The sequence below is a fragment of the Klebsiella sp. BIGb0138 genome (assembly GCF_004342285.1).
Taxonomy (GTDB): Bacteria; Pseudomonadota; Gammaproteobacteria; order Enterobacterales; family Enterobacteriaceae; genus Klebsiella.
This window is the reverse complement of sequence record NZ_SMCV01000004.1, coordinates 288358-346028: the sequence shown is the minus strand read 5'-3', so window position 1 is coordinate 346028 and position 57671 is coordinate 288358. Positions and strand designations below refer to the sequence as shown.

At 58.4% G+C, this 57671-nt stretch carries 47 protein-coding genes (2 of these 47 only partly in view); 24 read left to right on the top strand and 23 right to left on the bottom strand.

From position 1 onward, the window contains the following. The 4 genes from arnA to EDF73_RS12325 all read right to left on the bottom strand — a co-directional run. Window positions 1–79: the start of a bifunctional UDP-4-amino-4-deoxy-L-arabinose formyltransferase/UDP-glucuronic acid oxidase ArnA gene (gene arnA, locus EDF73_RS12340; protein ID WP_132729415.1), read on the bottom strand. 1907 nt of this gene lie to the left of the window's left edge; the window shows 79 of its 1986 coding nt (coding positions 1–79); its start codon is at window positions 77–79; its stop codon lies off the left edge, out of view. Then, window positions 76–1059, bottom strand: a complete 984-nt coding sequence (arnC, locus tag EDF73_RS12335) for an undecaprenyl-phosphate 4-deoxy-4-formamido-L-arabinose transferase (protein WP_132729414.1) — start codon at window positions 1057–1059, stop codon at window positions 76–78. Before arnC ends, arnA begins: the two co-directional genes overlap by 4 nt. Window position 1060: 1 nt before the next feature. After that, window positions 1061–2200: a UDP-4-amino-4-deoxy-L-arabinose aminotransferase gene (gene arnB, locus EDF73_RS12330; protein WP_132729487.1), complete on the bottom strand. Its 1140-nt coding sequence runs from the start codon at window positions 2198–2200 to the stop codon at window positions 1061–1063. Between the two features lie 389 nt (window positions 2201–2589). Next, window positions 2590–3096, bottom strand: coding sequence for a phenolic acid decarboxylase (locus tag EDF73_RS12325; RefSeq protein ID WP_165905713.1), 507 nt, complete (start codon window positions 3094–3096; stop codon window positions 2590–2592). Between the two features lie 96 nt (window positions 3097–3192). Here EDF73_RS12325 and EDF73_RS12320 point away from each other — a divergent pair, with 96 nt between their 5' ends. The 8 genes from EDF73_RS12320 to EDF73_RS12285 all read left to right on the top strand — a co-directional run bounded on the left by EDF73_RS12320 (window position 3193) and on the right by EDF73_RS12285 (window position 11052). Continuing rightward, window positions 3193–4053 (top strand): LysR family transcriptional regulator, encoded by an 861-nt coding sequence (locus EDF73_RS12320; RefSeq protein ID WP_132729412.1) that lies wholly within the window; start codon window positions 3193–3195, stop codon window positions 4051–4053. A 113-nt stretch (window positions 4054–4166) separates the two neighbouring features. Next, complete coding sequence (gene nikA / locus EDF73_RS12315; protein WP_132729411.1) at window positions 4167–5744, top strand: nickel ABC transporter substrate-binding protein; 1578 nt, start codon at window positions 4167–4169, stop codon at window positions 5742–5744. Next, on the top strand, window positions 5744–6688 hold the full coding sequence (gene nikB / locus EDF73_RS12310) for a nickel ABC transporter permease subunit NikB (RefSeq protein ID WP_132729410.1): 945 nt from the start codon (window positions 5744–5746) through the stop codon (window positions 6686–6688). The genes nikA and nikB overlap by 1 nt, the downstream gene beginning before the upstream one ends. Next, window positions 6685–7518 (top strand): nickel ABC transporter permease subunit NikC, encoded by an 834-nt coding sequence (gene nikC, locus EDF73_RS12305; RefSeq protein ID WP_132729409.1) that lies wholly within the window; start codon window positions 6685–6687, stop codon window positions 7516–7518. The genes nikB and nikC overlap by 4 nt, the downstream gene beginning before the upstream one ends. Beyond that, on the top strand, window positions 7518–8282 hold the full coding sequence (locus EDF73_RS12300) for a nickel import ATP-binding protein NikD (RefSeq protein ID WP_132729408.1): 765 nt from the start codon (window positions 7518–7520) through the stop codon (window positions 8280–8282). Before nikC ends, EDF73_RS12300 begins: the two co-directional genes overlap by 1 nt. After that, window positions 8279–9070, top strand: coding sequence for a nickel import ATP-binding protein NikE (gene nikE / locus EDF73_RS12295; RefSeq protein WP_132729407.1), 792 nt, complete (start codon window positions 8279–8281; stop codon window positions 9068–9070). Before EDF73_RS12300 ends, nikE begins: the two co-directional genes overlap by 4 nt. After that, complete coding sequence (nikR, locus tag EDF73_RS12290) at window positions 9058–9474, top strand: nickel-responsive transcriptional regulator NikR (RefSeq protein ID WP_132729406.1); 417 nt, start codon at window positions 9058–9060, stop codon at window positions 9472–9474. The genes nikE and nikR overlap by 13 nt, the downstream gene beginning before the upstream one ends. Before the next feature lie 564 nt (window positions 9475–10038). Next, on the top strand, window positions 10039–11052 hold the full coding sequence (locus EDF73_RS12285) for a magnesium transporter (RefSeq protein WP_132729405.1): 1014 nt from the start codon (window positions 10039–10041) through the stop codon (window positions 11050–11052). 43 nt (window positions 11053–11095) lie between these two features. Here the strand turns inward: EDF73_RS12285 and EDF73_RS12280 are convergent, their stop codons facing one another. After that, the gene (locus EDF73_RS12280) at window positions 11096–12289 is read right to left on the bottom strand and encodes an NAD(P)/FAD-dependent oxidoreductase (protein WP_132729404.1); all 1194 of its coding nucleotides are present in this window, start codon (window positions 12287–12289) and stop codon (window positions 11096–11098) included. A 230-nt stretch (window positions 12290–12519) separates the two neighbouring features. Between EDF73_RS12280 and pitA the strand changes: the two genes are divergently transcribed. Beyond that, complete coding sequence (gene pitA, locus EDF73_RS12275) at window positions 12520–14019, top strand: inorganic phosphate transporter PitA (RefSeq protein ID WP_132729403.1); 1500 nt, start codon at window positions 12520–12522, stop codon at window positions 14017–14019. 75 nt (window positions 14020–14094) lie between these two features. Here the strand turns inward: pitA and uspB are convergent, their stop codons facing one another. Beyond that, the gene (gene uspB, locus EDF73_RS12270; RefSeq protein WP_132729402.1) at window positions 14095–14430 is read right to left on the bottom strand and encodes a universal stress protein UspB; all 336 of its coding nucleotides are present in this window, start codon (window positions 14428–14430) and stop codon (window positions 14095–14097) included. Between the two features lie 379 nt (window positions 14431–14809). Between uspB and uspA the strand changes: the two genes are divergently transcribed. Both uspA and dtpB read left to right on the top strand, forming a co-directional pair. Beyond that, window positions 14810–15247 (top strand): universal stress protein UspA, encoded by a 438-nt coding sequence (gene uspA, locus EDF73_RS12265; RefSeq protein ID WP_004126268.1) that lies wholly within the window; start codon window positions 14810–14812, stop codon window positions 15245–15247. A gap of 305 nt (window positions 15248–15552) precedes the next feature. Further along, the gene (gene dtpB, locus EDF73_RS12260) at window positions 15553–17025 is read left to right on the top strand and encodes a dipeptide/tripeptide permease DtpB (RefSeq protein ID WP_132729401.1); all 1473 of its coding nucleotides are present in this window, start codon (window positions 15553–15555) and stop codon (window positions 17023–17025) included. Between the two features lie 36 nt (window positions 17026–17061). Here the strand turns inward: dtpB and EDF73_RS12255 are convergent, their stop codons facing one another. Beyond that, window positions 17062–17565 carry an Rrf2 family transcriptional regulator gene (locus EDF73_RS12255; protein WP_132729400.1) on the bottom strand — a complete coding sequence of 168 codons (504 nt, stop codon included), beginning with the start codon at window positions 17563–17565 and terminating at the stop codon, window positions 17062–17064. A gap of 232 nt (window positions 17566–17797) precedes the next feature. Here EDF73_RS12255 and EDF73_RS12250 point away from each other — a divergent pair, with 232 nt between their 5' ends. Then, a complete protein-coding gene (locus EDF73_RS12250; protein WP_132729399.1) occupies window positions 17798–19000 on the top strand; it encodes an NAD(P)/FAD-dependent oxidoreductase in 1203 nt (400 codons plus the stop codon). Between the two features lie 65 nt (window positions 19001–19065). Here the strand turns inward: EDF73_RS12250 and rsmJ are convergent, their stop codons facing one another. From rsmJ to EDF73_RS12235, 3 genes are all read right to left on the bottom strand, one after another. Continuing rightward, on the bottom strand, window positions 19066–19818 hold the full coding sequence (rsmJ, locus tag EDF73_RS12245) for a 16S rRNA (guanine(1516)-N(2))-methyltransferase RsmJ (RefSeq protein WP_132729398.1): 753 nt from the start codon (window positions 19816–19818) through the stop codon (window positions 19066–19068). 133 nt (window positions 19819–19951) lie between these two features. Further along, on the bottom strand, window positions 19952–21994 hold the full coding sequence (gene prlC, locus EDF73_RS12240) for an oligopeptidase A (RefSeq protein ID WP_132729397.1): 2043 nt from the start codon (window positions 21992–21994) through the stop codon (window positions 19952–19954). A gap of 268 nt (window positions 21995–22262) precedes the next feature. Further along, a complete protein-coding gene (locus EDF73_RS12235; RefSeq protein ID WP_132729396.1) occupies window positions 22263–23534 on the bottom strand; it encodes a phosphatase PAP2 family protein in 1272 nt (423 codons plus the stop codon). Between the two features lie 193 nt (window positions 23535–23727). Between EDF73_RS12235 and EDF73_RS12230 the strand changes: the two genes are divergently transcribed. Beyond that, complete coding sequence (locus EDF73_RS12230) at window positions 23728–24570, top strand: 23S rRNA (adenine(2030)-N(6))-methyltransferase RlmJ (RefSeq protein WP_132729395.1); 843 nt, start codon at window positions 23728–23730, stop codon at window positions 24568–24570. A gap of 94 nt (window positions 24571–24664) precedes the next feature. Continuing rightward, entirely contained in the window at window positions 24665–26017 is a 1353-nt protein-coding gene (gene gorA / locus EDF73_RS12225; RefSeq protein ID WP_132729394.1) for a glutathione-disulfide reductase, read from the top strand. 120 nt (window positions 26018–26137) lie between these two features. Here the strand turns inward: gorA and EDF73_RS12220 are convergent, their stop codons facing one another. Next, window positions 26138–27079 carry an AEC family transporter gene (locus tag EDF73_RS12220; RefSeq protein WP_132729393.1) on the bottom strand — a complete coding sequence of 314 codons (942 nt, stop codon included), beginning with the start codon at window positions 27077–27079 and terminating at the stop codon, window positions 26138–26140. Window positions 27080–27180: 101 nt separating this feature from the next. On the opposite strand from EDF73_RS12220, the gene EDF73_RS12215 reads away from it, so the two are divergent. Together EDF73_RS12215 and EDF73_RS12210 are read left to right on the top strand one after the other, a co-directional pair. Continuing rightward, the gene (locus EDF73_RS12215; RefSeq protein WP_132729392.1) at window positions 27181–28101 is read left to right on the top strand and encodes a LysR substrate-binding domain-containing protein; all 921 of its coding nucleotides are present in this window, start codon (window positions 27181–27183) and stop codon (window positions 28099–28101) included. Window positions 28102–28190: 89 nt separating this feature from the next. Beyond that, window positions 28191–28529, top strand: coding sequence for a hypothetical protein (locus tag EDF73_RS12210; protein WP_207896646.1), 339 nt, complete (start codon window positions 28191–28193; stop codon window positions 28527–28529). Window positions 28530–28580: 51 nt separating this feature from the next. On the opposite strand, the gene EDF73_RS27985 is transcribed toward EDF73_RS12210, so the two are convergent. Further along, window positions 28581–29972 (bottom strand): GntP family permease, encoded by a 1392-nt coding sequence (locus EDF73_RS27985; protein ID WP_165905704.1) that lies wholly within the window; start codon window positions 29970–29972, stop codon window positions 28581–28583. Window positions 29973–30072: 100 nt separating this feature from the next. Beyond that, the gene (hisD, locus tag EDF73_RS12200; RefSeq protein ID WP_132729390.1) at window positions 30073–31380 is read right to left on the bottom strand and encodes a histidinol dehydrogenase; all 1308 of its coding nucleotides are present in this window, start codon (window positions 31378–31380) and stop codon (window positions 30073–30075) included. Window positions 31381–31560: 180 nt separating this feature from the next. On the opposite strand from hisD, the gene EDF73_RS12195 reads away from it, so the two are divergent. Next, a complete protein-coding gene (locus tag EDF73_RS12195; RefSeq protein WP_132729389.1) occupies window positions 31561–32577 on the top strand; it encodes a LacI family DNA-binding transcriptional regulator in 1017 nt (338 codons plus the stop codon). Between the two features lie 16 nt (window positions 32578–32593). Here EDF73_RS12195 and EDF73_RS12190 read toward each other — a convergent pair whose 3' ends face one another. Then, window positions 32594–33217 (bottom strand): glutathione S-transferase, encoded by a 624-nt coding sequence (locus EDF73_RS12190; protein WP_132729388.1) that lies wholly within the window; start codon window positions 33215–33217, stop codon window positions 32594–32596. A gap of 121 nt (window positions 33218–33338) precedes the next feature. Here EDF73_RS12190 and EDF73_RS12185 point away from each other — a divergent pair, with 121 nt between their 5' ends. The 3 genes from EDF73_RS12185 (at window position 33339) to EDF73_RS12175 (ending at window position 37012) form a co-directional block, all read left to right on the top strand. Beyond that, window positions 33339–34487, top strand: coding sequence for an iron-containing alcohol dehydrogenase (locus tag EDF73_RS12185; protein ID WP_132729387.1), 1149 nt, complete (start codon window positions 33339–33341; stop codon window positions 34485–34487). A 260-nt stretch (window positions 34488–34747) separates the two neighbouring features. Beyond that, window positions 34748–36400 carry an alpha,alpha-trehalase gene (locus EDF73_RS12180; RefSeq protein ID WP_132729386.1) on the top strand — a complete coding sequence of 551 codons (1653 nt, stop codon included), beginning with the start codon at window positions 34748–34750 and terminating at the stop codon, window positions 36398–36400. A gap of 72 nt (window positions 36401–36472) precedes the next feature. Beyond that, window positions 36473–37012, top strand: a complete 540-nt coding sequence (locus EDF73_RS12175; protein ID WP_132729385.1) for a GNAT family protein — start codon at window positions 36473–36475, stop codon at window positions 37010–37012. 90 nt (window positions 37013–37102) lie between these two features. On the opposite strand, the gene EDF73_RS12170 is transcribed toward EDF73_RS12175, so the two are convergent. Then, the gene (locus EDF73_RS12170) at window positions 37103–37861 is read right to left on the bottom strand and encodes an SDR family oxidoreductase (protein ID WP_132729384.1); all 759 of its coding nucleotides are present in this window, start codon (window positions 37859–37861) and stop codon (window positions 37103–37105) included. A gap of 119 nt (window positions 37862–37980) precedes the next feature. On the opposite strand from EDF73_RS12170, the gene EDF73_RS12165 reads away from it, so the two are divergent. The 3 genes from EDF73_RS12165 to EDF73_RS12155 all read left to right on the top strand — a co-directional run bounded on the left by EDF73_RS12165 (window position 37981) and on the right by EDF73_RS12155 (window position 41622). Continuing rightward, the gene (locus EDF73_RS12165; RefSeq protein WP_132729383.1) at window positions 37981–38880 is read left to right on the top strand and encodes a LysR family transcriptional regulator; all 900 of its coding nucleotides are present in this window, start codon (window positions 37981–37983) and stop codon (window positions 38878–38880) included. 121 nt (window positions 38881–39001) lie between these two features. Further along, window positions 39002–40033, top strand: a complete 1032-nt coding sequence (yhjD, locus tag EDF73_RS12160; protein WP_132729382.1) for an inner membrane protein YhjD — start codon at window positions 39002–39004, stop codon at window positions 40031–40033. Between the two features lie 269 nt (window positions 40034–40302). Next, window positions 40303–41622 (top strand): MFS transporter, encoded by a 1320-nt coding sequence (locus tag EDF73_RS12155; protein WP_132729381.1) that lies wholly within the window; start codon window positions 40303–40305, stop codon window positions 41620–41622. Between the two features lie 50 nt (window positions 41623–41672). Here the strand turns inward: EDF73_RS12155 and EDF73_RS12150 are convergent, their stop codons facing one another. After that, on the bottom strand, window positions 41673–43724 hold the full coding sequence (locus EDF73_RS12150; protein ID WP_132729380.1) for an AsmA family protein: 2052 nt from the start codon (window positions 43722–43724) through the stop codon (window positions 41673–41675). 194 nt (window positions 43725–43918) lie between these two features. On the opposite strand from EDF73_RS12150, the gene EDF73_RS12140 reads away from it, so the two are divergent. Beyond that, window positions 43919–44848: a sugar kinase gene (locus tag EDF73_RS12140; protein WP_132729379.1), complete on the top strand. Its 930-nt coding sequence runs from the start codon at window positions 43919–43921 to the stop codon at window positions 44846–44848. 162 nt (window positions 44849–45010) lie between these two features. Here the strand turns inward: EDF73_RS12140 and EDF73_RS12135 are convergent, their stop codons facing one another. From EDF73_RS12135 to bcsA, 7 genes are all read right to left on the bottom strand, one after another. Further along, window positions 45011–46507, bottom strand: a complete 1497-nt coding sequence (locus EDF73_RS12135; RefSeq protein WP_132729378.1) for a pitrilysin family protein — start codon at window positions 46505–46507, stop codon at window positions 45011–45013. Window positions 46508–46726: 219 nt separating this feature from the next. After that, window positions 46727–48013 carry a dicarboxylate/amino acid:cation symporter gene (locus EDF73_RS12130; RefSeq protein WP_132729377.1) on the bottom strand — a complete coding sequence of 429 codons (1287 nt, stop codon included), beginning with the start codon at window positions 48011–48013 and terminating at the stop codon, window positions 46727–46729. A gap of 155 nt (window positions 48014–48168) precedes the next feature. After that, window positions 48169–50175, bottom strand: coding sequence for a biofilm formation regulator HmsP (gene hmsP, locus EDF73_RS12125; protein WP_207896644.1), 2007 nt, complete (start codon window positions 50173–50175; stop codon window positions 48169–48171). Between the two features lie 292 nt (window positions 50176–50467). Next, window positions 50468–53947, bottom strand: coding sequence for a cellulose synthase complex outer membrane protein BcsC (gene bcsC / locus EDF73_RS12120; protein WP_132729376.1), 3480 nt, complete (start codon window positions 53945–53947; stop codon window positions 50468–50470). After that, on the bottom strand, window positions 53929–55038 hold the full coding sequence (bcsZ, locus tag EDF73_RS12115; protein WP_165905703.1) for a cellulose synthase complex periplasmic endoglucanase BcsZ: 1110 nt from the start codon (window positions 55036–55038) through the stop codon (window positions 53929–53931). The genes bcsC and bcsZ overlap by 19 nt, the downstream gene beginning before the upstream one ends. Window positions 55039–55041: 3 nt before the next feature. After that, a complete protein-coding gene (bcsB, locus tag EDF73_RS12110; protein ID WP_132729375.1) occupies window positions 55042–57399 on the bottom strand; it encodes a cellulose biosynthesis cyclic di-GMP-binding regulatory protein BcsB in 2358 nt (785 codons plus the stop codon). A gap of 10 nt (window positions 57400–57409) precedes the next feature. Further along, window positions 57410–57671, bottom strand: partial view of a UDP-forming cellulose synthase catalytic subunit gene (gene bcsA / locus EDF73_RS12105; protein WP_132729374.1) — the end only. The gene runs 2357 nt beyond the window's last position; 262 of the gene's 2619 nt are visible here — the last part of the coding sequence; the start codon falls outside the window, past its right edge; the stop codon is at window positions 57410–57412.

The window sequence follows — 57671 nt, the reverse complement described above, 5'->3', positions numbered from 1 at the left end:
CGATTTCATATCCGCACTGCAGCAGGGACTGGATACCTGCGCAACCCATATCGTGATAAGCGAAGACTACAGCTTTCATGAACGATCTTCCTCTTGAGATGCCGTTTCCGGCTGACGAACAACACGTTGAATAAAGTAGCGAGGACGGGCGCGCACATCGTTATAGATACGGCCGATATACTCCCCGAGCAGCCCCATGCCGACAAACTGGGCGCCAATAAACATGAACAGCACGGCGAACAGCATAAACACCCCTTCCGCCGCCCACTGCGGGCCAAATACCAGCCGCAGAATCACCAGCAAGAAGGCGAAGGCGAAGCCCAGCAGGGCAATAATGCTGCCGAAGACGCTAAGCAGACGCAGCGGCGTGGTGGTCAGACAGGTCACCAGGTCGTACATCAGGTTAATCAGGCGCATAAAGCTGTATTTCGAATCACCGAACTCCCGTTCGGCGTGCATCACCGGGATTTCGACCGCCCGGCGGGCGAAGGTATTCGCGAGGATCGGGATAAACGTACTGCGCTCATGGCAGTTCAGCATCGCGTCGATGATATGCCGGCGATAGGCCCGCAGCATGCAGCCGTAATCGCCCATGGCTTTACCGGTGGTGCGTTGAATCAGGCGGTTGATCATCTTCGAGGCGCTTTTACGGAAGAAGGTGTCCTGGCGGTTCTGCCGGACGGTCCCCACCACGTCGTAGCCCTCATCGGCCTTCACCACCAGCCGCGGGATCTCTTCCGGCGGGTTTTGCAGGTCGGCATCGAGGGTGATAATCAGGTCGCCGGTAACATGGCTAAAGCCGGCCATAATCGCCGAATGCTGACCGTAGTTGCGGTTTAGCAGCACCGCCACCACGTGGCTGCCTTCGGCTTCAGCCGCCTCCGTCAGCATCCGCGCGGAATCATCGCTGCTGCCGTCGTCGACCAGCAGAATTTCATACTGGCGTCCCAGCGTCGCACAGGCGCTATCCGTACGGCGGATAAGCTCGGGCAGGCTCTCCTGCTCGTTATAAACCGGGATAACAACCGAAATCTTTTTCACGGGAGGGTAACTCAACATATCAACATCCTGACAGCTGGTGCAGCGCGGAAATGACGCGGGTGACGTCGTCATCGGTCATATCCGGGAACAGAGGGAGTGAACAAATGCGCGCGCTGTTCCATTCCGTATTCGGCAATGAAAGCGTCGGGAAACGTTCGCGGTAGTACTTTTGCGTGTGCGCCGCGCGGAAATGCAGGCCGGTACCGATGCCCATGGCCTTCAGCTTTTCCATTAAGGTATCGCGGCTGAGGCCGCAGGAGGCTTCATCCACGCGAATAATAAACAGATGCCAGGCGTGCTGATGTTCCCACTCCGGTACCGTCAGCGGTTTGAATGGCGTATCCGCCAGCTCGCGCAGATAACGCTGCGCAATCTCGCCCCGGCGCTGGTTGGCATGCGCCAGTTTATCCAGCTGCACCAGCGCCAGCGCGGCGTTGATATCGGCCAGATTGTATTTAAAGCCCGGAGAAATTACCTCCGCCTGCGGGGCGCGCCCGTGGGTCTGGCGGTCATACGCGTCGACGCCAAGGCCGTGGAACTTCAGGCTGCGGATCCGCGAGGCCAGCCGTTCGTCATCGGTGACAATCAGGCCGCCTTCGGCGCAGGTCATATTTTTAATCGCGTGGAACGAGAAGATGGCGGTACCCCGATAGCCCACGTGGCGGCCTTTGTAGTACGTCCCCGCCGCGTGCGCAGCATCTTCGATAATCGGGATGCCGTGGCGTTCGCCGACGGCGCGCAGCGCGTCGATATCCGCCGGCGCGCCGGCGTAATGCACCGGAACAATCGCTTTCGTGCGCGGGGTGATCGCCGCTGCCACCGCCTGCGCGGTAATCATCAGATTATCGCCGTCGACATCGATCATCACCGGTGTCGCCCCCAGCAGGCAGATCATGTTCAGAGTGGAGACCCAGGTCTGCGACGGAGTAATGACCTCATCGCCGGGACCGATGCCCAACGCCATTAAAGTGACGTGCATACCGCCGGTGGCGGAACTGACCGCCACGGCGTGAAGATTACCGGTCAGCGTACAAAAAGCCGCCTCCAGCGCCTGATTTTTCGGCCCGGTGGTGATCCAGCCCGATTGCAACACTTCACGCAGCGCAGCCAGCTCTGCGTCACCCATTGACGGGCGCGAAAACGGCAAAAATTCGCTCATCATGTTCCTGCTCTGTATATGACCCAAACCTAAAACCCGGTGCGATAAAAAAATATCCTGCGCCAGTGCACTTAAACAAAATGAAAATGGAATTCTTTCAATGCCACATTTCATGGCATAGTGACGGTATATCATTAAATTTAGTCAGGTTTGCTTAGGATAATATTAAGAAATTAATATTATTTGAGAAGGAATCAAAATATGAATGCAATTCATTGATATATATTGATATTCAATATGAATATTCTCCGAAGGATGCGTTCCTGCAATGAGAAAAACGGGAACGCAATATCGAAAAATTAAACGAAGAGTAAACCAATTCGCAATAATGATTACGGGTGTCAAGATTATGAAACCCTGGATGGGATCACAGATTGTTTTCGAAAATATTACAAATTTTCAGGAAAGTTTTCCGCTAATTCATTAGCCGGGCAATTAATCACATTATCATTGTTAGCGCCACAATCACGAACAAAGGTGATGGTCGCAAACTCATCAATCACTTCAGTGGGGTAGGCAGGACCAGCCTCGCGGTAAGAAATCATCAACGGGATATGCTCATTCTGGAAGCAAACGGTTTTTTCCGGGTTGTTGATAACCCAACGCGGGAAGAAGATCGTACCGTGGAAGAGTTTATCGCCGAGGTTCACGATCAGGCTAACGTCAGTACCGGTCGGCTCGGTCCATGAGATTTTATAAATGCTCTCCCCCACCCGGACGATCCACGCCTGCTGATCTTTCACCCAGCGGTTAGCCACGATCCCGCTGTGAATTCGGTAATCCAGCGTGGTGCCGTTTTTCACATATATCTCGTAGTTCCAGCCATTATCGTAGGTATAAACCAGATGTTTACCGATAAAGCCGCTCAGGTCATGTTTGTCAAAAGTGCTCATTATTTTTGCTCCTCTGTTGTGGAGAAGCAGCTTACTGCTTTAAAAAATGAATGAATAACGCTATGTTTTGATTAAATACATCCACTTTTTAGATGAATTATGCACAAGACAACCCTGGAGCAGTGGGCGCTGCTGGAGAAGGTTATTGAGCTGGGTAGCTTCGCCAAAGCGGCGGAAGAGACCCACCGCAGCCAGTCGTCGGTCAGCTATAACCTCGCGCTGCTCCAGGAGCGTCTGGGAGTCACGCTTCTGACGCCATCAGGGCGCCGCGCCGTACTGACGCCAGCAGGCGAGCTACTGCTCAGCCAGGTCAAACCGCTGCTGCAGGCCTTTGCCTATGTGGAAACTCATGCCGCGACCCTGCGTGACGGCGCGCGAACCCGGTTGAATCTGGTCGTTGACAGCATTTTCCCCCGCGAGCGGCTGTTTGCCATTCTGCGGCAGTTCCAGCAGCGCTATCCGCAAACGCAGGTCAGGATGACCGAGGTACTGGAGACGTTCGATGAAGAAGATCCGACGCGTAGCGAAGCCGATGTGATGGTGCTGACCCGTCGTCAGGATATTACCGGGCGCGGGGAGTGGCTGATGAATATCGATTTTGTCGCCGTCGCCCACCGGGATCACCCGCTTGCCGCCTTTGACGGACCGCTGGATGATCACGCGCTGGCCCCCTGGCCGCTGGTGCGTATCGCCGATCGCAGCCACGATCCACACTCCGCCCGCGAGGCGTGGACCTTTTCGACCATTGATGCCGCCATCGACGCGGTACAGTATCAGGTTGGCTTCGGCTGGCTCCCGGAAGAACGCATCCGTCGGCAGTTGGACCAGGGCATCTTGCAAGCGCTGCCGCTCGGCCACGGCGCACGGCGGGCAACGCCGCTGCATCTGATCGTCAAGCGCGATCTGCCCCCTGTTGATGAACAGGTCGCCACGCTGCTGGCGCTGTTCAGGCACGGCTGAGCAGGCCGTGGCCGGATATAGGGTTTTCTTATGTTTTAAGGCCTGATATTGATCCAGGTTACGCCCTAAGTATGATGAATTATTAAAATCATCATACTTTCCTGTCCACTGAGATGCATACCTTGTCTATTTTCCGCACGGCCCTGCTGGCGGTTCTCGCCTGCGCTCCTCTGCTCGCCTGCGCAGCGCCAACGCAATTAACCACCGCCTGGCCGGTAAACGTTGGCCCCCTGAATCCGCATCTGTATACCCCCAACCAGATGTTCGCCCAAAGTATGGTCTATGAACCGCTGGTGCAATATCAGGCGGATGGTACGGTAAAACCGTGGCTGGCAAGCCGCTGGAGCCACTCCGCCGACGGGAAAGTATGGCGTTTTACCCTGCGTAACGACGTGCGCTTCTCGAACGGCGAGCCGTTCAACGCCCAGGCGGCGGTTGCCAACTTCCAGGCGGTGCTGGCTAACCGCCAGCGCCACGCCTGGCTGGAGCTCACCAACCAGATTAGCGATGTCAGAGCCCTGAGCGATACGCAGCTGCAAATCACCCTGAAAAGCGCCTACTATCCGTTCCTGCAGGAGCTGGCGCTGCCGCGCCCGTTCCGTTTTATCGCCCCGTCGCAGTTTGTGGAGGGCGGCACCCTGCACGGCATCAAAGCCCCCGTCGGCACCGGCCCCTGGATACTGAAAGAGTCAAAGCTCAACCAGTATGATGTCCTGGTGCGTAACGAACGCTACTGGGGAGAAAAGCCGGCGCTGCGCCAGGTAACCGTGAAAGTGATCCCGGATCCGATGACCCGCGCCGTGGCCTTTGAAACCGGGGATATCGACCTGCTTTACGGTAACGAAGGTCTGCTGCCGCTGGATACCTTCGAACGTTTCCGTCACAACCCGGCTTACCGTACCCAGCTTTCTCAACCCGGCGAAACGGTGATGCTGGCGCTGAACTCCGCCAAAGCCCCCACCAATGAGCTGGCGGTGCGTGAAGCGCTAAACTACGCGGTGAATAAAAAGTCGCTGATCGACAATGCGCTGTACGGCACGCAGCAGGTCGCCGATACGCTGTTCGCCCCCTCCGTCCCGTATGCCAATATCGGGCTGCAACCGCGCCAGTACGATCCCCGGCGCGCCAATGCCCTGCTGGAGAACGCCGGCTGGCTAAGGCCGGCGGGCGAAGAGATTCGGCACAAAAACGGCCAGCCGCTGCGTATTGAACTGTCGTTTATCGGCACCGATGCGCTGAGTAAATCGATGGCGGAGATTATTCAGGCCGATATGCGCCAGGCTGGCGTCGATGTCGCGCTGGTCGGCGAAGAAGAAAGCAGTATTTACGCCCGCCAGCGCGACGGCCGTTTTGGCATGATATTCAACCGTACCTGGGGGGGACCGTACGACCCGCATGCGTTTATGAGCTCTATGCGCGTGCCCTCGCACGCCGATTACCAGGCTCAGCAGGGGTTGGCAGACAAGCCGCTGATTGATAAAGAGATCGGTCAGGTTCTGGCCACCAGCGATGAGACTCAACGTCAGGCGCTGTATCGCGATATTCTGACCCGCCTGCACGATGATGCGGTCTATCTGCCAATCAGCTATATCTCAATGATGGTGGTGGCAAAACCCGAACTGGGGGCGATCCCTTACGCCCCCATCGCCACCGACATTCCCTTCGCGCAGATCCAGGGGGTAACCCCCTGATGCGACATTATCTCCTGCGGCGTCTGCTGCTGCTGATACCAATGATTTTCGCCGCCTCGGTGATTATCTTCCTGATGCTGCGCCTCGGCACCGGCGACCCGGCGCTCGACTATCTGCGGCTATCGAACCTGCCGCCTACGCCGGAGATGGTCGCCTCCACGCGGACGATGCTTGGGCTGGATCAACCGCTCTTCACCCAGTACGCCAGCTGGCTGTGGCGGGCGCTGCATCTGGATTTTGGCCGCTCTTTCGCCACCCAGCGCCCGGTACTCGACGACGTCATGCACTTCCTCCCCGCGACGCTACAGCTGGCGGGCGCGGCGCTGGTGCTGATCCTGCTGACCTCCGTACCGCTGGGAATCTGGGCCGCGCGCCATCGCGAGCGCCTGCCGGATTTCACCGTCCGGCTGATCGCCTTTCTTGGCGTGTCGATGCCCAACTTCTGGCTCGCCTTTTTGCTGGTGATGGGCTTCTCGGTCTATTTACAGTGGCTACCGGCCATGGGCTACGGCGGCTGGCAGCACATCATCCTGCCCGCCGTGTCGATTGCTTTTATGTCGCTGGCGATTAACGCCCGTCTGCTGCGCGCCAGCATGCTGGATGTCGCCGGGCAACGCCATGTCACCTGGGCGCGCCTGCGCGGTCTGAACGCCAGACAAATCGAACGCCGCCACATTTTACGTAACGCCTCGCTGCCGATGATTACCGCCGTTGGGATGCATATTGGCGAACTGATCGGCGGCACGATGATTATTGAAAACATTTTTGCCTGGCCCGGCGTCGGGCGCTATGCCGTGTCGGCAATCTTTAATCGTGACTATCCAGTTATTCAATGTTTTACGCTTATTATGGTGATGGTGTTCGCCCTCTGTAATCTGGCGGTAGATGTCCTGAACGCCGCGCTGGATCCACGCATTCGCCGCCATGAAGGAGCGCATTCATGAACGTTTTCCGCGCCGCACCCGGGTCGGTGCGGGTCGCGCTGATCGTCATCGCCCTGCTGGCGCTGGTGGCGCTCACCGGCCAGTGGTGGTTACCGTATGACCCCCAGGCCATTGATTTACCCTCTCGCCTGCTCTCGCCGAACGGCCAGCACTGGCTGGGAACCGACCACCTCGGCCGCGATATTTTCTCCCGCCTGCTGGCGGCCACGCGGGTGTCGCTGGGCGCGGTGATGGCCTGTTTATTGCTGGTGCTGGCGCTGGGGCTGCTGGTCGGCGGCTGCGCGGGCCTGATGGGCGGACGTGTCGATCAGCTCACCATGCGAACCGCCGATATGTTTATGACCTTCCCCACCTCGATCCTGTCGTTTTTTATGGTCGGCGTGCTGGGCAGCGGGCTGAGCAATGTGATTATCGCCATCGCCCTGTCACACTGGGCATGGTACGCGCGGATGGTGCGCAGTCTGGTGGTTTCCCTGCGCCAGCGCGAATTTATTCTCGCCGCGCGGCTGAGCGGGGCGAGCCGCTGGCGGCTCTTTATCGATCATCTGGCAGGCGCGGTGGTGCCTTCGCTGCTGGTCCTCGCGACGCTCGATATCGGCCATATGATGCTGCACGTCGCCGGGATGTCGTTCCTCGGTCTCGGGGTCAGCGCCCCGACGGCGGAATGGGGGGTGATGATTAACGACGCCCGCCAGTACATCTGGACGCAGCCGTTACAGATGCTGTGGCCAGGCCTGGCGCTCTTTATCAGCGTAATGGCCTTTAACCTGGTGGGCGACGCCCTGCGCGATCGTCTCGATCCTCACCTGATCGCGGAGCACAGTCACTGATGCCGCAGAAGATCCAGTTCGAACAGTTTACCCTGTGCGCCGACCGTCCGCTGGTAAACGACCTGTCGCTGACCTTGCGGCGCGGGCAGGTGCTGGCCCTGATCGGCAGCAGCGGCTGCGGGAAATCGTTGACCTGCGCCGCCGCTCTTGACGTGCTGCCCCCTGGCGTTAAACAGACCGCCGGTCGTCTGCTGCTGGACGGCGTGCCGGCGCACGGCGCGCAGCTGCGCGGCGGCACCGTCGCCACCATCATGCAGAATCCGCGCAGCGCCTTTAATCCGCTACACACGATGGGCACCCACGCGCGGGAAACCTGTCGCGCCGTCGGCCAGCCTGCGGATGACGAGACCCTTATCGCCACGCTGCGGGCGGTCGGGCTGGAAACCCCCTCCCGGCTTCTGCTGCGCTACCCGTTCGAAATGAGCGGCGGCATGCTGCAACGGATGATGATTGCTCTCGCGCTACTGAGCAAAGCGCCGTTTATCTTTGCCGATGAACCGACCACCGATCTTGATGCCGTCGCCCAGGGGCGTATTCTCGATCTGCTGGCAGAGATTGTCGCGACCCGCGGCCAGGGGTTGCTGCTGGTCACTCATGATATGGGAGTGGTGGCGCGGCTGGCGCACGAGGTGGCGGTGATGGACCACGGGCGCATCGTCGAACGCTGCGATGTCGATACCCTGTTTAGCGCCCCGCGGCACCCGGTCAGCCAGCGGCTGCTGGCGGCCCATCTGGCCCTGTATGGTATGGAGAGCGCATCATGAATCTGCTGTACGTCAACAATGTCAGCCACGATTACCCACACCATCCCGCCGTCCTGCACGAGGTGAGCCTCAGCATCGCCGCGGGAGAAACGGTGGCGTTACTCGGACGCAGCGGCTGCGGTAAAAGCACCCTGGCGCGTATGCTGGTCGGCCTTGAATCTCCGGCTCGCGGCGCAATCTGCTGGCGCGAGACGCCGCTTAGCGTCTTAAAAGGCGAGGCGCTGCGGGCTTTCCGCCGTGAGATCCAGCTGGTTTTTCAGGATGCGCACAGCGCCGTGAACCCGCGGAAAACGGTGGGAGAGATTATCGGCGAGCCGCTGCGCCATCTGTTTCGCGACTCGCGCGATGAGCGGCTGGCGCGGGTCGAGGCGATGATGCGGGCCGTCGATCTTTCCCCCGCCGCGCTCGATAAACGCCCGCTCCAGCTCAGCGGCGGGCAGCTCCAGCGCGTGTGTCTGGCGCGCGCGCTGGCGGTGCAGCCGCGGCTGCTGATCCTCGATGAAGCGGTATCGAATCTCGACCTCGTTTTGCAGGCGGAGATCGTTGCCTTACTGAAGCGTCTGCAGGTACAGTTTTCTACCGCCTGCCTGTTCATCACCCACGACCTGCGGCTGGTGGAGCGTTTTTGCCAGCGGGTGATGGTGATGGAAAGCGGGCAGATTATTGAAACTACGGCGGTCAACGCCCCGCTGCGCCTTCAGTCTACGGCGGGCCGGGCGCTACAGCGGGCGGTACTTCCCGCGTTTCCGCCCTCCCTTGCTAAAGAGAAACGACCATGCAGCGCGTAACCCTGACTCTTGATGACGATCTTCTGGCGACCCTCGACGCGTTAAGCGCCGGGCGCGGCTATCACAACCGCTCGGAGGCGGTACGCGATATTTTACGCAACGCTTTGATGCATGAGCATGCGCAGCAGAGCGGGCAGCGTGGCTACGCGGTGCTTTCCTATGTGTACGAACACGAAAAGCGCGAGCTGGCGAGCCGGCTGATCGCCACCCAGCACCATCATCACGATCTCTCCGTCGCCACCCTGCATGTCCATATCAGCCACGACGACTGCCTGGAAATCGCGGTCCTGAAGGGAGAAATGGGCGAAGTTCAGCATTTCGCCGACGAGGTGATTGCCCAGCGCGGGGTGCGTCACGGGCATCTGCACTGCTTAACCGCGCAAGACGACGGCCCGCACGACTGACCCGGCGATGCTTGCCGAAACGCAGTTCGACGTATCATCCTGAAAACCGGCCAATTTTACGTGGTTTATCAACCATTGATAAACCACGTAAATTATACGCTTTCACCACTTTCCCACCTGCCTATAATGGCCGCTCATTTAACGATCTCGTTATGGCGAGGCTCCTGCACACATACAAGTTGCCGCCCTGCTGGTATCAACAGAGACCCCTCAGGGAAATACAGGCATCCATCGAATCAAGATGTTGCCAGGGTAACTTCTGACGGCGTTTATGCCGGACAGATACGTTGTGCAGTTCGAGGCTGTGTCCCTGATTATACGTGGCGTTGACGCGTTTCCGGCGCGCGTCCCGAAGGGCTGGGGCTATTTTGCCCCAATGCTGCGTTGCTCACAGCGCATTTGGGGCCCCAAACCACACTGCTCACGCCTTGCTCTGGGGCAAAATAACCGCCAGCGACGTTCACGTCTAATCAGGGGCACAACCTAATCCAGGACGTAGGGATCTGCCTGTGCTCATCCTGTCTTGTTCGCCCCTATGAGGGATTTTTTATAGGGAATTACACCATGTCTTCAATGCAACACTGCGCCGCGCACCTGGCCACTTCCGCCTTCGACGGGGATGCGATCGCCCAGTACATGCGTACCGATTTTATTACTCTGCCCGAGCACCTCAGCGTCTATGAAGCGCGGGAGCTCTTTGTCTCACAGCTCACCAGCGATGATATTCCCGGCCAGGTTTTTGTGGTGGCTGGAAAAAAACTGCGCGGCAGCCTGTCCATTAAAAAATTGCTGCAGGAGAGCGATGCGGCGCAATCCATTCGCTATTTAATGGACAGCTGCCTGTTTCGCGTCAAACCTGATGACGAACGCCAGCAGGTGGTGACCGAACTCACCGAGCGCGGTCTCGACCTCGTGCCGGTGGTCGAGAAAGGCGAGCTGGTGGGCTGCCTGATGGAAAAAGAGATTGCCCATCTGCTGGAAGATGATGTCACCGAAGATGCGCATCGTCAGGGGGCGACGCTGCCGCTGGAGCAGCCCTATCTGGAGATCAGCCCGTGGACGCTGTGGAAGAAGCGATCGGTATGGCTGCTGCTGCTGTTCGTCGCGGAAGCCTACACCAGCAGCGTCATTCAGCATTTTGAAGAGGCGCTGGAATCGGCTATTGCGCTGGCCTTCTTTATTCCGCTGCTGATCGGTACCGGCGGCAACAGCGGAACGCAGATCACCTCAACCCTGGTGCGTTCCATGGCGCTGGGCGAGGTACGGCTACGCGATATGGGCCGGGTGATTCGTAAAGAGGTCTCCACCTCGCTGCTGATCGCCCTCACCCTGGGGCTGGCGGGATGCGTACGCGCCTGGATGATGGGTATCGGCATGGAAATCACGCTGATCGTCAGCCTGACGCTGGTATGTATTACGCTGTGGAGTGCGGTGGTCTCATCGGTGATACCGATGGTGCTCAAGCGCGTCGGTATCGACCCGGCGGTGGTCTCCGCCCCGTTTATCGCCACGCTGATTGATGGCACCGGGCTGATTATCTACTTCAAAATCGCCCAGCACTTTCTTGGCCTGAACTGATCGTCCAGGGGTCAGGCTCCGGCAAAGGAGGCTGACCCCCCTCTTACGCTTCCGCCAGCGCCTGCGCGCAGGCCCAGGCGCTGGCCCATGCCCACTGGAAGTTATACCCCCCGAGCCAGCCGGTCACGTCCATCACCTCGCCGATAAAATAGAGCCCCGGCACCTTGCGCGCTTCCATGGTCCGTGACGAGAGCTCGTGAGTATCCACGCCGCCAAGCGTCACTTCCGCCGTGCGATAGCCTTCGGTGCCATTCGGCTGGACCCGCCACGCGGTCAGCGTTTCCACCAGCGCCTCCTGCTCGCGCGCGTTCAGCTGCCTGAGGGTGACGTCCGGAATCTGTCCCAGCTGCTGCAGGCACTCCACCAGCCGCTTCGGCAACAGCATCGCCAGGGTGTTTTTCAGGCTTTGATTCGGGTGCGCATTGCGCTGCTGGTCAAGAAACTCATCAAGCTGACAATCCGGCAGCAGGTTGACGGTGACAAACTCGCCCGGCTGCCAGTAGCTGGATATTTGCAGCACCGCCGGCCCGGATAGCCCGCGGTGGGTAAACAGCAGATTTTCGCGGAACAGCGTGCCATCCTGCGCGGCGATGGTTGAGGGCACCGAAACGCCGGAGAGAACCTGCAGCTGTTCCAGCAGCGGTTTGTGCAGGGTAAAGGGCACCAGCCCTGCGCGGGTCGGCAGCACCTTAAGGCCAAACTGCTCGGCAAGCTTATAGCCGAACGGCGACGCGCCGAGCCCCGGCATCGACAGACCGCCGGAGGCGACAACCAGTTTTTTTGCCGCCACCGGCTCGCCGTTAAGCTGCAGCGTAAAGCCCTCGTCGTCACGTTCGACGCTGAGAATTTCGCTACGCAGGCGAATCTGTACGCCGCCCTTTGCACACTCGGCCAGCAGCAGGTTGACGATTTGCTCGGCGGAATCATCGCAAAACAGCTGGCCGAGGGTCTTCTCATGCCAGGCAATACCGTGTTTGCCCACCAGATCGATAAAATCCCACTGGCTGTAGCGCGCCAGCGCTGATTTACAAAAATGCGGGTTCTGACTGAGATAGGCCGCCGGTTCAATATACATGTTAGTAAAGTTGCAGCGCCCGCCACCGGACATCAGGATCTTGCGGCCTGGCTTTTTACCATTATCCAGCAGCAGCACGCGCTGCCCCGCCTGGCCCGCCTGCGCTGCACAAAACATTCCCGCCGCACCGGCGCCGATCACAATGGCATCAAACCTTTCCACACAACTTTCCTCATGTCCCGATTGTCGGGAATTGTAAATTTTTCACTCTGGTCGCACCAGCACGAAAATCCATGTATTTAGATACATCATTGAAAGATATAGGATTACTCCCAAGCGGGTAGCCCCCAAACAGGAAGAAAATCAAAAAAAGTCTATATTTCACTTTGCCCGCGCCGCTAAAGTCACTGATAATGCGCCGCGTTCATGTCCTCAAAATGGCGTAACGTCCTATGCTACATTTATTTGCCGGTCTGGATTTACACACCGGATTATTACTATTGCTTGCTTTAGCTTTCGTACTGTTTTACGAAGCGATTAACGGTTTTCATGATACCGCAAACGCAGTTGCAACTGTGATTTACACGCGCGCAATGCGGTCGCAGCTTGCTGTGGCGATGGCGGCCCTCTTCAACTTCTTCGGCGTTCTGTTGGGTGGTCTTAGCGTAGCTTATGCCATCGTGCATATGTTGCCGACCGACCTGCTGCTTAATATGGGATCCGCACATGGCCTCGCCATGGTGTTCTCTATGCTGCTGGCAGCGATTATCTGGAACCTCGGAACCTGGTATTTCGGCCTTCCGGCCTCCAGCTCGCACACCCTGATCGGCGCTATCATCGGTATTGGTTTAACCAATGCGCTGATGACCGGCACCTCGGTGGTCGACGCGCTGAATATCCCGAAAGTCATCGGTATTTTCGCCTCGCTGATCGTCTCGCCGATCGTCGGTCTGGTGGTGGCAGGCGGTCTGATTTTCATTCTGCGTCGTTACTGGAGCGGGACCAAGAAACGCGCCCGTATCCACCTGACGCCGGCGGAACGTGAAAAGAAAGACGGCAAGAAAAAACCACCATTCTGGACCCGTATTGCCCTGATTCTGTCGGCTATTGGCGTGTCGTTCTCCCACGGCGCCAACGACGGTCAGAAAGGCATTGGTCTGGTGATGCTGGTGCTTATCGGCGTGGCGCCGGCAGGTTTCGTGGTCAACATGAACGCCTCCGGCTATGAAATCACCCGTACCCGTGATGCGGTCAACAACGTGGAAACCTTCTTCCAGCAGCGCCCTGAGCTGTTGAAAAAAGCGACCGGCGTCGATCAGCTGATCCCATCCCCGGAGCCTGGCGCGGCCAACACCGGCGGTGAGTTCCACTGCCACCCGGCGAACACCATCAACGCGCTGGGTCGCGTGAAGACGGCGCTGACCGGTATTGAAAGCTATGACGCGCTCTCTATTGACCAGCGTAGCCAGCTGCGCCGCATTATGCTGTGTATTTCCGACACTACCGATAAAGTGGCGAAGCTGCCGGAAGTCAACGCTGACGACCAGCGTCTGCTGAAGAAACTGAAAACCGATATGCTGAGTACTATCGAGTACGCGCCAATCTGGATCATTATGGCGGTTGCTCTGGCGCTGGGCATCGGCACCATGATCGGCTGGCGTCGCGTGGCGACCACTATCGGCGAGAAGATTGGTAAGAAAGGCATGACCTACGCACAAGGTATGTCAGCCCAGATGACCGCCGCCGTTTCGATTGGCCTGGCCAGTTATACCGGGATGCCGGTTTCCACCACTCACGTACTCTCCTCCTCCGTGGCGGGGACGATGCTCGTCGATGGCGGCGGCCTGCAGAAAAAGACCGTCACCAGCATTCTGATGGCGTGGGTTCTCACCCTGCCGGCAGCGATTCTGCTGTCAGGCGGACTGTACTGGATTGCCCTGAAGATTATCTAAATCCGCTTATCCGCCATCGCGGTAACAGCATGAAACGGGTCAGGAAACTGGCCCGTTTTTTTACCTCACAGCCGGCTAGTGCCAGATCAGCAGCGCAATCAGACTCACCACCACCAGCCCGCATAAGGCGCTGGTCAGAATAAATTGCCGCCGTACACGCTCGCAGCGACGAATAAACTCGTCATCGTGGTGATCGCGGTAACGTTGGGCATAGATATACCACACCAGGCGCATCTGTTTACCCGGTTGCCCGTGCGAAGTGAAAAAACCTCCACCATCAACATATTGATAAAGCAAGGGATCGCAACCACGTAGCACAACCAATAACGCACGCAATGATGAGAAGTAGCGTGCCATATTCACCACACAAACGATACACAGGGCCCAAAACAGCGCAATAGTGCTGATCATACGTCCTCCCCGGCGACCCGCCCTCGGAGACTCCTCCGGGGCTAGCGCTCCCCAATACCCGACCCAACATACAATACAAGAGTGCGATTCCGATCACGTTTATTTATCCGATCGGCTCATTAAATAGTGTAGGAGATCAGTCCATTTTTTTACCACAAGGTTAATCGTTATCAATACGTAAGATGAATATATTTGTTTAACTTTAGGTGGGCCAGGTGCATTGACGGAGCGCGAGGGGCGCTATAAGGTAGAAATATCTTCTACAATTAAGTCCTTAAAGGGCTGAACCCCCGCGGGTTAGCCCGCAGGACGCGGGCGAAGCGGCAGCACCAGCTGTCTGGTCCAATGGTCATCGACAACTTATGGAAGGAGTAACACTATGGCTTACAAACATATTCTTATTGCAGTAGATCTCTCCCCGGAAAGCAAAGTGCTGGTAGAGAAAGCCGTTTCTATGGCGCGTCCTTACAATGCCAAGGTTTCTCTGATTCACGTCGATGTTAACTACTCCGACCTGTACACCGGTCTGATCGATGTCAATCTTGGCGATATGCAGAAACGCATTTCCGAAGAGACCCACCACGCGCTGAGCGAGCTGTCGACCAATGCAGGCTATCCGATTACCGAAACCCTGAGCGGTAGCGGCGATCTCGGCCAGGTACTGGTGGATGCCATTAAAAAATACGATATGGATTTGGTGGTCTGCGGGCACCATCAGGATTTCTGGAGCAAGCTGATGTCTTCCGCACGCCAGCTGATCAATACCGTGCACGTCGATATGCTGATTGTTCCGCTGCGCGACGAAGAAGACGAATAACCGCCCGCGCCTTGACCATCAGACTTATCAACGCCCGCTTATGCGGGCGTTGTTGCTTTCTCCGGCGCCATCTCCCCTCCCTCTTCTGCGCTTCACTCACGCGAATTCTTTTGCAGAAAAAATAAGCATATCAATCCAATTATTTATTAATGATTAGTGTGATCAACCAATTAAAAGAAAAATAATCTATATAATAATCTACACATAAGGCAAATGACCACGTCATTTAGCTTAAGAATACTTTTCAGCGCGTTCCGGCATACGCGTTCATACTTTTTTGGGATAGCACGACAAGGCGAAGGAATATGAAAACAACAGCACCTACGGGGTTACTGCAGCAACCCCGGCCGTTCTTCATGATTTTTTTTGTGGAATTATGGGAGCGATTTGGCTATTACGGCGTCCAGGGCATCCTGGCGGTCTTTTTCGTTAAACAGCTTGGATTTTCTCAGGAACAAGCCTTTGTTACCTTTGGCGCCTTTGCGGCATTAGTTTACGGCCTGATCTCCATCGGCGGCTATGTGGGCGATCACCTGCTCGGCACAAAGCGTACGCTGGTATTGGGGGCGATTGTGCTGGCGCTCGGCTACTTCATGACCGGACTGTCGCTGTTAAAACCGGACCTGATTTTTATCGCCCTGGGCACCATCGCCGTCGGTAACGGGCTGTTTAAGGCCAACCCCGCCAGCCTGCTGTCAAAATGCTATCCGCCAAAGGATGCCCGCCTCGATGGGGCGTTCACCCTGTTTTACATGTCGATTAATATCGGCTCGCTGCTCTCGCTCTCTCTGGCGCCGGTGATTGCCGAAAAATTTGGCTATGCCGTCACCTATAATCTGTGCGGCGCGGGGCTGATTATCGCCCTACTGGTCTATTTCGCCTGCCGCGGGATGGTAAAAGATATCGGTTCAGAGCCAGACCACCGGCCGTTAATTTTACGTAACCTGCTGTACGTGCTGTCTGGCACCGTGGTAATGGTGTACCTCTGCGCCTGGCTGATGCATAACGTCAAAATCGCCAATCTGGTCCTGATTGTCCTCTCCATCGTGGTGATCGTTTTCTTCTTCCGCGAGGCTTTCAAGCTCGAGAAAACCGGGCGCAACAAGATGTTTGTCGCCTTTATCCTGATGCTGGAAGCGGTGTTGTTCTACATTCTGTACGCACAAATGCCGACCTCGCTCAACTTCTTTGCCATCAATAACGTCCATCACGATATTCTTGGCTTCACTATTAACCCGGTCAGTTTCCAGGCGCTGAACCCGTTCTGGGTGGTGGTCGCCAGCCCGGTACTGGCGGCCCTGTACACCCGCCTCGGCAACAAAGGTAAAGACCTGACTATGCCGATGAAATTTACCCTCGGTATGTTTTTATGTTCGCTGGGGTTCCTGACCGCGGCGGCGGCGGGGATCTGGTTCGCCGATGCGCAGGGGCTGACATCGCCCTGGTTTATCGTGCTGATTTATCTGTTCCAGAGTCTGGGGGAATTGCTGATTAGCGCCCTCGGCCTGGCGATGGTCGCCGCGCTGGTGCCCCAGCATCTGATGGGCTTTATTCTTGGGATGTGGTTCCTGACCCAGGCGGCGGCCTTCCTGATGGGGGGATATGTCGCCACCTTCACCGCCGTCCCGGAAAATATTACCGACCCGCTGCAAACCTTACCGATCTATACCAACGTATTTGGCAAAATTGGTCTGGTCACCCTCGGCGTCACCCTCGTGATGGCGATTCTGGTGCCGTGGCTCAACCGGATGATTAACACGCCGGCGAGCGAGAAATAGCGACGCCGATTAACCTCAGTCAGCGACTGGCTGAGGTTAACTCTTCCGCGCGGCGATCCAGTCCTGTACCTCAATGACAAACTCATCCGGCGCTTTGCGATACATCTTGCGCGTCAAGTCCAGAATAGTATGTTGCCCTAAGGCCTCTTCCATCCGCTGCTGTGCTATCTCCATCACCGAACGCACGCCGCAAATCCCTTCGCAGGCCCATTCCGGCGGCTGTGCGCCAAACACCGCCAGCCGCTGGCGAATCTCACGGCATTCGAAAATACGCTTGTCGCCATCGATGGCATTTACCACATCCAGCACCGTGATGTGCTCCGCAGGCTTCGCCAGCTGGAACCCGCCGCCCTTGCCTTCAATACTGCGCACCAGGCCTGCTTTGGACAGCCGGGTAAAGATTTTGGCCAGATAATCGTAAGGCACGCTTTGCAGATCGGCGATTTCCCGCACGCTCATATCGCGGGCATCACCTTTACTGTCCACCATGCACATCAGGCTATGGATGCCGTACTCAACTCCGGAACTGTAGAATGCCATTCTCTAATCTCAGCCAAAATAAATCTGAGTTATTGTAGCTTTTTCGCTACATCCATACCAGATGGATAAAATGCAAGGCAGCAAAGTATAAATTTAATTAGTTAATTATCAATAATATAAAACAAATTACACCGCCATAGCTTCCGCGATCGCACAAATCACATTGCCATCACAAACTACGACCGATAAAATCCGAGTAAATACATCGTAGTTAACCGTGAGTGAAGCCATTATGAGTAAGAAAATTGTGATCGTTGGCGCTGGTTTTTCGGGGATGTGGGCCGCGCTTAGCGCCGCACGTCTGGCCGATAAATATCAACATCAGGCCATCGAGATCGCGGTCATTGCGCCGCAGCCGGAACTACGCGTGCGACCGCGTTTCTATGAGAATGCCGTGCCGACGCTGGTGGCCCCATTGCAGCCCCTGTTTGAGGCCACCGGGGTCCGGTTCTTGCGCGGGACGGTTTCCCAGCTCCTGCCGGCCAGTAAGTCCGTGATCTGGACGGATGCCAGCGGTGACACGCACTCACTGGCTTACGACCGCTTAATCCTGGCCAGCGGCAGTCACGTCAACCGCTCGCTGGTCGCCGGAGCCGAGCGCTATGCCTTCGATCTCGATCAGCTGGAAACCGCCATCGTCCTGGAGAAGCACCTACAATCACTGGCCCACGTCGCCGATAGCGCATCGCGCAACACCGTGGTGGTTTGCGGCGGCGGCTTCACCGGTATTGAGATGGCAATGGAGCTCCCCGATAAGTTGCGCGCGATCGTCGGCCCGAATGCTAAGACCAGAGTAGTCGTAGTTGAGCGCGGTCCACGGCCGGGTTCCCGCTACAGCGACGCATTACGCGACGTGATTGTCGAGGCCTCTGCTGAGCTCGGTATAGAATGGCGGGTTAATGCTGAAGTCGAACGTGTTGATGCCGACGGCGTAGTACTGAAAGATGGGCACAAAATTGCGTCGCAGACCGTTATCTGGACCGTTGGCGTACAGGCTAACGACCTGACGACACAGATTGACGCTCCGCGCGATCGACTGGGCCGTCTGCATGTCAATCCGGCGCTACAGGTGGAGGGCTATGACGATATTTATGCCACCGGCGACGTGGCCTACGCGGCGACTGATGACAAGGGTAATCATGCGCTGATGACCTGCCAGCACGCGATTTTGCTGGGCAAATTTGCCGGCAACAACGCGGCGGCCAGTCTGCTTGAGGTCGCGCCGCTGCCCTATCGCCAGGAAAACTACGTGACCTGTCTCGATCTCGGTACCTGGGGCGCGGTCTATACCGAAGGCTGGGATCAGCAGGTAAAACTGACCCGCGAAGAGGCCAAGAAACTGAAGATGTCGATCACCCGCGAGCTTATCTATCCGCCGAAGGCTGAGAAAGCCGCCGCCCTGGCGATTGCCGACCCGCTGGCGCCGTTTGTGTAAGAAAACGTGGGCCCGGGGGCGAACTTCTGCAGCGCTGGACCCGGGCGCTCCACGGGTGTGCGTGTTTACTCAGGCGTACCGGCGTAGATATCGAACCGGTGGCCCTTGGTGACGACGGCGTTCGGCGTGGCGACGTCCGCCAGCGGCGGTGCATAATCCGGGCGCTTCACCACCACGCGTTTACTGGCCAGCCGTCGCGCCGGCTCCAGCAGCCCGTCGGCATCGAGATCCGCTCCGACCAACGACTGAAACACGCGCATCTCTTTCTTCACCAGCGCGCTTTTCTGCTTGTGCGGGAACATCGGGTCAAGATAGACCACCTGCGGACGCGGCGTGATGTCCGTCAGCGCCGTCAGGCTGGAAGCATGGATCAGCTGCAAACGCTCGCGTAACCATGGGCCGATTTCCGGGTCGGCATAGCCGCGGGCCAGGCCATCATCGAGCAGCGCCGCCACCGCCGGATTCCGCTCCAGCATGCGCACGCGGCAGCCCACCGAGGCCAGCACAAACGCATCGCGCCCCAGTCCTGCCGTCGCATCCACCACATCCGGCAGGTAGTCGCCTTTCACGCCCACCGCTTTCGCCACCGCTTCACCGCGGCCGCCGCCAAACTTACGTCGATGGGCCATCGCTCCGCCGACAAAATCGACAAAGATCCCGCCGAGTTTCGGCTCATCGCGCTTACGCAGCTCCAGATGTTCGCGGGTCATGACCAGCGCCATCAGGTTGTCCTCGTCCGGCGTCAGATTCCAGCGGGCGGCAAGAACAGATAAGGCGCCGTCTCCGGCGCCCGTTTCATCAATTAAGCAGATCTTCACTTCCGCTTTACCCTAAATAATTCACGTTGCATCAAGACAACAAGGGAACAAATCCCTGGGAACGGACAAGCGTACGTGCCCAGGGCGAGTGAGAACAGTTGCCGAAGAGGCAGCTTGAAGTATGACGGGTAAATCAGCCTTTAATCCCGTAGTGATCCAGCATCGCGTCGAGCTGCGGCTCGCGCCCGCGGAAGCGTTTGAACAGCACCATCGGCTCTTCAGAACCGCCGCGGCTCAGAATGTTATCGAGGAACGACTGTCCGGTTTCGCGGTTGAAGATGCCTTCCTCTTCGAAGCGCGAGAAGGCGTCCGCGGCCAGTACGTCGGCCCACAGGTAGCTGTAGTAACCCGCCGCGTACCCTCCGGCGAAGATATGGCTGAAGGCATGCGGGAACCGGCCCCACGACGGCCCCGGCACCACGGCGACCTGCTTTTTGATCTCCGCCAGGGTTTCGAGGATTTTGGCCCCCTGCTCCGGCCGGTATTCGGCGTGCAGACGGAAGTCGAACAGGCCAAACTCCAGCTGGCGCAGAATAAACAGCGCGGCCTGGTAGTTTTTCGCCGCCAGCATTTTGTCCAGCAGCGCCTGCGGCAGCGGTTCGCCGGTTTCGTAATGGCCGGAGATAAACGCCAGCGCTTCCGGCTCCCAGCACCAGTTTTCCATAAACTGGCTCGGCAGCTCGACCGCATCCCACGGTACCCCGCTGATGCCGGAGACCCCGGCGGTGTCGATCCGGGTCAGCATATGGTGCAGGCCGTGACCAAACTCGTGGAACAGGGTAATGACTTCATCATGGGTAAACAGCGCCGGTTTACCATTAACCGGACGGTTGAAGTTGCAGGTCAGGTAGGCGACCGGCTTTTGCAGCGACCCGTCGAGTTTGCGCATCTGGCCGACGCAATCGTCCATCCACGCCCCGCCGCGCTTGTGTTCGCGGGCATACAGGTCAAGATAGAAGCTGCCGCGCAGTTCGTTGTTCTCGTCATACAGTTCGAAGAAACGCACCTCCGGATGCCAGACGTCAACATCGGTGCGCTCTTTGGCGGTAATACCGTAAATGCGCTTAACGACTTCGAACAGGCCGTTAACGGCTTTGTTTTCCGGGAAGTAAGGGCGCAGCTGCTCATCGCTGATGCTGTAGAGATGCTGCTTCTGTTTTTCACTGTAGTAAGCGATATCCCACGGCTGCAGTTCATCAACGCCAAACTCCGCTTTCGCGAAGGCGCGCAGCTGGGCCAGCTCTTTCTCCCCCTGCGGGCGGGCGCGTTTGGCCAGGTCGGTCAGGAAGTCGAGCACCTGCTGCGGGTTTTCCGCCATTTTGGTCGCCAGGGATTTGCAGGCATAGCTTTCAAAGCCCAACAGCTGCGCCAGCTCGTGGCGCAGAGCGAGAATTTCTGCCATCACCGGGCTGTTGTCCCATTTGCCGGCATTCGGCCCCTGGTCCGACGCGCGGGTGGAGTAGGCGCGATACAGCTCTTCGCGCAGCGCCTGGTTGTCGCAGTAGGTCATCACCGGCAGGTAGCTCGGGATATCGAGGGTCAGCAGATAGCCTTCCTGCTCTTTGGCCTGCGCCTGAGCCTGGGCCGCCGCCAACGCGCTCTCCGGCATACCGGACAGCTCGGCTTCGTCGGCGATCAGCTTGCTCCAGCCCATGGTGGCATCCAGGACGTTGTTGCTGTACTGGTTGCCGAGTTCGGACAGCCGCGCAGCGATCTCGCCGTAGCGTTTTTGCTGCTCTTTCGCCAGACCGATACCGGACAGCTCAAAATCGCGCAGCGCGTTGTCCACCGCTTTTTTCTGCGCGGTGTTCAGGGTGGCGTAATGGTCGCCGTCGCGCAGATCGCGATACGCTTTGTACAGACCTTCGTGCTGACCCACCCAGGTGCTGTATTCCGACAGCAGCGGCAGGGTTTGTTCATAGGCTTCCCGCAGCTCGGGGCTGTTTTTGACCGAGTTCAGGTGGCTTACCGGGGAGAAGATACGCCCCAGCACATCGTCCGTTTCGGCCAGCGGCTGACACAGCGTCTCCCAGCTATACGGCGCGCCTTGCGCGACCACGCTTTCTACCGCAGCCCGGCAGTCGGCCAGCGCTTTGGTGACCGCAGGGACGACATGTTCCGGCTTGATCGCAGAGAAAGGCGGCAGTGAAAAAGGCGTCAATAATGGATTGGTCATATGCGCAGTCCTGTTGAAAAGGGTGAATGAAGCGCGCTCCGGCGCTTTAGCATGAGATCTAGAATGGGGGATCGTTGCGGGAATTTCAATGTCACGCCGTGCGTCGCGCCGGGTATTACTGCAATCAGCGTTTGCCGGGGTTGGCCGGATAAGACGTGGGCGCCGCTATCCGGGGGCTCCCGGCGGCAGGGCGGCGCCCCATATTGCGCATTGCAGGGGGGATAGCGATGCCTTCCTGCAATGCGAATACTTCAGGCTCCCGCTTCAATTAGCGCGTTTTCTGCGCCATCTGCCAGGCGGCAGGCAGGTTCACGCGCTGCCAGAACTGCTGGTCGGCGTTTTCTCCCGCCAGCGGATAGCCTGCCGGAAGCGCGGTTTTCACCATCAGCGCCCGACGCTGCGCGGCGGACAGATGCGGCAGCGCGGTTTCCAGCAGCACTTCCGCGCCTTCCGGCACCTTCAGGCCCGGCTTCGCACCCTTCTGCTGCGGCAGGTCGTAGGTCATGGTGAACTGATAAAATGCGTGCATCGCCGGGTCGCGATACGGATCGTCTTTCCCGGCGGGCTTCGCACACTCGGCCAACGAGGCGCCACACTCTTTTTCCAGCGCCGCGCGCAGCTGATCGCGGGCCTCATTGAATAAGGCGCGATACTTCGCATCATTGAGATAATGCGCCACGTTACGCTGAGCCACCATCCGCGACCCCATCACGTCCAGGGGATAGTGGACGCCGAGCACGATACGGGAATACCCATAGCGCGCCCCGCGCGTGACCAGCGCATCGAAGCGTTCGGGGATCATTTCGGCCATCAGCAGCGCATCGGTATACCCGGTATTGGTGTGCCCGCTGGGGAAGGAGCCTTCGTCGGCGGTATAGGGCTGGTTATCCTTTACCACCACGTCGTCCGGCACCAGATGGATGGTGTTGCCCTGAATCAAAAACGGGCGCGGGTTGTTGAAGTGTTTTTTCGCCGCCCCGGTGCTGACTTCGCTGGCCTTGATCAACGCTGCCGCTTTGCTCAATTCGCCTTTATCGTAGGCGGTGAGGAAAGCTTTCCCCAACCGCGGCCCCAGCGCATCGCTGAGGAAATAGAGATAGTTAATCCCTTCCGCGTCCGCCAGCGCCTGATGACGGGTCGCCTGCGTCGCATCGCGGTTAATGGCGGTGACCGTGGCGAGGTTATCCTTCACGACCGAATCCGGGAGCGTGCTGAAGGCGGAAAGCAGCGCAATCCCCGCCTGCTGGTTGGCTTTCGCCTGGAAGTCATAGCCGCTGGCCTTTAGCCAGGCCTTATCCGCCTGGGTTTTAGTCTGTTTCGCGTGTTCCAGCTGAGCGCGAGTCAGCGTCGCGGCATCGCCCTGCAGCGCATGGCGCAGCTGGCTCAGCGCCTGGCTTTCGAGGGCGCTAAACGCCGGGCCTTCCGCCGCCGGGGTGACGCTGCCGGCGATCGCCGCCGCCTGATTCAACGAAACGTCTTTCGCCAGAACCGGTAGCGCGAGGAGTAACGCCGACGTCAGAAGTGTGATTTGCAGTTTCATTATTTTTCCTTTTATTCAAACAATTACCTTGCCTTCACGCGACGCTAGCGCTGATGTTTGACATTTTTATGACGCAGTCATGTTTTGCAACGCTTTTGTCGGTATTGAAACAGCGCGGCGCTACAGCGGTAATCTGCGCGGATCTGCGGTAAACTATCGATCATCTTGTTTAATTCCCGGAATCTCCGCATCCATGCTCAGTTATCGCCATAGCTTTCACGCAGGCAACCACGCCGACGTCCTTAAACACACCGTTCAGAGTCTGATCATCGAATCGCTGAAAGAGAAAGAGAAGCCGTTTCTCTATCTGGACACTCACGCCGGCGCAGGCCGCTATCAGCTGAGTAGCGAGCACGCCGAGCGGACCGGCGAATATCTGGAAGGTATCGCCCGCGTCTGGCAACAGGACGATCTGCCGGCCGAGCTGGAGCCGTATATTTCCGTCGTTCAGCATTTCAACCGTAGCGGCCAGCTGCGCTATTATCCGGGATCTCCGCTGATCGCCCGCCAGCTGCTGCGCGAGCAGGACAGCCTGCACATGACCGAGCTGCACCCGAGCGATTTCCCGCTGCTGCGTGCTGAATTCCAGAAAGACGAACGCGCCCGGGTGGCAAAAGCCGATGGTTACCTGCAGCTGAAAGCCAAACTGCCGCCGGTTTCCCGTCGCGGCCTGATTCTTATCGACCCGCCATACGAAATTAAAAGTGATTATCAGGCGGTGGTGGCCGGGATTCACGAGGGCTACAAACGCTTTGCCACCGGCACCTATGCGCTGTGGTACCCGGTGGTCCTGCGTGCGCAGATTAAGCGTATGATCAAAGAGTTAGAAGCGACCGGCATTCGCAGAATTATGCAGATTGAACTGGCCGTGCGTCCGGATAGCGACCAGCGCGGTATGACGGCCTCCGGGATGATCGTCATCAACCCGCCGTGGAAGCTGGAGCAGCAGATGAACAATGTCCTGCCGTGGCTGCATAAAAAGCTGTCGCCGACGGGCATCGGCCATGCCACGGTCAGCTGGATCGTGCCTGAGTAATCGCAATCATCGGTGGAACCTTTTAAACCTCGCGCTACAATCGCGGCAATCAACAATGAAGAGCCTATCCCGGTAGGCGCTAAGGATATACGCTATGAGCAAACATTATGACTACATCGCTATCGGCGGCGGCAGCGGCGGTATCGCCTCCATCAACCGCGCGGCAATGTATGGCCAGAAGTGCGCGCTGATTGAAGCCAAAGATCTGGGCGGCACCTGCGTAAACGTCGGCTGCGTACCGAAGAAAGTTATGTGGCATGCGGCGCAGATTCGCGAAGCGATTCATCTGTATGGCCCGGATTATGGCTTCGATACCACTATCAACCACTTCGACTGGGACAAACTGGTTGCCAGCCGCAGCGCGTATATCGACCGGATTCACACCTCTTACGACAACGTGTTGGGTAAAAACAAAGTTGACGTCATCAAAGGCTTCGCCCGTTTTGTGGATGCCAGAACCATTGAAGTCAACGGCGAGACCATCACCGCCGATCATATCCTGATCGCCACCGGCGGCCGCCCGAGCCACCCGACGATTCCCGGCGTTGAGTACGGCATCGACTCCGACGGCTTCTTCGCGCTGCCGGCCCTGCCGCAGCGCGTTGCGGTAGTGGGCGCAGGCTATATCGCCGTTGAGCTGGCGGGTGTGATTAACGGCCTCGGCGCCGAAACGCATCTGTTCGTGCGTAAACACGCGCCGCTGCGCAGCTTCGATCCGCTAATTGTTGAAACGCTGGTTGAAGTGATGAATGCCGAAGGGCCGCAGCTGCACACGCATGCGGTGCCGAAAGCGGTGGTTAAAAATGCCGACGGCAGCCTGACGCTGGAGCTGGAAGACGGCCGCAACCAGACCGTGGATTGCCTGATTTGGGCGATTGGTCGTGAGCCGGAGACTGATAATTTCAACCTCGCCGCTACCGGGGTGAAAACCAACGATAAAGGCTATATCGTCGTCGATAAGTGGCAGAATACTAACGTTCCGGGGATCTACGCCGTGGGCGATAATACCGGAGCGGTCGAGCTGACGCCGGTGGCGGTCGCCGCGGGTCGTCGCCTGTCCGAACGCCTGTTCAACAACAAGCCGGATGAGCATCTGGATTACAGCAATATCCCGACCGTGGTCTTCAGCCACCCGCCAATCGGCACCGTTGGCTTAACCGAGCCGCAGGCGCACGAGCAGTATGGCGATGACGCCGTGAAGGTTTATCAATCCTCCTTCACCGCCATGTATACCGCCGTGACCTCGCACCGCCAGCCGTGTCGCATGAAGCTGGTCTGCGTGGGCCCGGAAGAGAAGATTGTCGGTATCCACGGCATTGGTTTCGGTATGGATGAAATGCTGCAGGGCTTCGCGGTGGCGCTGAAAATGGGCGCCACCAAGAAAGACTTCGACAACACCGTGGCGATTCACCCGACCGCCGCGGAAGAGTTCGTGACCATGCGTTAGGGCGAAAGCCGAGCCATTTCATTTCTACCGCTAAAAACGCACCAGGCCAGACAGGATAACTATCTGGCCTTTTCTCTGCGCGTCAGGCTGGATGCCGCATATCCACAAAACAAACCGGTGCTATACCCCAATCAGATAAAGATAAATAGAGAGGGTAAATAGCGAGATAATGGTCGAAATGAGGATACACTGCGACGTGGTGCCCGCTTCGCGCCGATAAAACTCCGCCAGCATAAAGGGTCCCGTACCGGTCGGTAATGCCGCCATCAGTACCGACGTATGGATCAGCAGTGGCGATAAAGCAAACAGATAAGTCGCTGCCCACCACGTGATTAGTGGCTGAACGAGGAGTTTGAGTATCACCAGCATGGCCACGGTCGCATTCTGGTTTTGCGCTTTGCGCGTCGGCTGGCCGGCCAGAAACAGTCCTAATGCGATTAAGGCGCAAGGCGACGCCGCCCCGCCCAGCAGTTTGAGGAAGACGTTTATCGAGCCCGGTACGCTGACGCCAGATAGCGGAATAATCATGGCGATGGCCGGAGAAAACAGCAGCGGGTTGCAGATAAGCGATTTGGCCACCCTGGCAAAAATGATCCGCCTCCTGACTTCGCCCTGCAACCCCGTTTCAATCAGAACGATACCCACGCCAAAGACAACGCAGACCGTCAGAATGGTGGCAATCAGCGTCGGCGCCAGTGACTCATGTCCTAAAAATACCAGCGCCAGCGGAAAACCGATAAAACCGGTATTGGCATAGCCCGCGTTAAGGGCATCGATTGCCGCGTCAGCCAAATGGCGGGTGCGCCTGATCTGGATGAATATGGTGAAGAAAAAGACACATATCATCCCAAGCGAAAATGCCATGATGAACCTGGGCTGGGCGAGATCGCCCCATTTCGCATTGGCGATAATATCGAACAACAACGCAGGCAACGCCAGATAGACGACGAAACGATTGAGTTCAGCAAGCGCATTCTCCCCCAGGATTTTTAACTTACGGGCAAGCCAGCCGACGAGTATCAGGGCAAATATGGGCAGTACAACGTTGAGAGTTGAGAACATATGACAGTTTCAATGGTGAAAGAAACATACTTTAACTACCGCAATTGATATAATCTAATGTCTTTTAGTAGGCTTACTCATACCATAAAGGTATCGCTAGCATGTCGGATCTACGCCAGTTACGCTACTTTGTTACGCTTGCTGAAACGCTGAATTACGGAAGAGCCGCCGCACAGCTAAACATCACGCAACCACCGCTCAGCCGCCAGATCGCCGCGCTGGAAAAGCGGCTCGGCGTGAGGCTATTTGCCCGCCACCATTACGGGGTATCGCTGACCGAGGCCGGGAAAAGCTTTCATGATGATGCGCAGGCGGTCATTGAGGCCTATCAGCAGGCCTGCCGTAACGCTCGCCTTACCGCTATAGGGGAAAAAGGGACGCTCTCGATCGGTTTTATGATGCATGCAGCGTATTCGACCATTCCTGAACTGACGCGCCAGATGCTCACCGCCTACCCTGACGTAAAACTCCTGCTGCATGAAGCAACGCCGGGAGTGCTGGTTAAAGCCGTACTGGACGGCGCGTATGATGCCGGTCTGGTCTTCCAGACCGGTAAAATAAACAGCCTTAATAACATTATCTTACACCAGGAAAAGCTCTGTCTGGCGGTTAATCAGCAGCATCCGCTGGCGCAAAGGGAGCGGATTATTGCCGAGGATCTACGGAATGAACCCTTGATTGTGACACCGCATGCCGCCGCACCGGTGCTCAGAGAGATGATTGATATTTTTCTTCTTAAACAGGGAGTTGAGCCTTATTACCGTCTGGAAACCCAGCTGCAGCAGACGATTATCAGCTTTGTAGCGGAAGGGCTGGGTAGCGCGCTGGTGCCGGAATCGGTGAAAAAGCTGAATTATGCAGGCGTCATGTACCGGCCTGTTGAAGAAAGCCCGGTGATAGAACAGGCGCTGATCTGGCGGAAAGATAATAAAAATCCGGTCCTCACTTCATTTACGCAAACCGCCGCACGTATTTTTAACGACGACTCCCCGTCAGGCGCCAGGGATCTCATCGTAGCGTAGTCAGGCAATCTGGACTACCGTTCCCGCCGTGACGGGAGCGCCTCGCAGCACCGGGACTGCCATACGGGTACCGGCTGAAAAATCCAACCGTGGAAGTAGCGCCCGCAACCAAACGCGGTTTTTACGCGGCGCTACCCTTCGCGGGTATGGAAGCCGCTTTTTATCTACATGTGAAAAACGTTATGATTCCGCTGTGGTCGCAGTTTCCTGAAGTACGGGAAGTGCGCGTCCTGACGCAAGAAAGTGCTGACATCGGGGATCCCGCTTATCCACTGGTCATGGTGATGCGTTTTGATAGCCATGAGGATATTGAGCAAGCCCTCTTGTCTGCGGTACGGGCGGAAAGCAAACGCGAGTCAGCCGTGCTGATAGCCATGTTTGAGGGAACGATCTTTCATACCGTCTTTAATCATCTTTATCCCGCTTAGTCTGAACGACCGTCTGACACGCTGCCAGACGGTCTGCTCTGATTGGTCTCGCTACACCAGTCCCGTCGCGTAATAAACGCCAATAATGAAAAACGCTCCGAGAATCTTAAACAGCGTAATTCCGAGTATCGGTTTATAGGCCTGACGGTGAGTTAACCCCGTCACCGCAAGCAGCGTGATGATCGCCCCGTTGTGCGGCAACGTATCCATTCCTCCCGCCGCCATCGACGCGACGCGGTGCATCACCTCCAGCGGGATCCCCGCCGCATGGGCCGCCTCAATAAAGCGATCGGCCATCGCCGCCAGCGCAATACTCATGCCGCCCGAGGACGAGCCGGTGATCCCGGAGAGAATATTGATGGTGATCGCCTGATTAATGAGCGGATTAGGGATAGCTTTCAGCGCATCGGCCACCTGGACAAACCCCGGCAGCGCAGCGATGACGCCACCAAAACCGTACTCCGATGCGGTATTCAACGACGCGAGCATCGCGCCGCCGACCGCCACCTTACTGCCATCCGCCAGCTTGCCTTTCAGGCTGCGCCAGGCAAACAAAAAGATGGTGACAATACCGCACAACAGCGCCGCCATGACCGCCCAGATGGCGACCATCTTTTTGACATCGCTTTCCAGCGGCGCTTTCAGCCCCGGCAGGTCAATCAGGAAATGGCCGCCGTAGGTCAGAGGAATAAGCCAGGTAAAAATCAGGTTGGCGATACCGACCACGATCAGCGGCAGCAGCGCGATAAACGGATGCGGCAAATTGAGGTCCGCCGGGGTTTCCGGCTCATTCACTAAATTTGTGCCGTAGCCCTCCCCGTTACGCTGCGCTTTACGCCGCATCACGTCGAGATAGAGCCAGCCGCCGATCGCCACGAAGGCCGATCCGAGGATCCCCAGCCACGGCGCGGCCCAGGAGGTGGTGCCATAAAAAGTGGTCGGGATGATGTTCTGGATCTGCGGCGAACCCGGCAGGGCATCCATGGTGAAGGTAAACGCCCCCAGCGCAATAGTGGCCGGCATCAGGCGTTTAGGGATCTGGCTCTGACGGAACATTTCAGCGGCAAACGGATAGACCGCGAAGACCACCACAAACAGCGAAACGCCGCCATAGGTCAGCAGAGCGCACACCAGGATAATCACCGGCATCGCCTTGTTCTGGCCCATTAAGCGGGTCACGGCGCTGACAATCGAGCGGGAGAAGCCGGAAAACTCAATCAGCTTGCCGAAGACCGCCCCGAGCAAAAACACCGGGAAATAGAGCTTCACAAACCCAACCAGCTTATCCATGAAGATATCGCTGAAAACAGGCGCAACCGCCGCCGGTTGAGTTAACAAAACGGCGCCAAGTGCGGCCAGGGGGGCAAAGAGGATCACGCTGTAGCCACGATAGGCGGCTAACATCAATAATCCTAACGCCAGTAAGGCAATCAATACGTCCATAGGGCTATCCATCAGCGTGGCCGCCACTTTTCTCCGAGTTATATGGCGGCCGATGTTATCCAGAGGGGCTTATCCTGCCCTCCGCTTCAGTGCTGAATGCTCACTCAGGGATACCGGCGTAAGGTACGTCTTTATGGCCATAGCGACGCACGCGAACGTTGGCCTGCTCGCCGTGTCCGGAGAACCCTTCCAGCGCGCACAGGCGCGAGCAGTACTCGCCAATCTGCGCGGAAGCGCTATCGGTCAGTACCTTTTGATAAGTGCAGGTTTTGATGAATTTGCCGACCCACAGCCCCCCGGTATAGCGGGCCGCTTTGCGCGTAGGCAGCGTATGGTTAGTCCCGATAACCTTATCGCCATAGGCCACGTTGGTACGCGGGCCGAGGAACAGCGCGCCGAAGTTCTGCATACTGGAGAGGAACCAGTCGGGATCTGCCGTCATTACCTGCACATGTTCGAAGGCCAGCTCATTGGCGATCTTCAGCATCTCTTCCTTGTCCTGAGCGACGATGACCTCACCAAATTTATCCCACGATTGACGAGCGATTTCCGCCGTCGGCAGCACCGCCAGCAGACGCTCAATCTCCGCCAGGGTTTCGCGCGCCAGCTTCTCGGAAGTGGTCAGCAGAATAGCCGGTGAATCCAGACCATGCTCGGCCTGGCCCAGCAGGTCGGTGGCGCAAATTTCGCCATCCACGCTCTCATCGGCAATCACCAGGGTTTCGGTTGGCCCGGCAAACAGGTCGATACCGACGCGGCCGAACAGCTGTCGCTTCGCTTCGGCAACAAACGCATTTCCCGGCCCTACCAGCATATCGACCGGAGCAATGCTCTCGGTGCCGACCGCCATCGCCGCCACCGCCTGAATACCGCCCAGACAGTAGATTTCATCCGCGCCCGCCATATGCTGCGCCACCACAATGGCCGGAGCCGGTTTACCGTTAAACGGCGGCGCGCAGGTGACGATGCGCGGCACGCCGGCCACTTTGGCCGTAATGATCGACATATGCGCCGAGGCCAGCAGCGGGTATTTGCCGCCCGGGACGTAGCAGCCCGCCGCGCTTACCGGAATATTTTTATGGCCCAGAATGACGCCCGGTAAGGTCTCAACCTCAATATCTTTCATGCTGTCGCGCTGATGCTGAGCAAAGTTGCGCACCTGCTCCTGGGCAAAACGGATGTCCGCAATATCGCGCGCGGAGAGCTGGGCATAACAGTCGTCAATCTCCTGCTGGCTCAGACGGAAGTCCTCTCTGTCGAGTTTGTCGAACTTAATCGACAGCTCGCGTACCGCGGCGTCTCCGCGCGCTTCAATGTCCGCCAGAATTTTTTCCACCGCTTCACGAACGGAACGATCGTGCGTTTTTACCGCTTCAGATTCAGCACCGCGTTTGATCCAGGTCGCCATGATTTGCCTCACTATGATGTTAATAAAATGCTAATGCATTCGAATTCACTTGTATCCTGGCGTGAATGAGATGTGATGAAAAGGATCAATGCATTCGAATGCAACGCAGATCGCAAAATGAGTGACAGCGGGGCAGATTCACGCATAATGACGAGGCATTCGTTAGCGGGAGACAAAGGAATGGCAGGTGCAATCAAACGAGCGGTGACAAGTTATGACGTGGCGAAAGCGGCGGGTGTCTCGCAATCTGCAGTTTCCAGAGCCTTTACCGACGGGGCGAAAATATCGCCCGCCACCCGGGAGAAAGTGCGCAAAGTCGCCGCAGAGCTCGGCTATCGGCCGAGTTTTATCGCGCAATCGCTGATCACCCGCCGTTCCAATCTGATAGGCATTGTGGTGCCAGGACTGGTCAATCCGTTCTATTCGGCCGTCCTCGATGAGCTTTCGCATAAGCTTAATCTGATGGGATATCGGGTCCTGCTGTTTTCCATGTATCGCGATGACGATACCACGCCGATCATGGAGGAGATCCTGCGCCATCGCGTCGAAGCGCTGGTGCTGGTTTCCAGCAGCCTCTCTTCCCATTTCGCCCTGGAGTGCCAGCACCTCGGGCTCCCGGTTTTGCTGCTCAATCGTAAAAATGGCAGCCAGTCCGTCTCCAGCGTCACCAGCGACAACCTCGCCGGCGGCGCGGCGATTGCCGATTTCCTGCTGGATGCCGGCCACCGGCAGCTGGCGTTTATTGCCGGGAGAGATACCTCATCCACCAGCCGCGACCGGGAAACCGGCTTTCGCCGCCGGCTGGAAGCGCGCGGGGCCAGGCCCCCGTTGCGCGATAGCGGGATGTGGTCGATTGAAGAAGCGATGCACGCCACCCGCAGGCTGATGGCCCTGTCAGACCCGCCGGATGCGCTGTTTTGCGCCAATGACATGATGGCTATCGCGGCATTAAACGTTGTGGTGGGCGAAATGGGTATGCGGGCCGGCCGCGATATTTCCGTCGTCGGCTTTGACGATATCGCGATGGCCAGCTGGCCGCTGATCGATCTCACCACCTGGGTACAGCCGCTGTCGGAGATGGTGGAAGCCGCGATCGCGGTATTAAAGACCCAGCTGGATAGCGCGGAGGCGGCCCCCGTGCAGCACGTGCTGAAAGGCAAGCTCATTATCAGGGGCAGTACCCGGCCGCGGCGTTAACGCCGGGAGTCCACCGTCACGCCGTACCGTTATTGCCATGGCGCATAAATGCCGGACGTTGATTGAGCGCCATATACCAGTGCTCAACCGCCGGCAGCTCCGGGTGGGCAAAAGGGGTCATTTTCCAGCGGTGAACCGACAGGCCGAGCACAATATCCGCCAGCGTAAACTGATTACCCGTCATCCACGCGCCGGTGCGTTGCAGCTGTGATTCAATGATGTGAACACAGCGGGTCCACGTGGCGATGCTTTCTTTCATCGCCGCCGGATCCTGAAAACGCGGGTCTTTACGCACCAGGCCCATAAACGCATAGCGCCAGGCGGTGTTAAACTCCGTGGCCTGCCAGTCCATCCAGCGTTCCACATCAGCTGCGCCCTGCGGCGTGAGCGGCAGCAGATCCTCGCGCCCGGCTTTGCGCGCCAGATAGCGGCAGATGCTGTTCGACTCCCACAGAACAAAATCCTCATCCAGCAGCACCGGCACCAGACTGTTAGGGTTAAAGGCGCGGAACTCCGGCGTGTCGATGGGCTGGAAGCCGCTGCCGTAATCCTCCTGCTGGTAGGCCAGACCGACCTCGTCGCAGGTCCATAACACTTTACGGACGTTAATTGATGAGCGTTTGCCCAGTATTTTTAGCATCGTGAATTCCTTAAGCGATAAGACGTTTCTTCCACCCTACTCCATCCGGCGACAAAGAGGCAGCTTGCCGGATAATGTGTATAGTTGATTTCAGTCTTTTTTGCCGACACAGGAACCCGCCATGCTAACTCCGTTTAACGTTTTAACGCCGGGCAATATCCGTTTTGGCCGCGGCCTTGCCCGTAGCGCTGCCCCCTGGCTGGCGCAGCATACCGCCCAGGTGCTTCTGGTTCACGGGGCCAGCGCGCAGCGGGCCGGTTTTTTACTCGCCGAGCTGCGCGCCCATCATCTTGACGTGATTACGCTATCCGTTGCCCATGAGCCCTGCCTGGAAGATATCGAACAGGGGGTACGTCTGGCGCGGGAAAATGGCATCGGGGCGGTGGTCAGCCTCGGCGGCGGCGCGGTTATCGACGCCGGAAAAGCGATTGCCGCGCTGGTGCCGGCCTCGGGCCCGGTGATTGAGTATCTGGAAGTGGTGGGCAACGGGCGGGTATTAGAGGGGCATCCGCTGCCGTTTGTGGCAATCCCCACCACCTCAGGCACCGGCGCAGAGGTAACGAAAAACGCGGTGATTAACGTCCCTCAGCAGCAGCGCAAAGTGAGCCTGCGCGACGACCGGATGCTGCCGGACCTGGCGATCGTCGACCCGGCGTTGACCGATAACGCCCCGCGAGCGGTGACCCTGGGATCCGGTCTGGATGCCATCACTCAGCTGATTGAGCCCTGGCTATGTACCCGCGCCAATCCCTTTACCGATGCGCTGTGCCGGGCGGCGATCCCGCGCGGCATCAAAGCGCTCAGCACGCTGATGGAGAAAGAGTGTCCGGACAGCCGCGATGAGATGGCCTGGGTTAGCCTGTGCGGCGGCCTGGCGCTGGCCAACGCCGGTCTCGGGGTGATTCATGGTCTGGCCGGCCCGCTGGGTGGCCTGAGCCATGCCTCTCACGGCGCGCTCTGCGGCAGCCTGCTGCCCTTCGGCCTGGCGCTCAATGAGTCGCAGATTAGCGACCGGGCCGTTCGTGGACGTTTTGCTGAGGTTCGCCAGTGGCTGGCCGCCGGTCTGAATGTCGATGCGGATACCGCCTGGGAGAGCCTGCGGGACTGGAGCCGTCGCGCCGGGCTGGGCAATCTGCGCGAACTGGGCGTACCGCATGAGGCGCTGGAGCCTGCGGCGCTGGCCGCCAGCAGCTCATCATCGATGAAGGCCAATCCGGCGCGCCTCGATAGCGAGCAGCTGCTGGAGATGCTGGAAGCGGCGTGGGAGTAACGCCCGGGCCTTATTCAGCATAATTAGATTTTGTTGCAAAACGATTGCTCCGAATTTGCGCTCTCGCTTCGGGGCAATTAAATTTAATTTAGCAAACAAAATCAATGGATTAATTATAACCTCACTTCAACGCACCGTGAAGAAGCGTGAGCTAACGCACACTTTTACTCCCGCATACCGAAGCGAATGACTAAGCTTAATAGTCAGGCCGGGAGAGGCCCGGCACCCTGAACTGACGCGATCCGGAGGTCCGTATCCCTATGTCCAGCCAGACATTACGCAACGACAATGGCGATGAGTTAAAGATCGAGGTCGATCTGTGCTACGAAGCCGATCCGTATGAGTTAAAACTGGATGAAATGTTCGACGCCGAACCGGAGCCGGAGATTATCGAAGGCTTTCCGGCCTCCGACGCCCTTACCCCTGCCGATCGTTACCTGGAACTGTTTACCCACGTGCAGCGCTCGCGCATCTTCCTCGACAGCAAAACCTTCCCCGACTGCGCGCCAAAACAGGACCCGCTGGATATTTTAATCCGCTACCGTCGGCTGAAGCATACCCCCGGGTTCGATCTGCGCCAGTTTGTCGAAGAGCACTTCTGGCTGCCGGACCACCGCACCGGCGAGTACGTTTCCGATCCCCAGCGATCGCTGAAAGAGCATATCGATCATCTCTGGCCGATCCTCACCCGCGAGCCGCAGGATCATATTCCCTGGTCGTCGCTGCTGGCGCTGCCGCAGTCATATATCGTTCCCGGCGGCCGCTTTAGCGAGACCTACTACTGGGATTCGTATTTCACCATGCTGGGGTTGGCGGAGAGCGGCCGCGAAGACCTGCTGAAATGTATGGCGGATAACTTCGCCTGGATGATTGAAACCTACGGTCATATCCCCAACGGCAACCGTACCTACTACCTCAGCCGCTCGCAGCCGCCGGTTTTTGCCCTGATGGTTGAGCTGTTTGAGGAGGATGGCGTGCGCGGCGCGCGGCGCTATCTCGACCATCTGAAACTGGAGTATCAGTTCTGGATGGATGGCGCCGAATCGCTGATCCCGAATCAGGCCTATCGCCACGTGGTGCGCATGCCGGACGGTTCGCTGCTTAACCGCTACTGGGACGACCGCGATACGCCGCGGGATGAATCCTGGCGCGAAGATGTGGAAACAGCGCGCCACTCCGGCCGCCCGGCGAACGAAGTGTATCGCGACCTGCGCGCCGGCGCCGCCTCCGGCTGGGACTACTCCAGCCGCTGGCTGCGCGATATCACCCGGCTGGCAAGCATCCGCACCACCCAGTTTATCCCCATCGATTTGAACGCGTTTCTGTTCAAACTGGAGAATACCATCGCCAATATTTCCGCGCTGAAAGGCGACCGGGAAGCCGAAGCCGCGTTTCGCCAGAAGGCCAACGACCGGCGGGCAGCGGTGAACCGCTATCTGTGGGATGAAGAGAGCGGCTGTTTTCGGGATTACGACTGGCGACGCGAACAGCTGGCGCTGTTTTCCGCGGCCAGCATCGTGGCGCTGTACGTTGGCATGGCCACGCACGAACAGGCCGAGCGGCTCGCCGACGTTGTGCGCGCTCGTCTGCTGACCCCAGGCGGCATCATGGCGACCGAATACGACAGCGGAGAACAGTGGGATAAGCCCAACGGCTGGGCGCCGCTGCAGTGGATGGCGGTACAGGGGTTTAAAATGTACGGCCAGGATCCGCTCGGCGACGAGATTGCGCACAGCTGGCTGCAGACGGTGAATCATTTCTACAAGCAGCACCATAAGCTGATTGAGAAATACCATATCGCCAGCAGCGTCCCGCACGAGGGCGGCGGCGGCGAATATCCGCTGCAGGACGGCTTCGGCTGGACCAACGGCGTGGTTCGTCGGCTGATCGGGCTGTATGGCGAGCCCTTATAACCAGGTGCTGTTGGTGAAAGTCATCTCCTGCTATGGTCAGTCATATCCTCGTCCCTCGCAGGAATCGTTCTGATGCCCGAATTGCTTACGCCACGGCTGCGCTGTTCACCGCTGCAGCTGGACGACTGGTCCTTTTTTCTCGCGCTGCAGCGGGACCCGCAGGTGATGCTCTATATTGCCGATGCGCGCCCGCAGCGCGAAATTCGCGAGGCCTTTGATTCGCGCCTGCCGCCGTGGTCGCCAGGAACGAAACAGTGGCTGTGTCTGGTCGTTCGCGACCTGCAAAGCCACCAGCCGCTTGGCCTGACCGGTTACCGACACCATGAAGACGATTGTGCGGAAGTCGGATTTTTGTTTACCCCCGAGGCGCAAGGTCACGGCTATGGTTATGAATCCCTGCGTGCGCTGTGCGACTTTGCTTTTAGCGCGGGAGGCGTGCGGCGCCTGACGGCCACCGTCACCGCCGGCAATCTGGCGTCGAAGAAGCTGTTACAGAAGACCGGGTTTCTGCAGGAGGGGGAGCTACGCGAATGTTACTGGCTGAACGGCCGCTGGCATAACGACTGGCTGTTTGGCTTGCTGCGTCGCGATTACCGCCATTCCACTCCCTAAGCAGCTTGCGGACCGGCGCCAGAGTGTGGCCAGGACCCTGGTGCTGGCGGACGGACGTTACGCCTCTCCTCCCGGAGAGGCCCTCAACGATTACAGGAACATCCCGCCGGAGACTTCAACGCGCTGGGCGTTCATCCATGCCAGCTCATCGCTCAACAGCGCCGCGATCGCATCGCCGATGTCGTCCGGCAGTCCTACCCGGCCCAGCGCCGTTTGCGCGGCAATATGCTGGTTGACCTGGGCATTATCCCGCACCACGCCGCCACCAAAGTCGGTCTCAATCGCCCCCGGCGCAATGATATTGACGGAAATCCCTCGTTCCCCCAGCTCTTTTGCCTGGTAGCGGGTCAGTACCTCCATCGCCCCCTTCATCGCGGCATAGGCGGAATAGCCCGGCAGCGCGAAACGCGCCAGTCCGCTTGAGACGTTGAGGATCCGGCCCTTATCCGCCAGCAGCGGTAAAAGACGCTGGGTCAGGAAGAACGGGCCCTTCAGATGGATGTTCATCAGCTCGTCAAACTGCGCTTCGCTGGTCTGGGCAAAAGGGGCGTTCAAACCGATACCGGCATTGTTCAATAAATAATCAAAGGTATCGCGCTGCCAGCGCTGTTGCAGGAGGCTGGCAACATCCTGAGCAAAGGCGTCGAAACTTGCAGCATCACCGACGTTCAGCGCTAATGCCGCCGCTTTCACCCCTTTTTTCTCGATTTCGTTGACCACTTCCAGGGCTGCCTGCCGGTTGCTATGGTAAGTGAGAATAATATCAATACCCTTCGCCGCCAGCTTCAGCGCGGCGTTTTTCCCCAGTCCACGGCTGCCGCCGGTCACTAAAGCAATACGTTGTGTCATCAGAAAACCCCTTCTCGGTTACATTTGCCTGTCTGAAGAGCTTATTAGCTGCAAGTTAATCAATAAATAGGCTAAATTACGTTTTACTGTTTCAATTGAAACAACAATAGGGTTTCAGCATGGATAAAATTCACGCAATGCAGCTGTTCATTCGCGTAGCGGAACTGGAGAGTTTTTCCCGCGCCGCCGATACCCTGGGCCTGCCTAAAGGGAGCGTTTCGCGCCAGATTCAGGCGCTGGAGAGCCACCTTGGCGCACGCCTGCTGCACCGCACCACGCGCCGGGTCCAGCTCACCCAGGACGGGATGGTCTATTACGAACGCGCCAAAGATCTGCTGAGCAATCTCGATGAGCTGGACGGAATGTTTCAGCACGATCCCTCCAGTATCAGCGGCCGTTTACGCGTAGATATGCCGGTCGAGCTGGCCAAAAAATGGATTATTCCGCGCCTGCCGGCTTTTTTGCAGCAGTATCCGGGCATTGAACTGGAGCTGAGCAGCAGCGATCGGCTGGTTGACGTGATTCGCGAAGGCTTTGACTGTGTCGTGCGCATCGGCGCGCTGAAAGATTCTGGTCTGATCGCCCGGCCATTGGGCAAACTGACGCAGGTTAACTGCGCCAGCCCGCAGTATCTGGCGCGATTCGGCTACCCAACCGCTCTCGACGATCTGGCCGATCACGCCCTGATCCACTATGCGAGCACTCTCGGCGTTCGCCCGCTGGGCTTTGAGGTGATGAGTGAGGGGGTCGTTCGCTGGGTGAAAACCGGCGGTACGCTCACCGTTAACAGTACCGAAACCTACCAGGCCGCCTGTCTGGCGGGTCTCGGGATCATCCAGGTTCCCCGCATCGGCGTGCGCGAAGCGCTGCGTACCGGCGAGTTGATTGATATTCTGCCGCAGTACCGCGCAGAGCCGCTGCCGGTCTCGCTGATCTACCCGCATCGGCGCAATCTTTCACGGCGGGTGCACCTGTTCATGGAATGGCTGGGCGACGTGCTGAAAACGTATATCGATTAAGCGCCGCAACCCGTGACCAGACCGACCATCCGCTGGTGGGTTTGCCGCTTCGGCGGCCGATGAACGATTTTACGTATATAATTTTGAAGAATATCGCGGTAAAAAAAGGAAGAAATAACGAATGACATCGGAAAACGACACGCAACGCCCGACCCCGGATCCGGAGCAGCCGGCGGCAAAAAGCAAAAGCCCGCTGGCGGCCATTAACGATTCTGCGGTGGCGCAGAAGGCCAACCAGGCGTTGAAGACCGTGACCGGGACGGCGGAAAAAGTCCAGCGTAACCCGATTATCGCCCACCTGCTGCGCGCAGCCGAACGCTTCAACGACAGGCTGGGAAACCAGTTCGGCGCGGCCATCACCTATTTCTCGTTTCTGTCGATGATCCCCATCCTGATGGTCTCCTTTGCCGCCGCCGGTTTTGTCCTCGCCTGGCACCCGACGCTGCTGCAGGATATCTTTGATAAAATCCTGCTCAACGTCAGCGATCCGACGCTGGCGGCAACGCTGAAAAACACCATTAATACCGCCGTCCAGCAGCGCACCGCCGTCGGTCTGGTGGGGCTGCTGGTGGCGCTTTATTCCGGCATTAACTGGATGGGCAACCTGCGGGAGGCGATTCGCGCCCAGTCGCGGGACGTATGGGAACGTACGCCGCAGGATCAGGAAAAAATTTGGGTGAAATACTTCCGCGATTTTATCTCGTTGATCGGCCTGCTGGTGGCGCTGGTGGTGACCTTGTCGATCACCTCGGTCGCCGGTTCCGCGCAGCAGCTGATCATCTCCGCGCTGTATCTCGATAATATTGAGTGGCTGAAACCGGCCTGGCGCCTGATCGGCCTGGCTATCTCAATATTCGCCAACTATCTGCTGTTCTTCTGGATCTTCTGGCGCCTGCCGCGCCACCGCCCGCGGCGCAAGGCGCTGATTCGCGGCACCCTGATTGCGGCCATCGGCTTTGAGATCATCAAAATTATCATGACCTGGACGCTGCCTGCGTTAGTGAAATCGCCTTCCGGCGCCGCCTTTGGCTCGGTATTGGGGCTGATGGCTTTCTTCTATTTCTTCGCCCGTCTGACGCTGTTCTGCGCGGCGTGGATTGCCACCGCCGAATACAAAGATGACCGCCGCATGCCGGGTAAAACCCACGATTGATACCTTCACGGGCTGAATAAAGACGCAACATTCGGCCCCTTTCATCATTTCAGCAGATAAATCCAACACGTAACTTTTATTTAACTCAAAACTGGATTTATCTGCTATTTTTATATTTATGTGAAGCATTTAATGGAAGTTATTTTTACGGAGCGAAAATTATCCGCTTTTTGGCCATTTTTTCGCCGCCATCCTCCCCTGTAACAGATTGAAATGTCCCTTTTGCTGTGGCTATATGACCCTTCGTTCGCTAAAAATAAGAAAGATCTATGCAAGCCACAGCCACCACACTCGACAACGCGCAGGAAACCCCGGTTAATTCGCGCAATAAAGTCGTCGTCGCCTCACTCATCGGCACCGCCATTGAGTTCTTCGACTTCTACATCTACGCCACCGCCGCGGTGATCGTGTTTCCGCACATTTTCTTCCCGCAGGGCGACCCTGCCGCCGCGACGCTCCAGTCGCTGGCCACGTTCGCCATTGCCTTCGTCGCACGTCCGATAGGCTCTGCGCTATTCGGCCACTTCGGCGATCGCGTCGGGCGCAAAGTCACCCTGGTCGCCTCGCTGCTGACCATGGGCATCTCCACGGTGGTGATCGGCCTGCTGCCAGGTTATGAAAGCATTGGCATTCTGGCGCCGATGCTGCTGGCGCTGGCGCGTTTTGGTCAGGGTCTGGGCCTCGGCGGTGAATGGGGCGGCGCGGCGCTGCTGGCGACCGAGAACGCGCCGCCGCGCAAGCGCGCGCTGTACGGTTCTTTCCCGCAGCTCGGCGCGCCTATCGGCTTCTTCTTTGCCAACGGCACGTTTCTGCTACTCTCCTGGCTGCTGACCGACCAGCAGTTTATGGAATGGGGCTGGCGAGTACCGTTTATCTTCTCCGCCGTGCTGGTGATTATCGGGCTGTATGTGCGCGTGTCGCTGCACGAGACGCCGGTGTTCGCCAAAATCGCCGCCGCGAAGAAACAGGTCAAAATCCCGCTGGGGACCCTGCTGACGAAGCATGTGCGCGTGACCGTGCTCGGTACCTTCATCATGCTGGCCACCTACACCCTGTTTTATATAATGACCGTCTACTCCATGACGTTCAGCACCGGCGCCGCGCCAATCGGCCTGGGCCTGCCGCGGAACGAAGTGCTGTGGATGCTGATGATGGCGGTCATTGGTTTTGGCGTGATGGTGCCGGTCGCGGGCCTGCTGGCCGATGCCTTTGGGCGGCGTAAGAGCATGATCGTGATTACCACGATGATTATCCTCTTCGCGCTGTTCGCCTTTAAACCGCTGCTGGGCTCCGGCCAGCCGGTTCTGGTCTTCGCCTTCCTGCTGCTGGGTCTGAGCCTGATGGGGCTAACTTTCGGGCCTATGGGCGCGCTGCTGCCGGAGCTGTTTCCGACGGAAGTCCGCTACACCGGCGCATCGTTCTCTTATAACGTCTCGTCGATTCTCGGCGCCTCCGTCGCACCGTATATTGCCGCCTGGCTACAGGGCAACTACGGCCTGACGGCGGTCGGCATCTATCTGGCGGCGATGGCCGGCCTGACGCTGATCGCTCTGCTGCTGACCCACGAAACGCGCCATCAGTCGCTGTAATCCCCTGCTGCCCGGCGCGCCGCGCCGGGCAGCTTTCTTTCTCCGCCCACCTATTTTTTCATCTGTGACAAAATCGTCCGACACTGATTCGCATCGCCTTCTGCCGGCGACACCAGCGCCAGCAGCGCCGCCGCCGGGGTGACCAAAGTCGCCAGTGCCGCCGCGACCGCCCCGCGAGCAATCAGCGGACCGGCCTTCACGCCGGCTTCTGGCGATTTAAAGGTCCCACGGACATACAGCGGGGAGCGCAGCGTAATAATACGCAATCCCTTGCTCTCCGGGTCGATGGTCAGATCAAGCTGCTCCGAAGCAAAGCTGGCGGTTCCGGTCACGTTAATCAGCGCATTTTCGGTATCAAAGGCGAAAATCTGTGGCCGCGCCACGCCGTTAACCACATTGAGGTTTGCCGCTGCGCAGTTCACCCGCACCTCATCGTCGCCAAAAATCTGCCCGATAACATAGTTCCCCACGTTCAGGCCGAGGATTTCCATCAGGTTGCGGCTAATCAGGCCATCGTTCATCAGCAGCTTCAGATTGCCGTTGCTGTTACCCAACAGCGCCGCCACCGAATTGCCGGTACCGCGCAACTGCACGTCGCCATTCATCTCTCCGAGGGTCTTCTGCATCATCTCCACCTTCGGCATCAGGGCCTTCAGCTTCAGCCGCCGCGCCTGCAGGTTGGCTTCCCCCTGCATCGGTTTCTTATTGCCCTGGAGATGGAGCGTGCCGGCGATAGTACCGTTCGCCAGGCCAAAGCGCAGCGGCTGCAGGCGCAGGTCACCCCGTTCAAGGATCACATGGGTAGAAAGGTCGCTAATCGGCAACGTGCCGCCATGTTCAATCCGCCCACCCTTAAAGCGCACATCGGCATCCATCAGCTGCCATTTATCGGTAGCGAAACGATCGTAGGGCAACACCTTCCCCACGGGCTGCGGCGACGACTCGCCTTTACGCCGCTCGCTGCTGCTGGCTTTGCCCCCCGGGTTAACGCCAATCAATGGCCCTAAGTCCACCAGCCGCAGCTGGCGTGAGGTCACATCGCCTGCCAGCTTCGGTCGTGGTTTGCCGGTGGTATAGGTCAGAGAGCCATGAATGTCGCTATTGCCAATACGGCCATTAAAATCGCGATAGGCGAAGCGCGAGCCCTTGTTGTCATTAAACGTGGCGCGCAGGTGGCCATCGGTCGAGAAGGCCGGCGTATCGGGCAGCACCACGCCGGTCAGATCGTAAAGGTCCCCTAGCGAATCCCCGGAGAACTTCAGCCGGAGATCGACGCCGCCGAGATTAAGCGGATCGCTGACCGTACCGGTGAAGGCGACCCGGGTATTGCCGGAGCGGAAATCCCCCTGCAGCGGGAACGGCGTTCCCTCGCTGCGCAGGGCCAGCATGCCGCCGATTTTACCGTCCCCGGAGAGAGGTTCTCCGCGCCAGGTTCCCTTCGCCTGCAGGCCGAAAACGTAGTCGCTGGCTTTTGGCGAAGCGCTGCTGCCGCTTTCGCCGGTCACTTCGCTAAAGGGCAGCGGCTTGCCGAGCGGATCGACCGCGATCGTAATATCCGCGCGCGTCACCTTGTCATCAATGGCGATCCGCCCGCGATCGAACAGAATATTATCCAGCCGGAAGGACCAGCTGGAAGGCGGATTCCCGCTGGCGGAAGCGCTGTCCGAGGCCAGATTAAAGGTCCAGTTATTATTTTTTTCTGACAGTCGAATCAGGCGGGCATCGGGTTGCTCCAGCTTAATCCACGGCAGATATACCGTTCTGCTGAGCAACGCCAGCGGCGCCAGGGTAGCTTCGACGCGCGGCAAGTGCACCATCGTGACCTGTGGGATCTCCGGCGGGTTACCGAGAATAATATCTTCGGCGTGGACGTGCGGCCACGGGATCCAGCTGCGCCAGCCGCGTTCGCCGGCCTGACGCTCCCAGACCACGCCCAGGTCGCCGCGAATCGCAAACGGCCGGTTCAGCTCCGCGGAGACCTTCTGATTAATCGTCGGCTTCAGGCGATTCCAGTCAAAGGTCGCCAGTACGATAAAAAACAGAACAATCAGTAAGATTATCGTCCCCGAGATAATGGCAATCGTTTTACGGGTTCTGGTCATCCCCTCTCCACTCCTTTGCGTCTCGTCAGTCCTGAATATAGTTGAAAAGCGCATCTTGCTCTGACAAATGCGTTTTTCGTCACATTACGCGCGTCAGGTCAAAAAAATAATGGAACGATGTTTTAATATGGTTGACCATAAAAACGGCGCAGCGCACACTAGCGCTAATTTCGATTCCATCTCAGGTCATGACTATGTCTAAAAAAATTGCCGTCATTGGCGAATGTATGATTGAGCTGTCAGAGAAAAACGCGGCGGTTAACCGCGGATTTGGCGGCGATACCTTAAACACTTCCGTCTATATTGCGCGTCAGACCGACGCCAACGCCCTCGCCGTCCATTACGTCACGGCGTTAGGCACGGATGCATTCAGCCAGCAGATGCTGGACGCCTGGCAGCATGAAAATGTGCAAACTGACCTGATTCAGCGGATGACGGATCGTTTACCGGGGCTGTACTACATCGAAACCGACGACAGCGGCGAGCGGACGTTTTACTACTGGCGCAACGAGGCCGCGGCCAAATTCTGGCTGGAGAGCGAGCAGTCCGCGGCGATCTGCGAAGAGCTGGCGACCTTTGATTATCTCTATCTCAGCGGGATCAGCCTCGCCATCCTCAGCCCGGCCAGTCGTGAAAAGCTGCTGACCCTGCTGCGCGAATGCCGTGCTAACGGCGGGAAGGTGATTTTTGACAATAACTACCGTCCGCGCCTGTGGGCCAGCCAGCAAGAGACTCGCGAAGTCTATCGGCAGATGCTGGCCTGCACCGATATCGCCTGCCTGACGCTGGATGACGAAGATGCGCTATGGGGGGAGAAACCGGTCGATGAAGTGATTGCCCGTACTCATGCCGCAGGCGTAGAAGAAGTGGTGGTAAAACGCGGCGCGGATTCATGTCTGGTGGCGATTGCCGGCCAGCCGCTGCTGGACGTCCCGGCGGTGACGCTGCCCAAAGAGCGCGTCGTGGATACCACCGCCGCGGGCGATTCGTTTAGCGCCGGCTATCTGGCCGTACGCCTGACCGGCGGTGACGCGGAATCTGCCGCCAGACGCGGCCACCTGACCGCCAGTACGGTCATTCAGTATCGTGGGGCGATTATCCCGCGTGACGCAATGCCGAAGTAGTCCTGGGATCGCGCGTCGTTCGCCAGCCTCCCCCGCTGGCGCTGCGCCTGGCGGGGCTACGACCGGTGCCGTATGTATATGTAGTATGTCGCCCGGGCCAGGGGTTACCCCGCCGCCCGGGAGCTTCCCGGTCGCCCTATGCAGACCGGAGATTGCCGCTGCTTACTGCGCAGGCGCAATATCCGTCACCTCGCTATGCGCCTCGGCCGTATCGCTGCTGCCGGTTGCCGGCGCAGGGACGGGCATCATCAGTTTCTCCCAGGTCGCCTTCAACTCCTTCATGTTGTATTCCGGCTCACCCTGCGGCTGTTGCAGCACCAGCGCCATATCCTGCGACAGCTGTTGACGCAGATACTGGTTCAGCATATCGACGGTCAGCGAATCCAGGAACTCCTGACGCAGCTTCTGATACTGCTCCGGGGCGATATCCACCACCTGGTTTTGCAACGAACGGATACGTTGGCTGATCAGGATATCGGTGTCGGTGCGCGCATAGGTCGCAAACAGCTTTTGCAGCTCCAGGTTCTTCTGCGCAATCAGGGTATCGAACTCCTCCTGCGGCAAGCCATTATCACGCACTTTCGCCAGCTCGCGGGAGACGGCGGTCAGATTAGCGTTGAGTTTATTGCCCGGGGATTCAATATTGATGGCGCACTGCGCGCGCTGATACAGCACCCGGCAATCAAAGCCGAGGCTCACGTCTTTGATGTTGCTTCGGCTCAGGTTCTGCTGCACGTGCCAGAACAGCGCCTCGCGCGCAAGGTCATCACGCCAGTAGCGCTGCAGCGCAACCGAGTCACGAATCGGCTGCCATGGGGAATCCCACATGATCGACAGCTTATCCTGACGCACCGTATTGGTCATAATGCTGACCGGCGTCGTCGGTAACGGCGCCAGCGTCGGCACCGCCGCCGGCGTTTCGCGTTTGCCTTTCAGCTCACCGAAGTTTTTGTTGATCTGCTCCGCCACGCTGCGGCTATCAACATTCCCCACCACGATTAGCGTCATCGCATCCGGGGTGTACCATTTCTGATAAAACGCTTTCAGCTGCTCAACATCGACCGGCTTTTTCAGCGGAGCGGCGGGATCGTGGCCCAGCATGGTGGAGCCTTTCAGACGATAGCGCCACCAGCCCTCTTTGGTGTCCAGCGGCCAGGTCGCCACCATATCCTCGCCCTGCAGGGCGTGATTCACGGCTTCCGGGGTCACCGACAGATTGCCGCTGGTATCCGACAGCCAGCTCAACGCCTCTTTCAGCAGGTCGTTGCGGTTATTCGGCAGGCTGAGATTAAACATGGTGTAGCTATATGAGACCAGCGCCGGCGGAAGCGGGCGAGCGGGGTCGATGCTTTGCTGCCACAGCGAACGGGCCTGCATCGTCGGCAGACTGCCGCTTTGCGTCAATGCCAGGCGCGGGATAAAGTGGCTAAAGCCGCTCTGCTGAGTGCTTTCGCTCAGCGAGCCGATATTCACTAACAGACGGACTTCAATACGATCGCTGGGACGCTGCGGTGTCGCTAAAACCTGCCACTGGAGTCCGTTCGCGAGAGTCCCCTGTTGCCAGGCCGGGTCCGGCTGGAGCGCTTCTGCTTGCACATAACCGGCTGCTGCCATCATCAGCAAACCACCCGTTAACAGTCGAATTTTTGTGCCCTGCATGTGAACCCCTGATGAACATTCCTGGTTACAAAAGCAACCCACAAGCGGGCTGCCAAAAATATGGTGAACGAAGTACGTCGGTTAGACCACGCGGAGATGAAAATGTCGCACGGAGACGTAAAATAATCATTTCGTATCATTCCCCCACCCGGAGGAATGATACCTAATTATGCGCAGGAGCCCGGAGTCCAGCAAGGACAACGGGCCTAACAGAAGGATTTAAGAGGATAATTCGTGCGATTTGTTCGCCGGAACGCGGTTATTCAGGACATCATCCAGCTGCTGGCTATCCAGCTCTTTGACCCATTTCGCCACCACGATCGTCGCGACGCCGTTACCGACCAGATTGGTCAGCGCACGTGCTTCAGACATAAAGCGGTCAATCCCGAGAATCAGCGCCAGACCGGCTACCGGTAAATGCCCGACCGCCGAAATGGTCGCCGCCAGCACGATAAAGCCGCTCCCCGTCACGCCAGCCGCCCCTTTAGAAGAGAGCAGCAGCACCACCAGCAGAGTGACCTGATGGAAGATATCCATATGGCTGTTGGTCGCCTGGGCAATGAACACCGCCGCCATCGTCAGGTAGATCGATGTCCCATCGAGGTTAAAGGAGTAACCGGTGGGAATAACCAGCCCAACCACCGATTTACGACAGCCCAGCTTCTCCATTTTATCCAGCATGCGCGGCAGCGCCGACTCAGACGAGGACGTCCCAAGCACAATCAGCAGCTCTTCGCGGATATAGCGGATAAACTTGAAGATACTAAAGCCGGTCACCCGGGCGATAGAGCCCAGTACCACCACCACGAACAGGATACAGGTGATATAGAAGCAGACGATCAGCTGGCCCAGTTGCACCAGGGTGCCGACGCCATATTTACCGATGGTAAAGGCCATGGCCCCAAAGGCGCCGATCGGCGCGAGGCGCATGATCATGTTGATGATGCCGAAGATCACCTGCGAGAAGCTTTCAATGACGTTAAAAATGAGCTGGCCTTTACTGCCCAGACGATGCAGCGCAAAACCAAACAGCACGGCAAACATCAGCACCTGAAGAATGTTGCCACTGGCAAAGGCGCCGATGACGCTGCCGGGGATAATATCCAACAGGAAGGCGACAATCCCCTGTTCTTTTGCCTGCTCGGCGTAGACCGCCACCGCATGGGCGTCCAGGGTCGCCGGGTCAACGTTCATTCCGGCGCCGGGTTGCACCACGTTAACAATAATCAGACCGATAATCAGCGCGATGGTGCTGACAACTTCGAAGTAAAGTAGCGCCACCGCGCCGGTACGGCCAACGGCCTTCATGCTTTCCATCCCGGCAATCCCCGTCACAACAGTACAGAAGATAACCGGTGCAATCACCATTTTTATCAGTTTAACGAAGGCATCGCCGAGAGGTTTCATCTGCGCGCCCAGTTCCGGGTAGAAATGGCCCAGCAGAATACCGATCGCAATGGCCGACAAAACCTGCACATAGAGGCTTTTGAAGAGAGAGGTTTTCATAGGGTGTCCTTTGGGTATAACCACAGACCTTGAAGGGGTATATGTCGTCTGTGGCTTAAAAGTAACACCAGGGAAACATTTCAGAAATAACTAACCGCGAAAATGCAACGGAATTGTTAAAAACTTTGAGCTGACTCGCACAAGTCCGCAGCCGATTACAGACTTGCACCCTCTTCATTCGCCGGGAAAAAGTGCGCCGTAAACGCCTCCTGCGCTAAGGCGCCGCCAAACAGATAGCCCTGAACAACCTCGACGCCGGCCTCCTTCAGCCACAGATGCTGCGCCTGATTTTCAACCCCTTCGGCAACAATACGCAGCTTCAGGCCACGCGCCAGCTGGATAATCGCCGGGACCATGCTGGTATCGTCGGGCAACATATCGATGAAGGCCTTGTCGATTTTCAGGATGTCGACCGGCAGCGATTTCATATGCTGGAGCTGACGCAAACCCGCGTAGCCCATGCCAAAGTCATCCAGGGCGATACGAACCCCGGCGTCACGCAGCGGACGCAGCAGGGACACGACCATCTGCGGATCGTCCAGCCGACGGCTTTCGGTGATTTCCAGCACCAGCGTGCCGGGAGCGATACGGTAACGTGCCAGTAACGCCAGCATCTCGGCGCCACGATCGTGGTGCAGCAGCTGTAGCAGTGAGACATTCACCGACAGCGGCAGCATAATGCCGCGGCTTTGCCAGGCGGCAAGCTGGCGGCAGGCCTCTTCCATCACCCAGTAGCCGACCGGCACCATCAGTCCGCAGGTTTCAATACGTTCAATCAGATTTGCCGGCAGCGCCCAACTACCGTCGGCCTGGCGTTGACGCAGCAGCACTTCCGCCCCGCAGACCTCGCCGCTGGCGGTATCCACCTGCGGCTGTAGCCAGATAGCAAACTGATGATTATCCAGCGCCGTCAGAATATCGTGCTCCTCCATCAGCCGACGCTGGGCTTTTTCCATCTGCTCCGGGTCAAAAAACTCAATCTGATTTTTGCCTTTGCGTCGCGCGGCGATAGCGGCGGAAAATGCCCGGCGATAGAGCTGCTCCGCGCTCAGTTCGCCATTAAACATCGCAATTCCCACGCTGGCGCAGGGCCGTAGCTGGATACCGTGCAACGGCAGCCGTTCATTTATGACAGTGAGTACTTGCTTACTCAATGTCACCGCCTGCCACGGCTCGCTCATCCCATGGGCCAGAATCGCAAAGTCATACCCGCTGATCTGAGCCAGCACCATTCGCGAGGGGATAATTTCTCGTAGCTTTTCCACCAGAGTCAGCAGCAGTATCTCCCGCTGGGTCTCTTTCAGCACGCCCGCCGTGTCCTGCAAGGTTTCGCAGGCGATGACCAGCAGGGCTGACGTTTGCGGCCGGGCGACCGTCTGCTCCAGCAGCGCCATCAAAAACGCTTTATTCGGCAGCTCGGAAACCGGGAAACGGGTGGATTGCAAAGAAAGCTCATCATGCAGGCGCAGCAGGGTCTGCTGGTTGCGGTTATAGCTCCGCACCAGCAGGCCAATTTCATCATCATGGTGCAGCCGCGGCACTGTCAGCTGGTGCCCGAGGCGCGCCTGCTGCGGCAGATCGTTGAGTTCACGGGCGACTTTACGCAGCGGACGGACAATCAGGCGGTTGATGCACCAGGTGATGGCGACCGTCAGCATCAGCACCAGCAAGAAGTAAGCGGTCACTAACGTGGAAAGGACGCTCATGACAAATTTGTAGGTCTGGTATGAGTCGGCCTGCAGCACCAGATAGGCGAGCGGCTGCGGGTTGGCCGGTCTCTCCAGCGAGTAAATCGGCAGCGATATCTGTACCGGCAGTTCGAAAATGCGGGTGATCATCACCGGCACCGGACGCTCAGGGATAAAGCGCATCCGCAGCGCCTGAAATTGATTTGGCAAAACGACATCCGCCCGGCTGACGATACCAGCAGGCTGAATATGGCCCAGAATGGCTTCCGCTTCGGGAATATCCGCTTTCAGGATAGCCGCTGACAGCGGTTCGCGAACGGAACGAGCGATACTTTCTAATTGCGTGGCCGTGGTGAGGCGACTCTGTTGCACAAAGTGAAACAACAAAATGGAGCAAAAAACCAATACAAACGCCATGGACACGCCCGCGACCATCGCCATCTGTTTAATTGTAAGTGAACGGCTGACGCGCAACTGTGTTCTCCACTGATACTTAACGCATGTCCGGCCCGGATCCATCAACGCCGGTCTTTATCCGCTGGGGCGCCCCGCAGCAGGCTGATTATATACTCAAACGCGTTCGCGTCGCAGGACGCAAACGACTCAGGCGTTGTTGAACAGCGCTGACGCTGGCCCCGGAGGAGCAAAGGCCCACCAACGGGCCGATCGCGAGCGCAGGCGCTATACCTCGGCGACTCGAAGTATGACGAGTATACGCGAACAGGCGGGTGGAGTGACGCCCGATCGCGTAATTCAGCCTAATCTGCTACCAATCAGCATAGGGGACCAGCGGCTGCGGCGGCATATTCATATCGCCCTGCCAGCCGGAGGCCGAGTAGCGAACGTAGAGCAGCGCGTGGCTCGGGGTATAGTCCTTCGCCTGCTGAATATCCACCGCCGCGCCAACAAACCAGTTGCCGGTGACCCGCCGTTCAACCAGCGCCCGGGCGGTATAGCCAAAGCCGTGGCTGCTGCTGCCCTCTTCCGTTAGCTGACTCGCATCAGCGCGGTACTCTGAGGGGATCAGGTTCAGCAGTGGATAGCGCGCCTGAGTTTGGGTCCGCGAATGGGACCAGGAGACGGAACCGCCCAGCTCCCATGACCAGCTTTCGCTGCGCTGACGCCAGGTAACCGGCACCGCGAACGAGACGTACTCCTGCGGGCTGTAGTAGCCGCCCTGTCCCAGAGTGTAGCCGCTGAGGTCTTTGTCATAGTGCCAGAGCATGTTGTTCAGGCCGACGGTGACGCGACGGTTATCTTCGTTGATAAGCTTATAGTAATACCCGGTCATCCAGCGCACGCGCCAGTTGTCCGCCACGTTTTTCCCCGTGAGCCGATCGGCGCCCAGAGAAGACCACACGCCGTTGGCCTCGCCCTTGTCGTAACTCAGGCTGATGCCACCGCCGTCGGCACGCACGCCACCCCAGGTTTTCCCGGTATGGCTGCTGCTGTCTTTCTGCCCGCCAAAAGCCAGCAGGGAGCTGGAAATCGGTCGACGGTGCATATTCAGGGTATAACCGACCGGCCCGAGATCGTCGCTGTAGCTCACTCCCCCCACCACATCGACCACGTTGAAACCCATCGGTGTGGTGCCGATATCGCCGCTCCAGGTATCATTCTTCCAGCCCACCGCGACGCTGGCCCCACCGTCGCTCTGGTTCTTGCTGCCGCTGGTGCAGGCAATTTCGCCACAGGTGCCCCAGCTCGGGGAATAGCTGCCGTCGCTGTGAGTTGAGAAGCGGCCGGCATCCATATTCACCAGGTCGGTACGCAAGAACATTCGGCCATCGGCAAGCGGGGCGTCCACATGCAGCATGGTGGTATGCGCTTTCAGGTCGGAATAGCCGCCGGTGCCGCTGGATCCCCAGAAGTCATGTTCGAGGGTGACGTTCAGATCCTGCTGGCGATAAAGATCCGCGGCATCGCTGCGGATCCCGCGCTTCAACCAGTCATCGCTGCTGTCGTTGCGGGTCAGGCGGGTCAAGGCGTCGTTATCCTGCGGACGAGCCGGGGCCACTCCGGAGGCCACCAGCGCGTCTTTGTAACTCTCCAGCGCCCGCTGCGGCTGGCCGCTGCGGGCCTGGAAACGCGCCGCGTCGCGCAGCACCAGCGCACTGTCCATGGACGGCGGCTGCGCTTTTGCCTGCGGGATGATGCGGTTGAAGATTTGCTGCGCCCCGGCGGTATCACCAAAGCCGGCTTTGGCCAGCGCCACCCGCCGCTGCATATTGATTGAATCGTTCTCTCCGCCTTTCAGCTGTGCGACCTGCGCACGCGCGGCAGAGTCGTCGCCCGCGGCGAGATAGACTTCCGCCAGCCCCAGACGGGCATCGCCGTTGTTTGCCTCCTGATGCAATACCGCGCGGTATTGGGCAATCGCCGTCTGGCTATCGCCGCGCTGCTGCGCCCAGTCCGCGAGGGTCAGGGCGTAGCGCACCGAGGGCGGCTGCTGCTTAATCAATGCGATGGCCTGAGCTTCCTGCCCGCTATCGCGCAGCAGGTTGGCCTGACGCAACACTTTATCGCTTTGCAGTCGCGCCTCCAGCTCACGGATATTATCCGTCCACTGACCGCGCGGCAGAGTGTGAATCTGCGCAAGGGCCATATCGTCCTGGTTGTTCGCGGATAAATACAGTCCCCAGGCATACACGCGCTCGGCATCGCCGGGCCTGCGGTTGACCATATTGCGCATCAGCGTATCGGCCTGTGCCTGCTCGCCTGCGCTAACCAAATCACGGGACAAACGGTAGGTTATCCAGACGCTATCCGGATCAAGCGCCAGACGCCGACGCTGCACTTCCGCCGCCTGCGCCCAGTTTCCCTGGCTTTCCAGCGCTTCAGCCTGTTTCTCCAGCCGCTCGTTGGTCAGGCTACGTTCAATATCGTCAATGCTGCGTCGCTGGGCGGGGGGTAAGCCGGCGATAAAGGCGCTGGCTTTGTCCGCGGATTCCGCCCGATACAGGTTAGCCAGCCCGCGCACCGCCAGGCTGTTGTCGCGATCCATACGCAATGTGCGCTGGTAGTAGCGCTCTGCGGCGGCATTATCTTTGCGCGCCGCGGCAACATCGCCGAGCCCAAGGAGCGCATAGCTGTCGGTATTATCCACCCGCTGCGCCTGCGCGTAATAGTTTTGCGCCTGCGCCAGCTGCCCGGCTTTCAGCGCGCTATCGCCCTGCTTGATCAACAGCCAGTAGCGGTTGGTCTGCAGCAGGCTGTTCCATTTGCCACGGCTCGGGTTATCCGGGTCCATGGCGATCGCTTTACTCAGCTGGGCCACGGCGCGGGCCCTGTCGCCGCGCTGTGAATAAGCCTGGCCCAACGCCCCCACGGCATCGCTATCTTTGGCATCGGTGCGGATCGCCCGCTGTAAATCGGCCACCGCCCGGGTGGAACGATCGTTCCTGACCGCCGCCAGCCCTTCCGAGCGGGTGCGGAATGCCGGGTCCTGCAGCTGCGCCTGCTGCCGATCGAGCAGCACCCGGGCATCCGCCGCCGAGGCGCCGGTGGTGAAGAGCAGCAGAAAACGTTGCAACGCCTGCACGCTATCACGGCTAACCGGCATCTCTTTTATTTCGTCAAGCCACATATCGGCCGCGGTACCGCGGCCAGCGGCCGAGCGCGCCATCTGCTCTAAATAAGCAAAGCCTTCTTTCGGCTTATCGTCAGCAAACATCTGTTTAGCCAGCGCCGCCTGCAGATCGGCATTGCCTGGACTACGGGCATCCAGTTTCTGCAACTGCGCGACGGCTTCTTTATGCCGCGCCGGCAGACGCGCCACCAGCGCCCAGTATTCAATCGCCAGGGTTTGATCGGGGGGGACGCCGCCGAACAATTTTTCGAAAGCGGCCACCCCTTCTTCCACCCGTCCCGAGACGCCCAGCAGACGGGCCTGCTGTAGCTCCTGACGTCCGTCGTTAGTGTTGAGGTTCATTTCACTGCGTGAGGCCTGTAGCTCCGGTGAGTCCGGAGCCAGCTTTGCCAGCTTATCGAGCTGTTTTTTCGCCTCAGCGGTATCGCCCTGGCGCAGCAGATAGCGCATCCGCGCGGCAATCAACCCGGGATTATTCGGGTCAATCAGCTCCAGGCGGTACAGCGATTGCTTAACCAGATCTTCACGATGACTCGCCTCGCCCAGGCGAACCTGTTCCAGCAAGTGCTCCTGAGCAGGCGTCGTCGCAGCCTGCGCCAGCGGCAGCAGACCGATACCCAGGGATAGCGTGATAATACTTAATCTGAACTTGCGCATTCCTGGTCCCAGTCAGGTCGTAATTCGCCACCCGCGGTGAAGCGAAAACGATGTTGATCCCATCCCTGGCCGAAAAGGGTCAGGACTGCGCTGTAGTAAGCGTCCGCACCGGGATAGTTATCGGCGACGCGCTGGCGCTGAATGGCCCGCGCATCGTCATCTTGCAAAAATGGCAGTACCGACGCCGAGAAGCCGACCGGGCCATGACCGCTGGTTTTACCGCTGGCAATATTCACTTTTTCCGGCGGCACGCCCTGGCGGAGAGTCTGCGCCGCCATCGGTTTAAAACGCTCCACCAGTCGCGCCTTCTGCTTATCACCGGCATCCAGCATACCGACCCACAAATAGACGCGAATGGCGTCATAGCTGCCGACGATCGGTTTGTCCGCTTTCAGCTGCCAGCCCTGGCCTTTTTCGTAACGCACCCAGTCGGGAGAAAAGCCTTTGGGCGCCGTCTCCAGCAGTAACCGTAAGTTGCTGTCACGGACTTTCGGCCAGGGGGCGCCGAAGCGGGTAAAGTAGCTGGCCAGCTGCGGCGGGAGATAGCTGGGATTAAAGCGCCAGCCTTTATCGTCAGCAAAACCGACCTTTCCAGGCAGCACCAGCGGCCCCAGCCCGGGCACATTCGCCACTTCCTCAGCCGCAATACGCGACAGCAGCGCCTTGCCTACCTCGGTGTACTGCGGCATCTGCCACAAACGTCCGGCTTCCAGCAGCGACCAGGCGGTCCATAAATCGGAATCAGAAGCGGAGTTGCTATCCAGCAGGGTCCACTCGTCCTCGCTTTTCTTACCCCACAGCCAGCCCGGCAGGTGCGCGCGCAGATCGCCCGCCGCGAGGTTGTTCTGCGTCCACTGGAACAGCTTACCGAAGCCAGCGCGATCGTTGGCCGCCAGCGCAAAGAACAGGGCATAGCTTTGCCCTTCAGAGGTGGTGATTTTTCGCGGATCGCTGGGGTCAACCACGCGCCCTTGCGCACTCACGTACTCTTTTTTAAATTGCTCCCAGGCCGGCCACTGACAGGCGGCGCTCGCCTGCGCCGCCGCCAGCATCAGGACTGTCAGGATGACTCCGCGTACCGCGTTCATCATGATTTACTCATCATCCAGGTGGAGACGACGGCGGCTGACAATACGCAGCATGCGCCACAGCACCCACGCCAGCAGCACGATACTGACCGCCGCCAGAATGGCCAGCAGCACCGGATGGTTGGCGAGGGCAAACCAGATGCGTTCAAACCACGGCAGGTGGCCGACATAATACACATCGCCTACGCGCAGGCTGTTGACGCCGGATTCACGAATAACCGCGGCAGAGCCAAACATCGCCGCCCGTTTGCCGCTATCGTTCAGGGCCTCATTCAACAGTTCGTTGCCGCGGGCGCTATCCGCCAGCAGGGCCACGACGCTGCGCTGATCGTGATACGGCGACTGGAAGCTGATAATGGCCGCCATCGGCCCCGAAGAGGTGATATCGGTACGCGTATTCGGCGCCCGGGCGTCATCATCCGGGTAAATGCTCGGCAGGTCGTAATGACGCATCGGCATTTTCACCCAGCTCCTGGTCGCGTCTACCAGCAGGGTAATCTTGCTCTCGTCCTTCAGCGCTGGCGGAATCGAACCAATCAGCAGCAGATCGGCATCTTTATCCTTAATCTTGCTGCCATCGTCGGTCATTTGCAGATTGATAGCCGCCAGGCCGGTCTGCGCACCGATGCCGCCAACGGATTCCAGCAGCGTCGCCACCTGACCCTGAGTCGGCGTCTTTGGCACCACAATCAGAGTGTCGGACAGATCGGCCATCCGGCTATACGGGAAGCCTGCGTTGGCAAACACGCGCAGGTCCGGCATGGCGATAAAGTGGTAATACTTCGAGAAGTCGATCGTGGAGTCGTCGCCAATCACCACGTGGTTCTGTACCGGCTGGAAGGTAATGCAGTTGTCGATGGAGCCGCCCGGCATCGGGTTCATGTACTGGAAATCGAAACGTAACTGGTTCATCGCCCCCAGACGTAGCGCCGGGATATTCACTTCCGCTTTGCCGTCCAGCAGCCCCTGCAGCACCGGCAGACGCAATATCAGCTTATTGACGTCCTGAGAGCTATTGAGGCTAAACGATTGCAGGAACCGATCGTTAAGGCTGATATCCATGCGTGAGCTGTCTTTCATCGGCGGCATGGTGTAGCGATAGTTCAACCGCATATCAATGCCGTTAGCACGCAGCAGATAGAGGTCCGGCGGTAAATTCAGCGCCACGTTAATCGAATCCGGAACCAGACCGCTGGACTGCAGCTGCTGTTCGTAGGTTTTCAGTTCGCCAAACGTCACCTCACGGTCGGTACGCACCCAGTTCGGCGCATCGTAAGGTTTACGCGCCTGCAGCACTTTGACGCCATCCACCACCACGCTGCTGCCGCGGAACAGAATATTGCCCTGCGCAATCCCCTTTGCCGCCAGCAGCAGATCGTTATCGTCGCGCCCAAAGACCACCAGCAGTTTCACGTACGGGTTATGCGGATGGTCAACCATTTCGATGGTCGGCGCCTTCACCGGCGGATGTTCGCGCAGGAACGCCGGGCGTTTGTCGTTGGTCGCAAAAACAATGGCGTTGCGATCCGGTAGTTCATTGAAATAGACCGGGAACTGCTGACCGCGCCAGCCGGCCTTACTGCCGAACCACGAGGCGACGATCGCCGCCGCCTGCTGTTGCTGCGTATCCGGCGCCCCAGCAAAGACCATCGGTAACGTCAGCGGTCGGTTGTCCCGGGCGTCGAAGAACGGCACCGGGAAATGCGACAGGTCGTTACGCACTGCCAGCGCCTGGTAGGTCAAATCCAGGTTGCTGTTACGCCCGACGTCCAGCCACAGGGTGCTGCTGGCCGGGTTCTCACACACATCGCGGTAATGGCCGACAAACTCCAGCCGCAGGCGGTTAAAGTCGGTGATATACAGCGGGTCGACAGGGATCTGCGCACTGACTTTCTTACCCAGCTGCTCTTTGGTGACCGGTAGTACGCCCATCAGCTCGTCGTTGAGGTAAACCTTCAGCTGTGACTGAACCGGCAGCAGCGAAGGCGACGGCGTATACTCGAGATTCAGCAGGGCTTTCGTGACCACCTCGTCGCTGCGCATGCCAAACTCCACCGCGCCGTCGGGATGCGCGCCGCGCAGTACCATACTGCCCGGAGGCGGGGCAATTTTCGCGAAAGAGAGCTTCACGTCGCGGGTTGGGACATTCTCCGTCACCACCACCGGCGCCGCGGGGTCAACCACGGTTGCCGCAGGTTGGCTATCGGCAATCTGCGGCGTCGGAGCCGTCAGCATGCCGGCAGCCGGCGCTGTCGCGGCGGCTGCCGGAGCCGCGGTTGTCGTGGGCTCCGCATAAGATGCGAAGGGGTACCAACCAGCCATTGCCACCGCCACTGCACAAATCAAGGAGAGTTTTCTTTTCATCGTATTATCATCATTGTTGAGCCATTTCTGGTGCGGAAGAGAGTTTCGCCGCGGCGCGTTCAGGCCGGCGGGGAACAAACGAGACTATCCAGGCAACCAGCGTGGTGAGCGAGCGGAAAATAACCTTCACCGACGGCGGCGAGAACTCCGCCAGGTGACGATATCCACGGAACCCCAGTTTCAGGATATCCAGCAGGCTTTCCATCGGCTTATCTTCCGGGAAGCTATCCTGCCAAAGCGCCCACGTATCGGCGCGGGCAAATGTACACTGC

Coding starts and splice junctions, on each gene's coding strand:
- arnC (WP_132729414.1), bottom strand. CDS start 1,059: ATGTTGAGTTACCCTCCCGTGAAAAAGATTTCGGTTGTTATCCCGGTT.
- arnB (WP_132729487.1), bottom strand. CDS start 2,200: ATGAGCGAATTTTTGCCGTTTTCGCGCCCGTCAATGGGTGACGCAGAG.
- EDF73_RS12320 (WP_132729412.1), top strand. CDS start 3,193: ATGCACAAGACAACCCTGGAGCAGTGGGCGCTGCTGGAGAAGGTTATT.
- nikA (WP_132729411.1), top strand. CDS start 4,167: ATGCATACCTTGTCTATTTTCCGCACGGCCCTGCTGGCGGTTCTCGCC.
- nikB (WP_132729410.1), top strand. CDS start 5,744: ATGCGACATTATCTCCTGCGGCGTCTGCTGCTGCTGATACCAATGATT.
- nikC (WP_132729409.1), top strand. CDS start 6,685: ATGAACGTTTTCCGCGCCGCACCCGGGTCGGTGCGGGTCGCGCTGATC.
- EDF73_RS12300 (WP_132729408.1), top strand. CDS start 7,518: ATGCCGCAGAAGATCCAGTTCGAACAGTTTACCCTGTGCGCCGACCGT.
- nikE (WP_132729407.1), top strand. CDS start 8,279: ATGAATCTGCTGTACGTCAACAATGTCAGCCACGATTACCCACACCAT.
- nikR (WP_132729406.1), top strand. CDS start 9,058: ATGCAGCGCGTAACCCTGACTCTTGATGACGATCTTCTGGCGACCCTC.
- EDF73_RS12285 (WP_132729405.1), top strand. CDS start 10,039: ATGTCTTCAATGCAACACTGCGCCGCGCACCTGGCCACTTCCGCCTTC.
- pitA (WP_132729403.1), top strand. CDS start 12,520: ATGCTACATTTATTTGCCGGTCTGGATTTACACACCGGATTATTACTA.
- uspB (WP_132729402.1), bottom strand. CDS start 14,430: ATGATCAGCACTATTGCGCTGTTTTGGGCCCTGTGTATCGTTTGTGTG.
- uspA (WP_004126268.1), top strand. CDS start 14,810: ATGGCTTACAAACATATTCTTATTGCAGTAGATCTCTCCCCGGAAAGC.
- dtpB (WP_132729401.1), top strand. CDS start 15,553: ATGAAAACAACAGCACCTACGGGGTTACTGCAGCAACCCCGGCCGTTC.
- EDF73_RS12255 (WP_132729400.1), bottom strand. CDS start 17,565: ATGGCATTCTACAGTTCCGGAGTTGAGTACGGCATCCATAGCCTGATG.
- EDF73_RS12250 (WP_132729399.1), top strand. CDS start 17,798: ATGAGTAAGAAAATTGTGATCGTTGGCGCTGGTTTTTCGGGGATGTGG.
- prlC (WP_132729397.1), bottom strand. CDS start 21,994: ATGACCAATCCATTATTGACGCCTTTTTCACTGCCGCCTTTCTCTGCG.
- EDF73_RS12235 (WP_132729396.1), bottom strand. CDS start 23,534: ATGAAACTGCAAATCACACTTCTGACGTCGGCGTTACTCCTCGCGCTA.
- EDF73_RS12230 (WP_132729395.1), top strand. CDS start 23,728: ATGCTCAGTTATCGCCATAGCTTTCACGCAGGCAACCACGCCGACGTC.
- gorA (WP_132729394.1), top strand. CDS start 24,665: ATGAGCAAACATTATGACTACATCGCTATCGGCGGCGGCAGCGGCGGT.
- EDF73_RS12220 (WP_132729393.1), bottom strand. CDS start 27,079: ATGTTCTCAACTCTCAACGTTGTACTGCCCATATTTGCCCTGATACTC.
- EDF73_RS12215 (WP_132729392.1), top strand. CDS start 27,181: ATGTCGGATCTACGCCAGTTACGCTACTTTGTTACGCTTGCTGAAACG.
- EDF73_RS27985 (WP_165905704.1), bottom strand. CDS start 29,972: ATGGACGTATTGATTGCCTTACTGGCGTTAGGATTATTGATGTTAGCC.
- hisD (WP_132729390.1), bottom strand. CDS start 31,380: ATGGCGACCTGGATCAAACGCGGTGCTGAATCTGAAGCGGTAAAAACG.
- EDF73_RS12195 (WP_132729389.1), top strand. CDS start 31,561: ATGGCAGGTGCAATCAAACGAGCGGTGACAAGTTATGACGTGGCGAAA.
- EDF73_RS12190 (WP_132729388.1), bottom strand. CDS start 33,217: ATGCTAAAAATACTGGGCAAACGCTCATCAATTAACGTCCGTAAAGTG.
- EDF73_RS12185 (WP_132729387.1), top strand. CDS start 33,339: ATGCTAACTCCGTTTAACGTTTTAACGCCGGGCAATATCCGTTTTGGC.
- EDF73_RS12180 (WP_132729386.1), top strand. CDS start 34,748: ATGTCCAGCCAGACATTACGCAACGACAATGGCGATGAGTTAAAGATC.
- EDF73_RS12175 (WP_132729385.1), top strand. CDS start 36,473: ATGCCCGAATTGCTTACGCCACGGCTGCGCTGTTCACCGCTGCAGCTG.
- EDF73_RS12170 (WP_132729384.1), bottom strand. CDS start 37,861: ATGACACAACGTATTGCTTTAGTGACCGGCGGCAGCCGTGGACTGGGG.
- EDF73_RS12165 (WP_132729383.1), top strand. CDS start 37,981: ATGGATAAAATTCACGCAATGCAGCTGTTCATTCGCGTAGCGGAACTG.
- yhjD (WP_132729382.1), top strand. CDS start 39,002: ATGACATCGGAAAACGACACGCAACGCCCGACCCCGGATCCGGAGCAG.
- EDF73_RS12155 (WP_132729381.1), top strand. CDS start 40,303: ATGCAAGCCACAGCCACCACACTCGACAACGCGCAGGAAACCCCGGTT.
- EDF73_RS12150 (WP_132729380.1), bottom strand. CDS start 43,724: ATGACCAGAACCCGTAAAACGATTGCCATTATCTCGGGGACGATAATC.
- EDF73_RS12140 (WP_132729379.1), top strand. CDS start 43,919: ATGTCTAAAAAAATTGCCGTCATTGGCGAATGTATGATTGAGCTGTCA.
- EDF73_RS12135 (WP_132729378.1), bottom strand. CDS start 46,507: ATGCAGGGCACAAAAATTCGACTGTTAACGGGTGGTTTGCTGATGATG.
- EDF73_RS12130 (WP_132729377.1), bottom strand. CDS start 48,013: ATGAAAACCTCTCTCTTCAAAAGCCTCTATGTGCAGGTTTTGTCGGCC.
- bcsC (WP_132729376.1), bottom strand. CDS start 53,947: ATGCGCAAGTTCAGATTAAGTATTATCACGCTATCCCTGGGTATCGGT.
- bcsZ (WP_165905703.1), bottom strand. CDS start 55,038: ATGATGAACGCGGTACGCGGAGTCATCCTGACAGTCCTGATGCTGGCG.
- bcsB (WP_132729375.1), bottom strand. CDS start 57,399: ATGAAAAGAAAACTCTCCTTGATTTGTGCAGTGGCGGTGGCAATGGCT.